At 69.4% G+C, this 57,671-nt stretch carries 44 protein-coding genes (1 of these 44 running past the window's edge); 25 read left to right on the top strand and 19 right to left on the bottom strand.

The window, feature by feature from the left end; genetic code table 11:
- Positions 1 to 36: 36 nt before the first annotated feature.
- The 7 genes from FNH24_RS16710 to FNH24_RS16680 all read right to left on the bottom strand — a co-directional run bounded on the left by FNH24_RS16710 (position 37) and on the right by FNH24_RS16680 (position 6,826).
- Positions 37 to 825 (bottom strand): GTP pyrophosphokinase, encoded by a 789-nt coding sequence (locus FNH24_RS16710; protein WP_246186937.1) that lies wholly within the window; start codon positions 823 to 825, stop codon positions 37 to 39.
- Positions 826 to 870: 45 nt separating this feature from the next.
- Positions 871 to 1,941, bottom strand: coding sequence for an LLM class flavin-dependent oxidoreductase (locus tag FNH24_RS16705; protein ID WP_152363347.1), 1,071 nt, complete (start codon positions 1,939 to 1,941; stop codon positions 871 to 873).
- A 209-nt stretch (positions 1,942 to 2,150) separates the two neighbouring features.
- Positions 2,151 to 2,537: a YdeI/OmpD-associated family protein gene (locus FNH24_RS16700; protein ID WP_152363346.1), complete on the bottom strand. Its 387-nt coding sequence runs from the start codon at positions 2,535 to 2,537 to the stop codon at positions 2,151 to 2,153.
- A gap of 97 nt (positions 2,538 to 2,634) precedes the next feature.
- Entirely contained in the window at positions 2,635 to 3,846 is a 1,212-nt protein-coding gene (locus FNH24_RS16695) for an alpha-hydroxy acid oxidase (protein WP_152363345.1), read from the bottom strand.
- Positions 3,847 to 4,063: 217 nt separating this feature from the next.
- On the bottom strand, positions 4,064 to 4,639 hold the full coding sequence (locus FNH24_RS16690; protein WP_152363344.1) for a TetR/AcrR family transcriptional regulator: 576 nt from the start codon (positions 4,637 to 4,639) through the stop codon (positions 4,064 to 4,066).
- Positions 4,636 to 6,213 carry an ATP-binding cassette domain-containing protein gene (locus tag FNH24_RS16685; protein ID WP_152363343.1) on the bottom strand — a complete coding sequence of 526 codons (1,578 nt, stop codon included), beginning with the start codon at positions 6,211 to 6,213 and terminating at the stop codon, positions 4,636 to 4,638. Before FNH24_RS16685 ends, FNH24_RS16690 begins: the two co-directional genes overlap by 4 nt.
- A 37-nt stretch (positions 6,214 to 6,250) precedes the next feature.
- Positions 6,251 to 6,826 carry a superoxide dismutase family protein gene (locus tag FNH24_RS16680; protein WP_152363342.1) on the bottom strand — a complete coding sequence of 192 codons (576 nt, stop codon included), beginning with the start codon at positions 6,824 to 6,826 and terminating at the stop codon, positions 6,251 to 6,253.
- 139 nt (positions 6,827 to 6,965) lie between these two features.
- Between FNH24_RS16680 and FNH24_RS16675 the strand changes: the two genes are divergently transcribed.
- Genes FNH24_RS16675 through FNH24_RS16665 form a run of 3 tightly spaced genes read left to right on the top strand, consistent with a single transcriptional unit; the run spans position 6,966 to position 9,023 of the window.
- Positions 6,966 to 7,769 carry an SDR family oxidoreductase gene (locus FNH24_RS16675; protein WP_246186936.1) on the top strand — a complete coding sequence of 268 codons (804 nt, stop codon included), beginning with the start codon at positions 6,966 to 6,968 and terminating at the stop codon, positions 7,767 to 7,769.
- 49 nt (positions 7,770 to 7,818) lie between these two features.
- Positions 7,819 to 8,808, top strand: a complete 990-nt coding sequence (locus FNH24_RS16670) for a pyridoxal-phosphate dependent enzyme (protein WP_152363341.1) — start codon at positions 7,819 to 7,821, stop codon at positions 8,806 to 8,808.
- 2 nt (positions 8,809 to 8,810) lie between these two features.
- Positions 8,811 to 9,023, top strand: coding sequence for a hypothetical protein (locus FNH24_RS16665; RefSeq protein ID WP_152363340.1), 213 nt, complete (start codon positions 8,811 to 8,813; stop codon positions 9,021 to 9,023).
- A 503-nt stretch (positions 9,024 to 9,526) separates the two neighbouring features.
- On the opposite strand, the gene FNH24_RS16660 is transcribed toward FNH24_RS16665, so the two are convergent.
- Positions 9,527 to 11,080 (bottom strand): inositol monophosphatase family protein, encoded by a 1,554-nt coding sequence (locus tag FNH24_RS16660; RefSeq protein ID WP_152363339.1) that lies wholly within the window; start codon positions 11,078 to 11,080, stop codon positions 9,527 to 9,529.
- 33 nt (positions 11,081 to 11,113) lie between these two features.
- A complete protein-coding gene (locus FNH24_RS16655; RefSeq protein WP_152363338.1) occupies positions 11,114 to 12,007 on the bottom strand; it encodes a dioxygenase family protein in 894 nt (297 codons plus the stop codon).
- Between the two features lie 346 nt (positions 12,008 to 12,353).
- On the opposite strand from FNH24_RS16655, the gene FNH24_RS16650 reads away from it, so the two are divergent.
- On the top strand, positions 12,354 to 14,696 hold the full coding sequence (locus FNH24_RS16650; RefSeq protein ID WP_152363337.1) for an Ig-like domain-containing protein: 2,343 nt from the start codon (positions 12,354 to 12,356) through the stop codon (positions 14,694 to 14,696).
- Positions 14,697 to 14,727: 31 nt separating this feature from the next.
- On the opposite strand, the gene FNH24_RS16645 is transcribed toward FNH24_RS16650, so the two are convergent.
- The 3 genes from FNH24_RS16645 to FNH24_RS16635 all read right to left on the bottom strand — a co-directional run bounded on the left by FNH24_RS16645 (position 14,728) and on the right by FNH24_RS16635 (position 18,182).
- The gene (locus FNH24_RS16645) at positions 14,728 to 15,240 is read right to left on the bottom strand and encodes a Uma2 family endonuclease (protein WP_161606165.1); all 513 of its coding nucleotides are present in this window, start codon (positions 15,238 to 15,240) and stop codon (positions 14,728 to 14,730) included.
- 135 nt (positions 15,241 to 15,375) lie between these two features.
- Positions 15,376 to 17,319, bottom strand: coding sequence for a glycoside hydrolase family 127 protein (locus FNH24_RS16640; RefSeq protein ID WP_246186935.1), 1,944 nt, complete (start codon positions 17,317 to 17,319; stop codon positions 15,376 to 15,378).
- Between the two features lie 155 nt (positions 17,320 to 17,474).
- Positions 17,475 to 18,182: a GntR family transcriptional regulator gene (locus tag FNH24_RS16635; RefSeq protein WP_161606164.1), complete on the bottom strand. Its 708-nt coding sequence runs from the start codon at positions 18,180 to 18,182 to the stop codon at positions 17,475 to 17,477.
- A 152-nt stretch (positions 18,183 to 18,334) separates the two neighbouring features.
- Between FNH24_RS16635 and FNH24_RS16630 the strand changes: the two genes are divergently transcribed.
- From FNH24_RS16630 to FNH24_RS16570, 13 genes are all read left to right on the top strand, one after another.
- Positions 18,335 to 19,318 (top strand): dihydrodipicolinate synthase family protein, encoded by a 984-nt coding sequence (locus FNH24_RS16630; protein ID WP_161606163.1) that lies wholly within the window; start codon positions 18,335 to 18,337, stop codon positions 19,316 to 19,318.
- 59 nt (positions 19,319 to 19,377) lie between these two features.
- Positions 19,378 to 21,432, top strand: coding sequence for an ABC transporter substrate-binding protein (locus FNH24_RS16625; protein ID WP_152363333.1), 2,055 nt, complete (start codon positions 19,378 to 19,380; stop codon positions 21,430 to 21,432).
- A 21-nt stretch (positions 21,433 to 21,453) separates the two neighbouring features.
- A complete protein-coding gene (locus FNH24_RS16620; protein WP_152363332.1) occupies positions 21,454 to 22,452 on the top strand; it encodes an ABC transporter permease in 999 nt (332 codons plus the stop codon).
- A 2-nt stretch (positions 22,453 to 22,454) separates the two neighbouring features.
- Positions 22,455 to 23,609, top strand: coding sequence for an ABC transporter permease (locus FNH24_RS16615; RefSeq protein WP_152363331.1), 1,155 nt, complete (start codon positions 22,455 to 22,457; stop codon positions 23,607 to 23,609).
- Positions 23,587 to 24,711 carry an ABC transporter ATP-binding protein gene (locus tag FNH24_RS16610; protein ID WP_152363330.1) on the top strand — a complete coding sequence of 375 codons (1,125 nt, stop codon included), beginning with the start codon at positions 23,587 to 23,589 and terminating at the stop codon, positions 24,709 to 24,711. The genes FNH24_RS16615 and FNH24_RS16610 overlap by 23 nt, the downstream gene beginning before the upstream one ends.
- A complete protein-coding gene (locus tag FNH24_RS16605) occupies positions 24,695 to 25,750 on the top strand; it encodes an ABC transporter ATP-binding protein (RefSeq protein WP_152363329.1) in 1,056 nt (351 codons plus the stop codon). Before FNH24_RS16610 ends, FNH24_RS16605 begins: the two co-directional genes overlap by 17 nt.
- Positions 25,751 to 25,927: 177 nt before the next feature.
- Positions 25,928 to 26,992: a sialidase family protein gene (locus FNH24_RS16600; RefSeq protein ID WP_152363328.1), complete on the top strand. Its 1,065-nt coding sequence runs from the start codon at positions 25,928 to 25,930 to the stop codon at positions 26,990 to 26,992.
- Positions 26,992 to 28,419 (top strand): DUF5060 domain-containing protein, encoded by a 1,428-nt coding sequence (locus FNH24_RS16595; protein WP_152363327.1) that lies wholly within the window; start codon positions 26,992 to 26,994, stop codon positions 28,417 to 28,419. The genes FNH24_RS16600 and FNH24_RS16595 overlap by 1 nt, the downstream gene beginning before the upstream one ends.
- Entirely contained in the window at positions 28,416 to 29,906 is a 1,491-nt protein-coding gene (locus FNH24_RS16590; RefSeq protein WP_152363326.1) for a DUF5605 domain-containing protein, read from the top strand. Before FNH24_RS16595 ends, FNH24_RS16590 begins: the two co-directional genes overlap by 4 nt.
- On the top strand, positions 29,900 to 31,951 hold the full coding sequence (locus tag FNH24_RS16585) for a hypothetical protein (RefSeq protein ID WP_152363325.1): 2,052 nt from the start codon (positions 29,900 to 29,902) through the stop codon (positions 31,949 to 31,951). The genes FNH24_RS16590 and FNH24_RS16585 overlap by 7 nt, the downstream gene beginning before the upstream one ends.
- Before the next feature lie 9 nt (positions 31,952 to 31,960).
- Positions 31,961 to 33,175, top strand: coding sequence for a winged helix-turn-helix domain-containing protein (locus FNH24_RS16580; protein WP_152363324.1), 1,215 nt, complete (start codon positions 31,961 to 31,963; stop codon positions 33,173 to 33,175).
- Between the two features lie 151 nt (positions 33,176 to 33,326).
- Positions 33,327 to 34,829 (top strand): DUF222 domain-containing protein, encoded by a 1,503-nt coding sequence (locus FNH24_RS16575; protein ID WP_152363323.1) that lies wholly within the window; start codon positions 33,327 to 33,329, stop codon positions 34,827 to 34,829.
- A 151-nt stretch (positions 34,830 to 34,980) separates the two neighbouring features.
- Positions 34,981 to 36,138: an aminoglycoside phosphotransferase/kinase family protein gene (locus FNH24_RS16570; protein ID WP_152363322.1), complete on the top strand. Its 1,158-nt coding sequence runs from the start codon at positions 34,981 to 34,983 to the stop codon at positions 36,136 to 36,138.
- Between the two features lie 54 nt (positions 36,139 to 36,192).
- On the opposite strand, the gene FNH24_RS16565 is transcribed toward FNH24_RS16570, so the two are convergent.
- The 4 genes from FNH24_RS16565 to FNH24_RS16555 all read right to left on the bottom strand — a co-directional run bounded on the left by FNH24_RS16565 (position 36,193) and on the right by FNH24_RS16555 (position 42,039).
- Positions 36,193 to 38,778 (bottom strand): hypothetical protein, encoded by a 2,586-nt coding sequence (locus FNH24_RS16565; RefSeq protein WP_246186934.1) that lies wholly within the window; start codon positions 38,776 to 38,778, stop codon positions 36,193 to 36,195.
- A gap of 179 nt (positions 38,779 to 38,957) precedes the next feature.
- Positions 38,958 to 40,664: an acyltransferase gene (locus FNH24_RS32460; protein WP_152363321.1), complete on the bottom strand. Its 1,707-nt coding sequence runs from the start codon at positions 40,662 to 40,664 to the stop codon at positions 38,958 to 38,960.
- The gene (locus FNH24_RS31490) at positions 40,661 to 40,804 is read right to left on the bottom strand and encodes a hypothetical protein (protein WP_161606162.1); all 144 of its coding nucleotides are present in this window, start codon (positions 40,802 to 40,804) and stop codon (positions 40,661 to 40,663) included. Before FNH24_RS31490 ends, FNH24_RS32460 begins: the two co-directional genes overlap by 4 nt.
- Positions 40,805 to 40,914: 110 nt before the next feature.
- Positions 40,915 to 42,039 (bottom strand): hypothetical protein, encoded by a 1,125-nt coding sequence (locus tag FNH24_RS16555; RefSeq protein WP_152363320.1) that lies wholly within the window; start codon positions 42,037 to 42,039, stop codon positions 40,915 to 40,917.
- Positions 42,040 to 42,138: 99 nt separating this feature from the next.
- Here FNH24_RS16555 and FNH24_RS16550 point away from each other — a divergent pair, with 99 nt between their 5' ends.
- The 3 genes from FNH24_RS16550 to FNH24_RS16540 all read left to right on the top strand — a co-directional run bounded on the left by FNH24_RS16550 (position 42,139) and on the right by FNH24_RS16540 (position 49,248).
- Positions 42,139 to 43,623: a mannitol dehydrogenase family protein gene (locus FNH24_RS16550; protein ID WP_152363319.1), complete on the top strand. Its 1,485-nt coding sequence runs from the start codon at positions 42,139 to 42,141 to the stop codon at positions 43,621 to 43,623.
- Positions 43,624 to 44,401: 778 nt separating this feature from the next.
- Entirely contained in the window at positions 44,402 to 47,704 is a 3,303-nt protein-coding gene (locus tag FNH24_RS16545) for a DEAD/DEAH box helicase (RefSeq protein ID WP_217428273.1), read from the top strand.
- A gap of 116 nt (positions 47,705 to 47,820) precedes the next feature.
- Positions 47,821 to 49,248 carry an amidase gene (locus FNH24_RS16540; protein ID WP_425486899.1) on the top strand — a complete coding sequence of 476 codons (1,428 nt, stop codon included), beginning with the start codon at positions 47,821 to 47,823 and terminating at the stop codon, positions 49,246 to 49,248.
- A gap of 4 nt (positions 49,249 to 49,252) precedes the next feature.
- On the opposite strand, the gene FNH24_RS16535 is transcribed toward FNH24_RS16540, so the two are convergent.
- Positions 49,253 to 50,488, bottom strand: a complete 1,236-nt coding sequence (locus tag FNH24_RS16535) for a serine hydrolase domain-containing protein (protein WP_152363317.1) — start codon at positions 50,486 to 50,488, stop codon at positions 49,253 to 49,255.
- A 176-nt stretch (positions 50,489 to 50,664) separates the two neighbouring features.
- On the opposite strand from FNH24_RS16535, the gene FNH24_RS16530 reads away from it, so the two are divergent.
- The gene (locus tag FNH24_RS16530; RefSeq protein ID WP_152363316.1) at positions 50,665 to 51,378 is read left to right on the top strand and encodes a class I SAM-dependent methyltransferase; all 714 of its coding nucleotides are present in this window, start codon (positions 50,665 to 50,667) and stop codon (positions 51,376 to 51,378) included.
- 116 nt (positions 51,379 to 51,494) lie between these two features.
- On the opposite strand, the gene FNH24_RS16525 is transcribed toward FNH24_RS16530, so the two are convergent.
- Positions 51,495 to 52,259, bottom strand: coding sequence for an IclR family transcriptional regulator (locus tag FNH24_RS16525; RefSeq protein WP_152363315.1), 765 nt, complete (start codon positions 52,257 to 52,259; stop codon positions 51,495 to 51,497).
- Positions 52,260 to 52,411: 152 nt separating this feature from the next.
- Between FNH24_RS16525 and FNH24_RS16520 the strand changes: the two genes are divergently transcribed.
- A complete protein-coding gene (locus FNH24_RS16520; RefSeq protein ID WP_152363314.1) occupies positions 52,412 to 53,785 on the top strand; it encodes a hypothetical protein in 1,374 nt (457 codons plus the stop codon).
- On the opposite strand, the gene FNH24_RS16515 is transcribed toward FNH24_RS16520, so the two are convergent.
- Positions 53,776 to 54,519, bottom strand: coding sequence for an IclR family transcriptional regulator (locus tag FNH24_RS16515; protein WP_152363313.1), 744 nt, complete (start codon positions 54,517 to 54,519; stop codon positions 53,776 to 53,778). The two genes, FNH24_RS16520 and FNH24_RS16515, sit on opposite strands and share 10 nt — an antisense overlap.
- 34 nt (positions 54,520 to 54,553) lie before the next feature.
- Between FNH24_RS16515 and FNH24_RS16510 the strand changes: the two genes are divergently transcribed.
- The 3 genes in view from FNH24_RS16510 to FNH24_RS16500 are tightly spaced (at most 23 nt apart) and all read left to right on the top strand, a layout consistent with a single transcriptional unit that may run on beyond the window.
- Positions 54,554 to 55,552: an ABC transporter permease gene (locus tag FNH24_RS16510; RefSeq protein WP_246186933.1), complete on the top strand. Its 999-nt coding sequence runs from the start codon at positions 54,554 to 54,556 to the stop codon at positions 55,550 to 55,552.
- Positions 55,545 to 56,492: a carbohydrate ABC transporter permease gene (locus tag FNH24_RS16505; protein ID WP_246186932.1), complete on the top strand. Its 948-nt coding sequence runs from the start codon at positions 55,545 to 55,547 to the stop codon at positions 56,490 to 56,492. Before FNH24_RS16510 ends, FNH24_RS16505 begins: the two co-directional genes overlap by 8 nt.
- 23 nt (positions 56,493 to 56,515) lie before the next feature.
- On the top strand, positions 56,516 to 57,671 hold the 5' portion of the coding sequence (locus tag FNH24_RS16500) for a type 2 periplasmic-binding domain-containing protein (RefSeq protein ID WP_152363311.1). Its footprint extends 485 nt past the window's final position; 1,156 of the gene's 1,641 nt are visible here — the first part of the coding sequence; it begins with the start codon at positions 56,516 to 56,518; its stop codon lies off the right edge, out of view.

The following is a 57,671-nucleotide window of genomic DNA, read 5'->3' as shown; positions in this document are numbered from 1 at the left end:
CGCTCCGCCGCGGGTGGGCTCCGCCGGTCGGCCGGGTCAGCCCAGCCCCGACTCCCGGCGGGCCAGCCAGAGCTGCCGCAGTACGTCATCGGACGGCGTCAACTGATGCTCCTCGCCGGAGCCGGAGGTGTCGACGTCGGCGCGGTGGATCTCCTCGTGCAGGCGCTCCATCGTCCCGTCCAGCCGGTGCGCGGTCTCCGCGGCCTGCTGCAGGTCGCGCAGCAGCTCGGTCGGCACCTGGCGGCGGTACTTGTAATAGATCTTGTGTTCCAGGCTGGCCCAGAAGTCCATCGCGATCGTCCGGAACTGCACCTCGACGACGACGGGCACGACGCCGTCGGACAGGAACACCGGCACCTCGACGATGCCGTGCAGGCTGCGGTAGCCGTTGGGCTTCGGCTCGGCGATGTAGTCGCGGACCTGCAGCACGGTGACGTCGGACTGGCCGGCGAGCATGTCGAACACCCGGTAGACGTCGGAGACGAAGCTGCAGGTGACGCGGACGCCCGCGATGTCGGTGATCGTGCCGCGGATCGCCTCGAACGTCGGCTCGCAGTTCTTCCTGATCAACTTCTCCAGGATGCTGTCCGGCGACTTCAGCCGGGACGAGACGTGCTCGATCGGGTTGTATTCGTGCAGCTGGTTGAACTCGTCCCGCAAGATCGTGATCTTGGTCGTCATCTCGTCGATGCCGAACTTGTACTGCATCATGAATCGGGTGAAGTCCTCCCGCAACTGACGCAGGTCACCGAGCGGTGAGCCGATCAGCGCCAACTCGTCAGCGGAAGTGGGCGAGCCAGATTTCTGGGGTGACGTTTCGATCACTCGTCCTAGCCTAGGGCGCGTTCCTGGCAGTGAGCTGTACGTTTCTCAGGCTCGCTCGGTCGGCTCCGACCCGAGGAGTTCGCCGGCCAGCAGCCGCAACGTCTGCTCCCGCGCGGGGAACCGGTCGGCCGCCGTGCCGGTCAACGCCCCGGCGATCGGATTGATCATCACCTCATCCACCCCGAAGGTGTGGGCAAGATCACGAATACGCGCCGCCGCGGTGGGCGGGTCGCCGACCACCCAGCGCGAACTCATCGCCTCGGCCAGGTCCCGGTGCGCCGGCGGCAGCTCGACCCGTTCGGCGTCCTCGATCAGCGGCGACGGCTTCAACTCACCGCCGGTCCGCAGCGCGATCATGGCCAGCTGCTGCGGGATGATCAGCCGCTGCGCCTCCTCGTTGGTCGGGGCGACGGCCGCGTTGACGGTCAGGAACGTCTTCGGCTCGGCCAGTAGGTCGGAGGGCCGGAAGTTGGACCGGTAGACCCGGAGCGCCTCGGCCGTGCCCTCACCGGAGAAGTGATGCGCGAAGACGTACGGCAAACCCTGGGCGGCAGCCAACTCGGCCGAATAGAGCGAGGAACCGAGTAGCCACACCTTGGCCGAGCCCTCGGCCTTCGGGGTGGCCCGCAGCGGATAGCGCCGGCCCTGCAACTCGAGCTCGACACCGGTCGCATCCATCAGCGCGATCACGTCCGACACGTAGTCCGGGAACCGCTCGATGTCCTTGTCGTCGCGGCCGCCGCCGCTGCGCAACACGTAGTTGGTCACCGGGTCGCTGCCCGGTGCCCGGCCGATGCCGAGATCGATCCGGCCGGGGTAGGCGGCCTCCAGCAGCGCGAACTGCTCGGCGACCACCAGCGGCGCATGATTGGGCAACATCACCCCGCCCGAGCCGACCCGGATCCGCCGGGTGGCGGCCGCGATGACGCCGATCAGCACCGGCGGATTGGTCGCCGCCACCGCCGGCATGTTGTGGTGCTCCGCCACCCAGTAGCGCGTGAACCCGAGTTCATCGGCGGTCTCGGCCAGCCGTAACGACGCCTGGATCGCGGCGGCGGTGGTCTGGTCGGTGCGCACCGGCACCAGGTCGAGGACAGAAAGTGCAAGGTCGGTCACGACCCGCTCAACCCCACCGATCCGCCCCGCTATTCCCACTCGTTCGCCCCGAGCCTGTCGAGGGGTGTTCGTTCCCTGAGCCTGTCGAAGGGCGGGCGAGGGGTGTTCGTTCCCTGAGCCTGTCGAAGGGCGGGCGAGGCGACTCCGATTCCGGCGAGGCGCGATCGGGCCTGCCCTTCGACAAGCTCAGGGAACGAGGGACGAGCGGCTCAAGAAGTGCGAGGCTGCAGGGCTTTGGCCCAGCGGCCATCGGCCTTGGCCCGGTCGATCTCGGCCTGGCCGGCGGGGCGCATCCGGCCCTCGGCGATCAGTTGGTCGACCCGGGCGACGTTGGAGGCCGACCAGTTGCTCTTGGCCCGCCGCGGGGTGTAGCGCTGGATGAAGGTCGCCGCGTCGCGGCCCTTGGTGTGACCGTCGATCCAGCCGTAACAGAGGGCCTCCAGCACGGACTGCTCGTACGAGATCGAGGTCGGCTCGGTGGTGCCCTTCTTGGCCAGCACCAGCCAGACTCCGGGCACGTCGGTGTGATGGGCGTCCAGCCAGGCCCGCCAGCCCTCGGCGTCCGCGACCGTCAGTTCCTCGAACTCATCCGCCATGGCCGCACCCTAATCCCGACCGCCGCCACCCGCCCCGACCTGTCAGAACTGAGTTGTGCTCTGGCACAACTCAGTTCTGACAAGTCGGCGTAGGGGGTCAGTTGAGGGTGACCATGGAGGGTTCGAGCTCGTCGATCGAGCGGGCGCCGAGCAGCTTCATGGTCCGGGTGATCTGGCTGGTCAGGATCTCGATCATCCGATCCACTCCGGCCTCGCCGCCGGCCATCAGCCCGTACAGGTAGGCGCGGCCGACCATCGTGAACTTCGCCCCGAGCGCCATCGCGGTGACGATGTCCGTGCCGGACATGATGCCGGTGTCGACGATCACGTCGACGTCGTTGCCGACCTCACGGACCACGTCCGGCAGCAGCCGCAGCGGGATCGGCGCCCGGTCCAGCTGGCGACCGCCGTGGTTGGACAACACGATCCCGTCGGCGCCGAGATCGGTCACCTTGCGGGCGTCGTCGAGGTTCTGGATCCCCTTCACCACCAGGGATCCGGGCCATTGGTCCTTGATCCAGGCAAGATCATCGAAGTCGACCGTCGGGTCGAACATCACGTCCAGCAGCTCGGCCACGGTGCCGGACCAGCGGTCGAGGGTGGCGAACGAGAGCGGCTCGGTGGTCAGGAAGTCGAACCACCACCACGGCCGCGGGATGGCATCGACGATCGTCTTCGGGGTCAGCGTCGGCGGGATGGTCAGGCCATTGCGGGTGTCCCGCAGCCGGGCCCCGGCGACCGGCACGTCGACGGTCACCAGCAAGGTGTCGAAGCCGTTGTCCGCGGCGCGGCGGACCAGGTTCATCGATCGCTCGCGGTCCTTCCACATGTAGAGCTGGAACCACTTGCGGGTGTCCGGACCGGCGGCGCGTACGTCCTCGATCGAGGTGGTGCCCATCGTCGACAGCGAGAACGGAATCCCGGCCCGGCCGGCCGCCCGGACCCCGGCCACCTCGCCCTCGGTGTGCATCATCCGGGTGAAGCCGGTCGGCGCGATGGCAAACGGCCAGGCCGACTTCTTGCCCAGGATCTCGGTCGTGGTGTCGAGGGTCGACACGTCGCGCAGGATCCGGGGATGCAGGGTCACGTCGCGGAACGCCTGCCGGGCCCGGGACAGCGAGAACTCGCCCTCGGCCGCGCCGTCGGTGTAGTCGAACGCCGCGCGCGGGGTGCGCCGCTTGGCGATCCGGCGCAGATCTTCGACGGTCAACGCGTTGCCGAGCCGTCGCTTCTTGGGATTCAGCTCCGGTCGCTTCAACCGCATCAGCGGCGCCAGATCCTTCGGGCGGGGCAGGCGGCGTTCGACCATGACGACCTCTACTTCAACTCCGGGACCAGGGCGCCGCCATTTTCCCACCTCCCGCACCCGCCCCCACCCGGGGTCCACAGCGCACCCCCAACCGAGTTGTCAGAACTGAGTAGCCCCATAGCGCAACTCAGGTCTGACAACTCGGCAGAAGGTGACACCCGTACGCTCCGCCCAGCTCCCGCCTTCCGAGTTGTCAGAACTGAGGTGCGTCATAGGGCTACTCAGTTCTGACAAGTCGGCGGGCGGTGGCGGTGAGGTCGGCCTGGGTGACCGGGCGGTGGGTGATCAGGCGGCGGTAATAGAGCGGGGCGAGGAGGCGTTCGAGCAGGTCGCCGGGGTCGGTGCCGGGGGGCAGGTCACCGCGGTCGATGGCGTCGGTGATCACGACGGCCGCCCGTCGATGTTGATCATCGAAGAACGCGGCCAGGGCCTCCGCGGCCGGCACGGAGTCGAAGGCGGCGGCGATGCAGGCCCGGGAGATCGGGCCGAGCTGCGGGTCGTCCAGACCGTCCAGGACGGCGCGGCCGACGCCGATCAGGTCGCGCTCCAGGTCGCCGGTCCGGGGCGGGGTCCAGTCGTTGCGAGGATGCTCGGTCAGCGCGGCCGCGAGCAACAGGTCGGTGGTCGGCCAGCGGCGATAGAGCGTCGACTTGTGCACGCCCGCCCGGGTCGCGATCGCTTCGAACGTGAGGCCGGCGAGGCCGCCGTCGACCAGCTCGACGAACAGGGCGTCGAAGATCGCCCGGGTGTTGCGGGCGGTACGACCACCGGGCCGGGCCTGGGTGCCGCTCATCCGACCGGCCGATCCTCGAGGCGGAGCCGGTCGGGCGTGCCGGTGAGTTGCCAGCGGCGGGTGATCCCGATCGCGTCGAAAAGATCATGATCATGCCCGGCGACGACCAGCGCGCCGCGATAGTCGGTCAGGCCGGTGATCAACTGTTCGACGCTGGTCAGGTCGAGGTTGTTGGTCGGTTCGTCCATGATCAGCAGCTGCGGTGGTGGCTGCTGCAACAGCAGGGTGGCCAGCGTGCCGCGGAACCGTTCGCCGCCGGAGAGCATGGCCGCCCTTCGTTGTACGGTCTCGCCGCGGAACCCGAACCGGGCCAGCCGGGCCCGGATCTCGTGGTCGTCCGCGGTCGTCACGGCCGCCAGGTTCTGCAGCAGCGTCAACTCGTCGTCCAACAGATCCAGCCGCTGCGGCAACCAACCGATCCGGTCGGTCGCTGCCGACTGGGCCAGGCGGCTCAGCAGGGTGGTCTTGCCGATCCCGTTGGCCCCGGTGACGGCGATCCGCTCCGGGCCGCGGATGATCAACGTCCGGTCACCGACGGCGAGCTCGGCCAGCCGGGCTCGCTCCGGCACCTCGGTGCCGGGCAGATCGAGCCGGATCGCGGGATCCTCCCGGACCCGGCTCTCGGCCTGCCGGACCTCGTCCCGGGCTTCGTCCAGCTTGCCCTCGTGCAGCAGCCGATATTTGCCGGCCGAGATCTCGGCCTCCTGGGCCCGCAGCTTCATGATCACCTTCGGCCGCCGCTTGTTGGCGTAGTCGGTCTTGGCGTAGCGCTGCCGCCGGGCCAGCGCGACCTGGGCGTCGACCAACTGCCGGTGCTCCCGGCGCAGCACCGCCCGGGCGTCGCGAACAGCCCGTTCGGCCACCTCCTGCTCACCGGCCAGCGCCGCCCGATAGGCGCTGAGCGGGCCTCCGAACTGGCGCAGCCGGCCGTCCTGCAACTCGGCGATCGCATCGACCAGCTCCAGCAGTTCCCGATCATGGCTGACGATGATCAACAGTCCGGGCCAGGCCTCGGTGACCAGCTGGAACAGCCGCTCCCGGGCCGCCCGGTCGAGGTTGTTGGTCGGCTCGTCCAGCACCGTGACCTCGGCCGGCCGGAGCAGCGTCGCCGCGATCCCGATCATGGTCGCCTCGCCGCCGGACAGAGTGTCCAGGGGCCGGTCCAGAATGCCCGGCGGAGTCGGCACGCCGACCCGGGCCAGCTCGGCCAGCGCCCGGTCCTCCACCTGCCAGTCGTCCGCGGACAGTTCGAGATCGGCCGGTGTCGCCCGGCCGGCCAGCACCCGGCCGGTCGCGGCCCGGACCGGGGCGATCTGCAACAGGTCGGCCACCGTGCGCCGATCGACGGTCGCGATCGTCTGCGGCAGCACGGCGATCCGCCCGGTCACCGTGACCGCTCCCTCGGTCGGTGCCAGCTCGCCGGTGATCAACCGCAGCAGGGTCGTCTTGCCGCTGCCGTTGGCGCCGATCAACCCGACCCGCTGGTCCGTCCAGGTCCCGTCCAGCCCGCCGAACACGCGTTCGCCGTCGGGCCAGCCGAAGCCGACCTCGGACAGCCTTACGGTTCCGGACATGAGTCCAGGTTAACACTCTAATGCAACTATCGTCGCGTTAACTAGGTTCGAGCGGCAGGCAGGCGAGGCGGCCGCCGGCCATGCCGCCGTGGTCGGTCGGGTGCTCGTGGACGACGACGGAACCGATGCCGGCGCCGGCGGACGGGACGACGAACGGAACCAGGGTCGAGGCGTGGCCGCGGCCGTGCTCGTCCACGGTGATGTCCAGCCAGACCTCGGTCCGGGCGGAGATCTCGGCCGGCTCCCGACCGGTGGCCCGGTCGTGGTTGTAGTGCGGCCCGGCGGCGGCGCCAGCACCGGCGACGCAGCGGCCGGTGTGCACATGGACACCCACCGTGTGCCCGGCCGCGGCGGGATCGAGCCCGGTCAGCCGGAGCTCGGCCACGCTGCCGACCAGGCCGCGGATGATCATGATCCGGCCGTCGGCGCCGTCGGTGAGATCGGCCGCCGGGCTGAGGTCGGTCAGTGCTCCGTCGGCCACGGTGACCGGGTCGCCGAGCAGCCCGGCGATGCCACCGTCGTCGGCGTACGCGGGCGTGGTGGCCAGCACCGGCAGCAGCGCGCCGATGGCCGCGGCGATGATCATGGAACGTCGGACGGGGCTGGGTCGCATGGTCTCTCCTGGGACGCGTGAGTGGCTGCCCGAGGGGCACAGTCTTGCGCACCGGCGCCGCCCACCGAGCAGGGCCACTCGGGGAACGAATCGGTGGCCTGCGTGATCGTTACGTCCCGGCACCCACCAGAATCGGGGGGTGCAACCACGAAGCGTCGGCAGGATATTCGAGCCCGGTGGGCTGTTCGATCTCGACGGCCGGATCGCGTTGGTGACCGGTTCCAGCCGCGGGATCGGCAGTTCGATCGCGGCCGGGCTGGCCGGGGCCGGCGCCACCGTGGTGTTGAACGGGCTGGATGGCGGCCGGCTGGAGCGGGCCCGGTCCGCGTTCGCCGCCGAGTTCGGTGCGGACCGGGCTCACGGGTACGCGTTCGACGTGACCGAGGCTGCGGCGGTCGACGCCGCGGTCGACCGGATCGAGGCCGAGGTCGGCCCGATCGTGATCCTTGTCAACAACGCCGGAGTGCAGCACCGGGAACCGATGCTCGACGTGGCGGTCGAGGACTGGCAGCGGGTGCTGACGACGAATCTGACCAGCGCCTTCCTGGTCGGCCGGGCCGCGGCCCGGCGGATGATTCCGCGCGGGGCGGGCAAGATCATCAACATCTGCTCGGTGCAGACCGAGCTCGCCCGGCCGACCATCGCCGCGTACACCGCGGCCAAGGGCGGGCTGCGCAATCTGACCCGGGCGATGACCGCCGAATGGGCCGGGGCCGGACTGCAGATCAACGGCATCGCTCCGGGCTACATCCACACCGAGATGACCCAACCGCTGGTCGACGATCCCGACTTCAACGACTGGATCCTCGGTCGGACGCCGGCCGCTCGCTGGGGCACGGCCGGCGATCTGCTCGGTCCCGCCGTCTTCCTGGCCTCGTCGGCCTCGGACTACGTCAACGGCCAGGTGATCTTCGTCGACGGCGGCATGACCGCCGTCGTCTGAGCTTGACCTCGGTCGACCTCTGACGCCCGAGGCCTGGGAGGATCGAGGAATGACCACACCGCCAGTCACCGACTCAGGACTCCCGGTCACCGCTGCCGACGTGCACGCCGCGGCCGGCCGGCTCGCCGGAGTGGCGCACCGGACGCCGGTACTGCGGTCGCGGACCCTGGACGCGCTCGTCGGCGCCCCGGTGCTGCTGAAATGCGAGAACCTGCAGCGGATCGGTGCCTTCAAGTTCCGCGGCGCCTACAACGCGATCGCCCAGTTGTCGGCGGAGGAACGGCGCCGCGGTGTGGTCGCGCACTCGTCCGGCAACCACGCACAGGCGGTCGCCCTGGCCGCCCGCGAGCTCGGCGCCCATGCGGTGATCGTGATGCCGAAGGACACGCCCCGGCTCAAGCTCGAGGCGACCACCGGCTACGGCGCGGAGATCGTGCACTACGACCGCTACACCGAGGATCGGGACGCGATCAGCGCGGCGCTGGCGGAGGAGCGCGGGTTGATCATGATCCCGCCGTTCGATCATCGCGACGTGATCGCCGGGCAGGGCACCGCGGCGCTCGAGCTGATCGAGGACGCCGGTCCGCTGGACGTGTTGCTGGTCCCGGTCGGCGGGGGCGGACTGGCGGCCGGCTGTGCGCTGGTCGCGGCCGAGCTGTCGCCCGGGGTGCGGGTGATCGGGATCGAGCCCGAGGAGGGCGACGACACCTACCGTTCGCTGGCAGCGGGGGAGCGGATCGCCGTACCGGTGCCACGGACCCTGGCCGACGGTCAGGCCGTGCCGCAGCCCGGCGAACTGACCTTCGCGATCAACCGCCGGCTGCTCGACTCGATCGTGCTGGTCAGCGACGCAGAGCTGGTCGAGGCCGTGCGCTGGGCGTACGAGCGCCTCAAGATCGTCCTCGAGCCGAGCGGAGCGACGCCGCTGGCCGCCCTGCTGACGGGCAAGATCACGATCGGTGACGGACCGATCGGGGTGATCTTGTCCGGCGGCAACATCGGCGCCGAACAGTTCGCCCGGTTGATCACGGAGGGCTGATCATGAGCACACTTGGATGGCGGAGTCTGTGGATCGGGCTCGGTCTGGTGATCGTCGCGACCTTCTGTTTGGTGCTGAGCCTGGTCACGCCCGGCGTGATCATCGGCATCGTCGGCCTGATCGGCCTCGGCATGGCCGGTTACGACGCGATCTACGAGGCGCTGGGCCGAGCCCAGCTTCGCCGCCGGGCCGCCAACCCTCGCCGCCGGAACTGAGGCGAACGGGCCCTGAGTTGGTCGATCGGCGAAGCGAGGGTGTTCGTTCCCTGAGCCTGTCGAAGGGCAGGCCAGACGCGTGCCCTGTCGGGTTTCGGCCTGACGGCCGGAAAGACGCGCCAAGGAGGGGCGGGTCGTGGCGGTTTGTCGGGTTGTGCGGCCGGGCGCCGGTGTTGGGGCGAAGTCGTTGGTTGGGCATCGACTGTGACGTTCCCCGGCCGTTTTGTGCCGGTTGGGCCGGGTTTCGTCACAGTCGATGTTCCCGGCCGCAGCGCAACCGGTGCCCGGCCGGAAGTGCCCAGGAATCGCCGCAACCCACCCGCCCTTGGCGCGTCTTTTGGTCTCGACGCGCACCGAGCGGGCTGCCCGGCCGTCGGACCTCGAGCGACCGAAGCCTGCCGGCTGGGTGCACCACGACCAAGATCATCGATGAATCCGGGCAGGGAACGAAACGCCGGGCTGCGCTGGCCGCGCCATGCGTTCGGTCGGAGCCGACTGTGACGTCAACGACGCGAAATCGGCGTCAGGGCGGTGTTCCATTCGGTCCAGAGGGCGGCGGCGGTGGTCGGGTCGGAGGCTGCGATCACGGGATCGCCGAGGGCGGGGAGGCCGGGTTCGCCGGTTGGGGCGAGGACGGTGCCGCCGGCCTCGAGGATGATCAAGATCGCGGCGGCATGATCGATCGGGCTGTAGCGGTGGATGATCGCGCCGGCGCCGCGGCCGGTGGCGAGACCGGACAGGGTCGCGGTGCCGGAGCCGGGGATCCGTAGTGTGCAATGCAATTCGGCCAGCCGCTCCATCAGCGTGGTGAGTCCGTTCCAGGGGCGGGCGCCGGCCAGTTCGGTCGTCACGACGGCACCGGCGAGGGGCGACGGGCCGGGCCACGGGGTCGTCCGCAGCCGGAGGCCGTCGCGCCAGGCGCCGCGACCCTTGGCGGCGACGACCGGAGTCAGCAGCACCGGGTCGATCACGGCGCCGACGACGGGATGATCAGCTTCGACCAGGGCCAGCGAGAAGCTGGTCCAGGGTACGCCGTTGGCCAGGTTGGCGGTGCCGTCGATCGGGTCGACGTACCAGCACGGCCGGGCTCCGTCGGACGTGCCGCCGAATTCCTCGCCGACCAGATCATGATCAGGAAACTGGGCGCCGATCACGGCGCGGACGCGACGCTCGATCGTCCGGTCGATCTCGGTGACGTGGTCGGCCGGGCCGGTCTTGGTGTCGACGGCCCCGACCCCATTGGCGCGCGCGTGCCGGGTGACCTCGGCCGCGTGCTGGGCGAGTTCGGTGGCGATCATGATCTGGCGGCCGCGCTCGTCGATCGCGCCGGCCGCGATGGCGTCGCGGACCTCGGTCACCCGGTTGGTCGTGATCGAGTCGACACCGATCGTGGCCAGGTGGGCCGCCTGGGCCGGGTCGTCGACGGTCCAGCAGGAGACCGCCGCGCCGAGAGCGTGGACCGCCTCGACCCAGGCCCGGCCGACGAGCAGCTGCTCGGCGTTGACGACGGCGGGCCGGAGCTCGGCCAGGTCGGCCGCGGTCGGCGGCTCGGTGGCATACCAGGGCTGCCAGATCTCGGCCCCGGGCAGTGCGGCGCGGATGGTGCGCATCGCCTCCGGATGACCGCACCAGGCCGAGAAAGCGGTCGCGCCGGCGGCTCGTACGACCTCGGCGGCCGGACCGGCGGGGGCCGGCTCGTCCATGTCGATCAAGAGGATCGCCCCGCTGTCCCGAACCAGTTCGAGGGCTTCGGCGAGCAGCGGGATCCGGCGCTCGCCACCGCCGAGCTCGCGCAGGTCGGTCAGGTCGACCTCGCCGACCGGGCGGGGATCACCCCAGAGTCGTTCGAGTGTCGCATCGTGCAGCAGGACGACGGCACCGTCGCGGCTGACCCGGACGTCGATCTCGATCATCCGAACCCCACGGGCGAGGGCCGCGCGGATCGCCGCCGGCGTGTTCTCCCGCGGACCCCCGGCGGCCTCGTCGTGGACGCCGCGGTGGGCGACAAGACGCGTCGCGGAGCGGGGCGCGCGGGCGGCGACTCGCGGTTCGGTCAAGGTGCGGTTCCTTCGGTCGGGGCTCTCCGCAGGCTATCGGGACCGCGGCTGACCGCCCGGAGGTGCACCGCCGCCGCTCGGGGTGGTCGTGGTGTCGACGCCGACCCGGAGGGCGACCTGGTAGCCGGTGCCGACGTCGCCGGTGACCGTGGCCAGCTGACTGGCCGCGGCGTCGTCGCCGAACACGTTGTCGGACTGGAGACTGACCTGGGACAGGTTCGACACCGACTGCTCGTAGCCCGGCTGCTGATAGACGGTCCGGCAGACGTCCTCGGGCAGGGCGACCTGGGAGGTGGCGATCGCGTTCGAGGCGTCGGCGATGCCGGCCTGATCGGGATAGACCTCGAAGTGGATGTGCGGCCAACGCCCGGAGTAGCAGGCGGGGAAGATGCTGTTGAACGTGACCCGGCCGTCGGCGTCGGCGAGCTGGACGCCGCGGAGGTAGTTCTGATCTTCGACGCCCTCGGAATACAGGGAGTAGCGGCCCTCCCGGTCGCACTGCCAGACGTAGACGGCGACGCCGGCGAACGGGCCACCGCCGCCGGCCAGGTCGACGATGCTCAGAGTCAACTCCATCGGCACGCCCTCGGCCGTCCCGGAGGAGTTGCCGAAGCTCGATCGGATGTCGCCGCGGACGATGCCGGCCTGCTCCAGCACGTCGGCGCCGTTCGAGCCGTCTCCCGGGTACGGTCCCGCCGTCTCGTCGGGGATCTCGGCCAGGGTGTCGGATCCGCCGGTCTGCGGCGTGGTCGCGTCGGAGACGCCGCAGGCCGCCAGGCCGGCCGCCGCCGTACCGACGCCGAGGGCGCGCAGCAGCGAGCGTCGGTTGAACAGGGTGCCAAGATCAAATCCGAGCCCTTGATCAACAACCTCCTCGTCCGGCCGAGGTAGCCGTCGGCCCTGGTAGCGGCGAGAAGTCGGGTGCATGGGGTCCTCCACGGTGGTCACGGTGCTGATACGAAACCCAGCCTGACCGGACAGCTTGGGCCGGCCCTGTGGCCCTGCTGTGAGGATCCCATGGACGCCGCGGCCGGTGAGGAGGGTCGACGCCGCCTCCGGCGGGCGACGCCGCGGCGAACGATCGAGCCTCCCGGCATGCCGGGCGTGAGGGCCCGGATTCTTTTGATGACAGGACTCTGAAGAGTCCTTGACGCTGTCAGTCGTGCTCGCTTAGAGTCTGGCATACCACCGGCATTCATCCTCGCTGACCTCCGGTGGCTCGGGGGAGGTCGCGACGTTCTTCTGTGCACCGTTGTGACCAAAGGAGTGTCCGGTGACCGAAGCATCTTCCTCCAGACCATCCCGCGGGTTCGGCCGGCGAGGCTTCCTCGTCAGCGCCGCCCTGACCCCGCCGGCGATCATGACCGTCCAACAGTTCCAGGCGGCACCGGTCGCCCGGGCCGAACCCGACGTGCCGGCCCCGGGGCCGATCGACTCGGGCAAGATCAAGAAGCGCAAGCCGCCGGCGCGGCAGGCCGCGGTCGTCGACAACACGGTGCCGGCCTTCCCCGGAGCGGAGGGCGCCGGTAAGTTCAGCACCGGCGGCCGCGGTCATCCGGTGTACGAGGTGACCACACTGGCCGATTCGGGGCCGGGCTCGCTGCGGGAGGCGGTCGCCCAGAGCAATCGCATGATCGTATTCCGGGTCGGCGGCACGATCGAACTCGAAGGCGGTCTGGACGTCACCGGCTCCAACCTGACCATCGCCGGCCAGACCGCGCCGGGTGACGGCATCGCGGTGATCAACAACGAGTTCACCATCGCCGGTGACAACATCGTCATCCGCTACCTCCGGGTCCGCGGCGGCGACCGGATGGGCACGCCGATCGACACGTTCAAGGGCGAGGGCCGGCGCAACGTGGTGATCGATCACTGCTCGGTCAGCTGGGGCGTCGACGAGTGCTTCTCGTTGTACGGCAACTACGACGTGACCGTGTCGCACTGCATCATCGCCGAAGGCCTCACCATGTCCGCGCACGAGAAGGGTCGGCACGGCTACGGCGGCCTGTGGGGCGGTCAGAACGTCACGTTCCACCACAACCTGCTGGTCCACCAGGGCGGCCGGAACCCGCGGTTCAGCTTCGTCGAGCACCTTGATCAACTCGTCGACCACCGGAACAACGTGATCTACGACTACGGCTTCACCTCCTGCTACGGCGGTGAGTGGTGCGAGGGGATCAACCTGGTGGCCAACTACTACAAGCCCGGACCGGCGACCCTGGCCGAGATCGCGCCCGAGCTCGTCGCGCCGGGGCGTGGCGGCCGCTGGCATCTGTCCGAGAACGAGATCGAAGGCCATCCCGAGATCACCGAGGACAATCTGGCCGGGATCACCGTGCCGGTCGGCGGCATCACCCACGCGGCCGACCCGATCCCGTTCCCGTTCCCGAACGAGATCAGGACCCAGACCGCCCTGGAGGCGTACGACACCGTACTGGCCGGGGTCGGAGCCAGCCTGCCCCGCTACGACGCCGCCGATGCCCGGCTGCTCGCCGACGTCGGCAATGGGACCGGCCGATTGATCAACTCGCAGACCGAGGTGGGCGGCTTCCCGGTGCTGAAGTCGGCCGAACCGCCGGTCGATTCCGATCATGACGGCATCCCGGACGACTGGGAGCTGGCCCAGGGGCTCGATCCCAAGGACCCGGCGGACGGCGCCGCGATCGGTAAGGGCGGCTTCTCCAACCTGGAGCTGTACCTGAACTCGATCGAGCGGTCGAGCGCGGCCAACCCCGAGGTGGTGATCACGTCGCCGACCGGCGATCAGGTGTTCGCCGGACCGGCGGCGGAGCGCGAGATCGAGATCAGCGCCGAGGCGTCGGCCGACGGCGACGCGACGATCACCGCGGTCGAGTTCTTTGCCGGCGCGACCTCGATCGGCAAGGCCGACTCGGCGCCGTACCGGATCACCTGGGCCGGGGTCACCGACGGCACCTGGTACCTGACCGCCCGCGCCACCGACAGCCGCGGCCTGCAGACCCAGTCCACCGGCACGCCGGTGCACGTCAACCGCACCACCGAGCTGCCCGGCTGGACGTCGACCGACATCGGCGACGTGCCGATCGCCGGTTCGGCCGCGATGAAGGGCGACGACGCATTCACGATCAAGGGTTCGGGCAAGATCTGGGCCAAGCAGGACGCGTTCCAGTTCGTCCACCAGGAGATCGACGCCGGCCCGTCGTCGGTGGTCGAGATCATCGCCCGGATCGACCGACTGTCCCGGGTGTACGAGGGCGTGTATGCCGGCCTGATGATCAGGGAGTCACTGGAGCCGGACTCGCCCTACTTCACCGGCGGGATCAGTTGGTCCGACGGTGGGCTGAAGGGCATGGTCTCGCGCTTCGCCCGGTTCGGCGACGAGCCGAGCATCAGCCCGTACCCGTGGGACGACGAGGAGCTCGAGGACCAGCCGTACTGGATCCGGGTGATCAAGCGGGGCAGCGAGTTCGAGGCGCACCTGAGCAACGATTCGCTGCAGTGGACCCGGATCGGCTACGAACGGATCCACCTGGCCGACCGGGTGCACATCGGCCTCGTGGTAGACGCCAACAAGGAGTCGAACGCGATCAACAACTACGCCTCGGCGGACTTCGCCGAAGTGCGGGTCAATTCCTGATCAAGGAGATGAGGCGGTCGATGACCAGGCGTCAGCCGGCCAGGAGCGAAGTCAGGTCGAGCTCGATCTCGTGCGCACCGTCGACGAGCGCCGTCCCGCGTGGAACCTGAGCGTCGAGATGGAGCTGCGGCGTCCAGCCGCTGCCGGAGTTCGCATAGATGTCCAGGGCTGCCAGCTCCGGATCAAGGATCCAGTACTGTCCGATGCCCGCGGCGGCATACTCGCCCGACTTGCGCACCGTGTCCTCACCGCGCGTGCTCGGCGACAGGATTTCCACGACCAGCAGCGGAGCCTCGGACACAAGGAACTGCTGGGGCGGTTGTCGGATGACCGAGATGTCCGGCACTCGCACCCGGTTGTTGGGGAGCTGAACTCCGACGTCCTGGACAACGTGCAGGCCGGAGAGCCCGGCGCGGAGCCGTGCTGTCAGAAGGAACGACGCGTCCTGGTGTGCGAATGACGCCGGGGAGTTCACGACCACTTCCCCGTCGACCCATTCCGACTTGGGCTTGGCCGGCAGAGCCCACCACTCCTGGTAGGACATGCTCCTGCGCTCAAGTCCTGGCATGACCGCCTCCGGTTTCGCTTCGGACACATCGAGACCCCGTCCATTCTCTGCCTGATCTGTGGTTCGGGCCAGTCTGGTCCAGGGCACAGACAATCTCGGCGGGCGCCGGTCTCAGCAGGTCGGCAGCCAGACCCGCATCGCACGCCGGTCACGATTGGACCACTGGAAGTACGGGATCGCCGTCGCGGTGACCGGTCGCGGAGTCGGGGCCGGAGGAGTGCGGAAGTACGGCAGGCCGGTGTCGGGCAGGTCGGCGAGCACGTCCGCGGAGACGTCGAGCAGCACGGTGCGGCCGATTCCCGGATGATCGTCGACCGGCCGGACCTGGAGCTCCGGCTCCGGCGCCAGCCGCAGCCGCTCCAGCTCGACTCCCTCGGGTTGATCGAGCTGTTCGAAGCAGTAGACCAGCGGCCCGCGCTCGAAGGCCACCGAGCCGCGAACCGCGTCGATCTTGGGGTGTGGCGTGATCAGCCGCGGGCTCAGGTCCAGCTCGAGTCGGATCGTGTCGCCGGCCCGCCAGGCCCGACGGAGCACCAGATAGCCACGATCGTCCGGCTGCACCGGCACCGGACCATCGTTGACGAAGAGCTCGGTCCGCTCGCTCCAGGACGGCAACCGGAGGGCCAGCCCGCAGGGACCGTCCGGCACCCGGTCGATCGTGATCATCACCCGGCCGGACCAGGGCAGGTCGGTCCGCAGGGTTGCGGCCAGCTCGCCGCCGGCGACCGACCCGTGGACCACGCCTTCTGTGTATTGCTGCAGGTACAGGGTTTCGGCGTCGGTGGTCGCGACATAGTGGCCGAGCGAGGACATCAGTCGGGTCACGTTGGGCGGGCAGCAGGCCGACCAGAACCAGCCACCGCGATACCGCGGATCGCCGATCACCTGTTCATGATCATGCCGCCGCTGCAGCGGATTGCCCTTGAAGAACTCCAGTCCGTCGAGCGAGACCGACGCCGCGAACACGTTGTACAGCGTGCGTTCGATCAGGTCGGCGAAGCGCGCCTCGCCGGTGGCCAACAGCAGCCGCCAGCTCCAGTGGATGCTGGCGACCGCGGCGCAGGTCTCGTTGTAGGCCTGGTCCGACGGCAGCTCGTAGCCCTCGCCGAACGCCTCCTTGAGCTGCCGGGCGCCGTGCCCGCCGGTGATCGCGGTCTTGGTGGCGACGGCGTCCTCCCAGCGGGTGATCGATCCGTCCAGCAGTGACCGATCGCCGGTCTCCAGGTAGACGTCGACGATCCCGGCCTCGAGATACATGGCCCGGACCGCGTGCCCGGTCAAGATCGGCATCTCCCTGACCGGCAACGCGTCCTGGAAGTACGCCGAGCCGACCGGACTGTGGCCGACCAGGCCGCGGCCGCGATCATCGATCAGCCGGCGGGCCAGGTCGAGATAGCTTTCGATGCCGGTCAGCCGGTACAGCTCGACCAGCGCCGTCTCGGCCTCGGGATGCCCGTCCAGCCGTGGCTTGCGCTCGTCCAGGAACACCCGGACCAGATGATCAGCCAGCCGCCGGGCGATCGGCAGCAACCGGTCGTCGCCGGCGCGTGCCAGTGCGACGGCGGCCTGGAACAGGTGCCCGGCCGTGTACAGCTCGTGGCTGTTCTCCAGCTTGGCGTAACGCTGGTCCGGCGCGTTGACCTGGTAGTAGGAGTTGAGATAGCCGTCGTCGGTCTGGGCTCGGGTGATCAGTCCGATCGCCTCGGTGAGGAACGTGGCCAGGGCCTCGTCGCCGGCTCCGGCGCCGAGCTCGTACGCCACCGATTCGAGCATCTTGTAGACGTCGGTGTCCATGTAGACGGGGCCGCGATAGGCCACGTCGAGGCGCTCGCCGGCGGCCAGCCGAAGATCATCGAAGTTGCCCGCCTCGGCCAGTTTGCCGATGCCGAGCGGAATGCTGGCCTCGCGGTTGATGCGCTGCCGCTCGTGCCAGAGGCCACCGGTGATGATCACCGGCGGCACCGGTCGCTGCACCGCGACGGAGTCACCGGTGAGCTCGACCGGCCCGGCCGGCGCAAGCTTGTCGATCATGGAATCCCCGAGGGAATCGGGCATGGCACGCCTCCTCGAATGATGATCAACACTACCTGGCATTCAGCTGGTATGCCACCCCCGGGTTGATTCGTTCCCTGAGCCTGTCGAAGGGCAGGCCTGATGATCTTTGCCCTTCGACAAGCTCAGGGAACGAACCGAACGTCCGTCCGAAGGGGTCAGCGGCGGGTGGGGTTCATCCGCGGCTGGGTGAGGAAGACGATGGTCTGGTCGCGGACCCGGAGGATGTGGGACTCCAACCGTTCCCGGGCCAGGTCGGCGTCGCCGGCCTCGAGGGCGGCGATGATCTCCCGGTGCTCGTCCACCGCGGTGTCCAGCCGCTTGTGGGTGAGCGGTGCCTCCATCCCGGCCCGGGTGACGTGGATGCTCAGGTGCAGATCGTCGTAGAGCGAGACCAGCCGGGGCAGTTCGGCCAGCGCGACGATCGACCGGTGGAACCGGCTGTCGTTGTCCCGGAATGCGATGTAGGCCGCCTGGTCGTCGACCGCCCTGGTCGCCAGCACTGCGGCCTCGGCCACCGATTCCTCGAGCTCGGGCAGTGGCCCGTCCGGTTGGCGTTCGCAGAATCGGCGCACGCTGTGCGATTCGATCATCACCCGCAGCTCGAACAGCTCGTACAGCGAACTCAGCGACGGTACGGCCACCGTGAACCCGGCGATCGGATCGTAGGAGAGCAGTCCGCGCTCGTACAACCGACCGACGGCGCTGCGAACCGGCGTCCGGCTCATGCCGAGGTTGCGCGCGAACTCCCGGATCGGCACCGGTTGGCCGGGGGCCGGGTGTTCCTCGGTCAGCCAGGTGACCAGCGCCTGGTGGGCGCGGCTCTCAAGGCTCTCGGAGTCGACCGGTGCTGCGGTTCGGGCCATCGAACGTCCTTCCTGTTTCCGATCATGGTATGCCGGGCGGGCGATGCCCGGTGCCAGTTCCGGTGCCGGTCTGTCGCGTGCTGCGGAAAGCGCTTCAACTTCTCGGCGGGCAAGTCTTGACATCGGTGCGGGCCGACTCACATCATACTGGTATGCCACCGGCATTCATTGAAAACGCATCCGGGTCCGATCATGATCAGTCGACCGGCCAGCCGCACGGCGTGTTCCCGCCGATCGTGCTGCCGCTGACCGAGGACGGGTCGCTCGACTCGGCCTCCCTGGAGCGCCTGGTCGGTCGTCTGGTCGGTGCGGGAGTCAGCGGGCTGTGGGTGAACGGCACCACGGGCGAGTTCTACGCGCTCGACGTCGAGGGTCGCGCCCGGGTGGTGCGGGAGTGCGTCAAGATCGTCGCCGGGTCGGTCCCGATCATCGCGCACGTCGGCGACACGGCGACCGGCCTCGCCCTTGATCACGCCCGGGCCGCCATCGACGCCGGCGCGGCCCGGCTGTCCGTGCTGGCGCCGTACTGCGCCGACTTCACCGAGGACGAGCTGAAGTCGCACTTCCGGGCGATCGCGCAGGTGGCCGGCGGTCCGGTCTTCGCGTACCACCTGCCGCGGCTCGCCGGGCCCGGCCTGAGCATCGCCGCGATCGTCGAGCTGGCCGGCGAGGGCGTCTTCGACGGCGGCAAGGACAGCAGTTCCGACCTGGTCTGGTTCCGGCAGTTGCTGAGCAGCGCGCGGCAGGCCGGCGTGACGTTCCACGGCTTCACCGGCGGTTCGGCGGTGCCCGATCTCGGCTATTTCGTCGGGGCTCGCGGCACGATGAGCTCGCTGGCCAATCTGGTCCCGGCCCACATCGTGGCGCAATATCGGGCCGCTCGTCGGGGCGATTGGGCCGCGGTCCGCGAGCTTCAGGAGGGCTCGAACGACCTGTTGCGCGGGCTGCGGCTGGCTCGGGCCTCGACGGCCTCGGCCACGGCCGCGATCTACAAGTACCTGCTGGTCCGCCGCGGCTGGATCGGCAGCGAGCAGTCCACCGCGCCGCTGTCCCGGCTCACCGACGACGAACGTCGGCAGCTGGACCTGAATGCCCTGCCGTTGATCGAGCACCTGGAGACTGCCGCGTCCGGTTAGCGGCCCCGGGACCGTCGCCGGTGACGGTCACCGAACACCCGAGTCACAAGGAGTCAACGATGTCTCAGACCACGAAGATCATGGACGGACCGGCCGGCTCGCCGCGACCGTTGGGCCGGCTGCCGCTGACCCGGCGGCTGCTGCTCAGGTCCGGGTCCGGTGTGATCGCCGGCGCCGCTCTGGCCGGATCGGCGCTCTCCGGGTGCAGTCTGCTGGAGACTGCGCCGGTGCAGCGCGACGGCAGCGGCAACGATCAGAGTCCCGATGCGCCGAAGGGCAAGGAGGCGCCGAGTCTGGCGGCGCAGGTCGAGGCCGGGAAGCTGCCGCCGGTGGCGGAGCGGATGCCGGCCAAGCCCCTGGTGGTGGAGCCGATCGAGAGCGTCGGCCGGTACGGCGGCACCTGGCAGTCGGCCATGATCACCCAGGAGGACGCCAGCTGGCTCGGCACCGCGATCGGCTACGAGCCGCTGGTGCGCTGGACCCGGGAGTGGACCGGCTCGGCCGGCACCGACGAGATCATCCCGAACGTCTGCGAGGCCTTCGAGGAGCTCGAAGGGGGCAAGGTCTTCGAGTTCACGCTGCGGCAGGGTTTGCGCTGGTCCGACGGTGAACCGTGCACGGCGGAGGACTTCCGCTACGCCTACGAGGACATCAGCATCTATCCGGAGATGCATCCCGGTGGCATCTACAGCCTCTGGCTCAGCCCGGACACCGAGCGGCCGGCCGAGTTGACCGTCGTCGACGAGACCAAGATCAGGTTCACCTTCACCGCGCCGAAGCCCGGCTTCCTGAACGAGATCGCGAGCGGCTTGGCGATGGTGCTGCCGAAGCACTACTTCCAGCAGTTCCATCCCAAGTACAACAAGGAGGTCGACAAGCTGGTCAAGGAGGCCCGGCTGAACGACTGGATCCAGCTGATGGAGAACAAGGCCGAGCCGTGGATGAACGCCGACGTGCCGACGCTCAACGCCTGGCGGTTGATCACTCCGCTGGGCGAGGGGACCTCGGTGATCGCGGAGCGTAATCCGTACTACTGGAAGACCGACCCCGACGGCAGTCAGCTGCCCTACATCGACAAGATCCAGTGCGAGGTGCTGCTCGATGTCGAGGTCGAGCTGCTCAAGATCGTCAACGGCGAGCTCGACCTGCAGATGCGCAATTTCGGCACGGTGCGGAACAAGCCCGTGGTCGCGCGTGGCCAGCAGGAGGGCGACTACCGGATGTTCACGGTCGGCGCGACCGGCACGAACACCATGGTGATCGGCTTCAACCAGACCCTCAAGGATCAGGCGAAGCGGGAACTCTACGCCAACAAGGATTTCCGGGTCGGGCTCTCGTACGCGATCAACCGGCAGCGGATCATCGACACCGTCTACGCCGGTCAGGGCAAGCCGTGGCAGGGCGCCCCGCTGGAGGGCGATCCGGTCTACGACGAGGAGTTCGGCACGCAGTACACCGAATACTCCGAAGCCAAGGCCAACGAGCACCTGGACGCGGCCGGACACACCGAGCGGGACGGCGACGGCTACCGCCTCGCCGACGGCAAGCGGATCATCATTCCGGTCGTGGTCAACTCGGCGATGCCCGATCACGTCGACGCCTTCGAGTTGATCAAGGAGGACTGGAAGGCGGTCGGCGTCGAGCTGCAGCAGCAGCGGGTGTCGGAGACCCTCTACTGGGAACGGGTGGAGGCCAACCAGGCCGAGTGCTCCAGCTGGACCGGCGGCGATTTCGAAATCCGCGCGACCCAGGGCTCGAACCACTACTTCCTGCCGACCAACCCGCGCGGCGCCTCCCGCTACGGCAACACCTGGGCGCTCTGGTATTCCACCGACGGCAAGGAGGGCGAGGAGCCGCCGGCCCCGGTGAAGAAGCAGTTGGAGCTGTTCGACCGGATGCGGACGACCTACGACGCGGAGGTGGCGACCAAGCTGGGCCAGGAGATCATCAGCCTGGCCAAGGACCTCTTCGTCTATGTCGGGATCTGCACGCCGCCGGAGCAGTACGGGATCGTCAAGAACACCATGAAGAACGTGCCCGAAGGAGTCCCCGGCTCGGTCGGCTACATGGCACCCGGCCCGAGCAATCCCGAGCACTTCTACTTCACGGCCTGACGCTGCCGAGGAGCCCATTCCATGCTGCGATACATCCTGCGACGAGTCGGGTTGATGATCATCACCCTGGCGGCGATCTCGTTCGCCACCTTCTGGATCATCAACCTGCCGCCCGGCGACTACGTCTCCACGCTGCAGGCGGCGGCCGAGACCCGAGGTGAGGAGATCAGCCAGGAACGGCTGGCCGCGCTGCGGGCCCGGTATGCGCTGAACGACCCGTTCATCGTGCAGTACTTCAACTGGATCGGAAACATCGTCTTCCACGGTGACTTCGGCGAATCGTTCGCCTGGAACCGGCCGGTGTCGACGCTGATCTGGGACCGGGTCGCGCTGTCGTTCTTCCTGTCGATCAGCACCATGCTGATGGTCTGGGCGATCGCCTTCCCGATCGGCATCTACTCCGCGGTCAAGCAGTATTCACCGGGCGACTACGCCGGCACGTTCTTCGGCTTCGTCGGGATGGCCGTGCCGGAGTTCATGCTGGCGCTGGTCTTCATGTATCTCGGGGTCCGTTACTGGGGGTCGAGCGTCGGCGGGCTCTTCTCACCCGAGTACGCCGACGCGGTCTGGAACCTGGGCAAGGTGATCGACCTCGCGTCACACCTCTGGCTGCCGATCCTGATCATCGGGATCTCCGGGACGGCCAGTCTGATCAGGGTGACCCGGGCGAATCTGCTGGACGAGTTGTACAAGCCGTACGTGATCACCGCCCGGGCCAAGGGCATGCCGGAGTGGAAGCTGCTGCTGAAGTATCCGGTGCGGATGTCGCTCAGCCCCTTCTTCAGCACGGTCGGCTGGCTGCTGCCCGGGCTGATCAGCGGCGAGACGATCATCTCGATCGTGCTCAGCCTGCCGACCACCGGCCCGCTGCTGTTCGGCGCGGTGGAGAGTCAGGACATGTATCTGGTCGGGAGTTTCGTGTTGATCTTGAGCGCGCTGACCGTGATCGGGACGCTGCTCAGCGACATCGCGCTGGCCTGGTGGGATCCGCGGATCCGGCACCGCTACGAAGGAGGTTGATCATGGCCGAGAACACCATCGAGGTGGCCGCCCGGACCGACCAGGCTCCCGACGGCGGCAGACCGGAGCAGGTCACCATCCGCGGCGGTACTGCCTCGCAGTGGCGGCTGATCTGGCGGAAGTTCCGCCGGCACAAGCTGGCCAAGATCGGCATCGTCGCGGTGATCTTCATCTACGCTGTGGTCGCCCTGGCCGAGTTCCTGTCGCCGACCACCACCGACGCGCAGAACGAGCAGTACGCCTACGCGCCGCCGCAGCAGCTGCACGCCTACCATCCCGATCACGGGTTGGGCCTGTACGTCTACGGCTACCGGATGCAACAGAACCCGGACACGTTCGAACGCACCTTCACCGTCGACGAGGCCAACCGGATCCCGGTCGGGCTGTTCGTCCGTGGCGCGGAGTATCGCTTCTGGGGCCTGATCCCGGGAGATGTGCACCTGATCGGCCCGACCGAGGCGGGTCAGCCGTTCTATCTCTGGGGCGCCGACCGGGCGGGCCGGGACATGCTCAGCCGGATCGTCTACGGGTCGCGGATCTCGCTGTCGATCGGCCTGGTCGGCGTCGCGGTGAGCTTCATCCTGGGACTGCTGCTGGGCGGCATCTCCGGCTACTACGGGGGCAAGCCGGACACGCTGATCCAGCGGGTGATCGAGTTCCTGATGGCGATCCCGACCCTGCCGCTGTGGCTGTCGCTGTCGGCCGCGGTGCCGTCGAGTTGGGGTCCGCTGACCCGCTACTTCGCGATCAGCGTGATCTTGTCGGTGATCGGCTGGACCGGGATGGCCCGGGTGATCAGGGGCCGGTTCCTGTCGCTGCGCGAGGAGGATTTCATCACCGCCGCCCGGCTGGACGGCTGCAGCCAGCCGCGGATCATCTTCCGGCACATGGTGCCGTCGTTCAGCAGCCACATGATCGCCTCGCTGACGATGAGTGTGCCGGCGATGATCTTGGGCGAGACGTCGCTGAGCTTCCTCGGGCTCGGCCTGCAGTCCCCGGCGGTGAGCTGGGGCGTGCTGTTGCAGGATGCGCAGAACATCCGGGCGATCGAGACCGCGCCCTGGCTGATGCTGCCCGGGGCGGCGATCTTCGTCACCGTCCTGTCCATGAACTTCGTCGGAGATGGATTGCGCGATGCTGCCGACCCGTACAAGTGAGACGCCGAGCGAGTCGCAGCCGGTGCTGCGGCTGCGCGGACTACGCACCCGGTTCCAACTGGAGGACGGCGTCGTCGACGCCGTCGAGGGGGTCGATCTCGAGATCGGCCGCGGTGAGACGCTGGCCGTGGTCGGTGAGTCGGGCTGCGGCAAGAGCGTGATGGCCCGCTCGGTGCTCGGCCTGGTCGATCGGCCGGGCAAGATCATGGGCGGCCAGGTGTGGGTGCCCGCGCCGCCGGCCGAGCCGGGCCCGGCAGCCCGTGGCTTCCGGGCCCGACGCGAACGGGCCCGGCAGGAGAAGGTGCTGCCGGACGCGCCGCCGGGCATGATCGATCTGGTCAGTGCCGCGCCGGACTTGGTCCGCGGCGTCCGCGGCAAGCGGATCGCGATGGTGTTCCAGGAACCGATGACGTCGCTGTCGATGATGCACACGATCGGCAACCAGATCATCGAGGCGATCCGGCTGCACGATCCGATGACCAAGGACGAGGCACGGCAGAAGGCGATCGACCTGCTCGGCCGGGTCGGCATCCCGGCGCCGGAGGAGCGGATCGATGCCTATCCGTTCCAGCTCAGCGGCGGCATGCGGCAGCGGTCCATGATCGCGATGGCGCTGTCCTGCGGCCCGGAGCTGCTGATCGCCGACGAGCCGACCACCGCGCTCGACGTCACCACCCAGGCGCAGATCCTGGAGCTGCTCACCTCGTTGCAGGACGAGTTCGAGATGTCGATCATGCTGATCACCCACGACCTCGGGGTCGCGGCCCAGCTGGCCGACCGGGTGGCAGTGATGTATCTGGGCCGGGTGGTGGAGCAGGGCGACCTGCGCCGGCTGTTCGCCGAGCCGCGGCATCCGTACACCCAGGCCCTGCTGCGGTCGGTGCCCAAGCTCGGCCGTGATCGCAACGTCCGCCTCGCACCGGTGCGCGGCATCGTGCCGCATCCCTACCATCGCCCCGCCGGCTGCCCGTTCCATGATCGCTGCGACTCCTTCATCCCGGGGCGCTGCGACACGGCGCTGCCGCCGGTGATCAGGACCGCCGACGATCACGAGGTGCGCTGCGTGCTCTATCAGGAGGACTCCGATGACCGTGATCGATGACCCGGACGTACGGACCGAGGCGACCCTGCTGGAGACCCGCGGACTGGCCATGCATTTCCCGATCCGCAAGGGGATGCTGGGCCGGACGGTCGGCCACGTCAAGGCCGTCGACGGGGTCGACCTGACGATCAGGGCCGGTCAGACCGTCGGCCTCGTGGGCGAGTCGGGCTGCGGCAAGAGCACGCTCGGCCGGTGCATCCTGCGGGCCAACACCCCGACCGCCGGAGTGATCAACTACCGCACAGCGGACGGGCGGGTGGTCGATCTGGCCGCGATGCGGGAACGGGAGCTGAAGCCGTACCGGCGGGAGATCCGGATGGTGTTCCAGGATCCGTTCTCCTCGCTCAATCCACGGTTCACGCTGAACCAGATCGTCGGCGAGGCGCTGCGGGTCAACCAGGTGGTGCCACCGGGCGAGATCGACGACCGGGTGGCGGCGCTGCTGCAACGGGTCGGCCTGCGGGCCGAATACCGGCACCGCTACCCGAACGCCTTCTCCGGCGGTGAGCGGCAGCGGGTCGGCATCGCCAGGGCCCTGGCGCTCGACCCGCGGCTGGTCGTCGCCGACGAGGCGGTGAGCGCGCTCGACGTCTCCGTCCGGGCCCAGATCCTCAACCTGCTCAGGGATCTGCAGGACGACAGCAACCTGACCTATCTGTTCATCTCCCATGATCTCGGCACCGTCGAATACATGGCCGACGAAGTGGTCGTGATGTATGTCGGCAAGGTCGTCGAGTCCGGTCCGACGACCGAGCTGTACGGCGCGCCGCTGCATCCGTACACCGAGGCCCTGCTCTCGGCCGTGCCGGATCCGGATCCCAACGCGGCCAAGCGACCCGAGCGGATCGTGCTGCGCGGCGAGGTCGCCGACCCGTCCAAGGTCCCGGCCGGCTGCCCCTTCCACCCGCGCTGCTTCTACGCCCAGGAACGCTGTCGGACCGAGGTCCCGGCCCTCCGCGAGATCCGCCCCGGCCGCCGCTCCGCCTGCCACTTCGCCGAGGAACTCGAGCTCCGCGGGATCGAAGGGGGAGTTTCATGATCGATGAGCCATGGCGATCCGGGTGATCGTTCCTGAGTTCGATGGAGTGGCGGTTTGGGTGTTCGTTCCCTGAGCTTGTCGAAGGGCAGGCCGGGTGTGTGCGCATCGGCTCCGAAGGCTCGATCGGGCCGGCCCTTCGACAGGCTCAGGGAACGGAACAAGAGAGGAAGGCGAACGATGGAACGCGATCCACGCTTCGACGGACGGCTGCGACCGGGCCCCGAGGGACTGACCGAGGCGTTGTTGCCGGTGCTGCATCCGGGCGACAGCCATGCGGCGACGCTGGCCGAGGCCGGCAACGGCGACCTGCTCTGCGCCTGGTTCAACGGGCCGGGGGAGGGGGAGCCGGGGACCAACATCGTGGTGTCCCGGTTGCCCGCCGGGACCGACAGCTGGACCGAGCCGGAGTTGATCGCCGCCGATCCGGAGCGGTCGGAGCAGAACCCGGTGTTGTTCGTCGCCCCGGACGGGGCGGTCTGGCTGCTGCACACCTCGAACGAACCCCATGATCAGAAGTCGGCGCACGTGCTGGCCCGGACCTCGGCCGATCATGGTCTGACCTGGTCCGAGCCGCGAGTCCTGTTCGCCGGACCGGGGTTCTTCCTGCGCAACCCGCCGCTGTTCCAGCCCGACGGGTCGTGGCTGCTGCCGTCCTACCTGTGCACCCCGGACGGGGAGCGCAGCCTGGTCGCGATCACCCGCGACGGCGGCGCGACGTGGACCGAGCACGATGTGCCGGAGAGCCTGGGCCGGGTGCAGCCGAGTGTGGTGCCGCGGTCCGACGGCAGCCTGCTGGCGCTGTTCCGCTCCCGGGCCGCGGACCGGATCTACGCGGCCTCCTCGGCCGACCTCGGGCTGACCTGGACCGTCCCGGAGCGGATCGAACTGGCCAACAACAACTCCGCCGTGCAGCAACTCCGGCTGGCCGACGGCCGGCTGCTGGTGATCTTCAACGATGCGTCGCTGGAGCGTGATCAGTTCCGTTGGGTCGGCGATCCGGAGCGGCCGCGGAAGAAGGCGGTCCGGACCCCGCTCACCCTCGCCCTGTCGGCGGACGACGGGGCGACCTGGCCGATCCGGCGCAACCTGCAGCTGGCCGATCTCGAATACCGCGACGCCCCGCTCGGCTACTCGTACCCGACGCTGCTGCATACCGCCGACGGCCGGGTGCACGCCGCGTATTCGTATCTGCGCAAGGCGATCAAGCACGTCAGCTTCGACCCCGACTGGGTGGCGGGTTGATGGTGGAGCAGGTCGAGCGGTGGGGGATCCTCGAGCTGACGCTGGCCGGTCCGGCCGACGGGAATCCGTTCGTCGACGTCGAGCTGACCGCCGAGTTCCAGTTCCGCAACCGGATCGTCGTGGTCGACGGCTTCTATGACGGCGATGGCAGCTACAAGATCAGGTTCTCGCCCGATCAGGAGGGCCGCTGGTGGTATCGCACGGCGAGCTCGGCCGCGGAGCTGACCGGCCTCACCGGCGAGTTCGAGGTGGGTCCGCCGGCGGCGGGGAACCACGGCCCGGTCCGGGTGGTCGGTGGCTGGCGGTTCGAGTACGCGGACGGGACCCGGCACGAGTCATACGGCACCACCTGTTATCACTGGACCCACACCGGCGACGAAGATCACGAACAGCGGACGCTGGCATCGCTGGCCGCGTCGCCCTTCAACAAGGTCAGGATGTGCCTGCTGCCGACCGCCGCGATGACCCCGCCCCGGCTCGCGTTCGTCGGGGACACGCCGGGGCAGCTCGATCCGGCCAGGTTCGATCCGGATTTCTTCGCCCACTTCGAGGCCCGGATCGCCGACCTGCTCCGGCTCGGGATCGAGGCCGATGTGATCATCTTCCACCCGTACGACAAGGGCCACTGGGGCGTCGACAACCTGACGCCGGAGCAGGACCGGTTCCTGGTCCGGTATGTGGTGGCACGGCTGGGAGCCTTCCGCAACGTGTGGTGGTCGATGTCGAACGAGTTCGACTTCAACCGGGCCAAGACCATGATCGATTGGGACCGGCTGCTGCAGTACCTGCAGCGGATCGATCCGTACCGGCGGCCGGCCTCGATCCACAACGGCACCGCCATGTTCGAGCACGCGTCGATCTACGACTTCGGCAAGCCGTGGACCACGCACCAGAGCATCCAGCACTGGGATGCCCGGCTGACCCGGGAGTGGCGGGAGCAGCATCCGAAGCCGGTGCTGCTGGACGAGCTCGGCTACGAGGGCGACATCGACCGGCGTTGGGGCAACCTGACCGGACAGACGATCACCCGGCGGTTCTGGGAGGGAATGACCGCCGGCGGCTTCGTCGGCCACGGCGAGTGCTTCGTCGACACCGATCACCGCTGGATCTCCAGCGGCGGCACCTTGATCGGCGAGAGCCCGGAGCGGATCGCCTTCCTGCGCCGGATCATCGATGAGGGACCGGCCGACTGGATCGCGGCTCGTGATCATGGATACCGGCTGGACTACTTCGGCGACCGGCGGCCGGACTACTACGAGCTCGACCTGGGCGAGGCCGAGCACCGGGTGGAGCTCATCGACACCTGGGCGATGACGATCGAGGCGCTGCCCGGCCGCTTCAGCGGACGCTGCCGGATCCCGCTCGGCCGGACCGAGCTGGCGGTACGGATCCGCCGCGTCGATCCGGTGACGGAGGGGGCCCGATGAGGGTCCGGCGCTGGGAGCTGGCCGAGCTCGACCTGTCCGGCACGGCCGCCGCTTCGGTGATCTTCAGCCTCGGCGCGAGGCGAGCGGTTGCGGACATGTTCCATCACGGTGACCGGACCCTGGCGCGGTTCGCGCCGGATCACGAGGGTGCTTGGACCTATGTCGTGATCGACGCCGCGGGCGCCTCGATCGACCAGGGCGTCCTCGACTGCGACCCGGCCGCCGCCGGTGATCATGGACCGGTCGAGGTCGACAGCACCCGGTTCCGGCACGCCGACGGGACCGCCCACGTTCCGTTGCCGACGACCGCGCTCTGGTGGCACCGGCAGCCGGAGCCGGTCCGGCAGCAGACCCTGGACGCCCTGCGGAGTTCGCCGATCACCGCGGTGCGGCAGTCCGTCCTGCCGCCCGACGAGACCGGGTGGCCGGACGACAGCGAGCTGGACCGGGTCGAGTGGGCGATCACCGCCCTGCACGAAGTCGGCCTGCAGGCCGAGCTGGTGATCTTCGGCGACGGTCGAGCACTGGATCGGCCCGGCTGGTCCGATCACCTGCGCGCGGTGGTCGCCCGGTTCGCCGCCTTCCGCAACGTCTCCTGGTGTCTGGCCACCGATGCCGACCGGTCCGGCATCGAACCGGCCCGCTGGGACGAGGCGCTGCGGCTGCTGGCCGAGCATGATCACGGGCACCGGCTCTGCACCGTGCACGCCGACCCCGGCTTCGACTTCGGCGACCGCCGGATCAGCCACTGCAGCGTCCGCACCGATCACGCCCGCTCCAGCTCGACCCTCAACGACAACTTCGCCAAACCGGTGATCATGGACGGAGCCGTCCTGGAGGGCGACGCCCCGGTCCTCTCGTTCCCTGAGCCGACGGCCACTTCGTTCCCTGAGCCTGTCGAAGGGCAGGTCAGATCGCGCCCGGTAGCCGTCGCGGGATCATCACCTTGCCCTTCGACTGGCTCAGGGAACGAACAGGCGGGTTGCCCCACCGGCTCAGGGCGCGGGGTTGGGCCTCGCCCTGAGCCGGTCGGGGATCCCGTCGGAAGCCTGACCGCGGAGGAGGTGGTGTTGCATGCCTGGGAAACGGCGGTCCGCGGTGGATTTGCGGCCCATGGGGAGTGGTTCCTGCCGAGGCATCCCGATCTTGGTCCCTGGTGGGCGAACGGCGGTGAGCTGCGCGGCGAATCGCTGCCCCGGTTGGCGTTCCTGCGACAGGTCCTGGCCGACGTCCCGGGCGATCCACGCTACCTGCGGCTGCGGCCGGACGCGTCGACGCTCGGCATCCCGGGGGAGTACTACTTGCAGTATCTCGGCGCCCACCGGTTCCGCAGTCGGTCGTTCGAGCTGCCGGACGGCGCGTACCGGGTCGAAGTGATCAACACCTGGGACCTGACGATCGAGGAGGTGCTGCGGTCCGACAGCGGACGCTTCACGGTGTCGCTGCCGCCGCGGCTCTATCACGCGATCCGCGTGACCCGATGCTGAGCCGGCTGGTCGCCGTCGATCCGGACCGGCCGGGGGTCGGGCTGCGGTTGCTCGGCGACGACGGCCCGGTCTGGGCCGGCGTGCTCGACGACGTCCTGTTCGTGTCGACCGGCCGCCCCTGGCGACGGCGTTGGCCCGGGCTGCGGCAGCAGCGGGTGATCATGGACCGGGAACGGATCGTGATCACCGCCGGGCTGGCTGAACTGGCGGTCGAGCTCACCTTCCGGGCCGAGCACGGTCGGCTGGCGCTCGACCTGAGCTGGACCAACAGCGGGACCACAGCCTTGGTGGACTGTGCGGTCGGCGTGCAACTGACCGTGGGGCCGCCGGGCTCACGGGTCACCATGCCGCAGGTGATCCAGCACGACAACCCGTCGGCCGATCCGGCCCGGACCGTGCCCCACGTCGGCCGCGGAGGGTTCGTCACGGGAGAGGACCGGCTGCCGATTCCGGCGGTGTGCGTGGAACCGACCGACTGCCGTTACGTCATGATCATCGGCCGCCCCGAGCCGACCGTCGACGAGACCGGACGCGTCGGCTACGACACCATCGGGGCCGAGTCGGGCACCCTGATCGCCGCCTCGGGCGTGATCATGTTCGACGGGGAATCCGATCTCGACTACGTGCACAAGGCGACGACCGCGCCCAACCCGCGGGGCTATCGCACCCTCGAGCCGGGCGCGGTGATCACCCGCAAGCTGCTGCTGGAGTGGGGCCGGCTGCCGGCACCCGGGCGTGGGTTCGTCGCATTGACCCGGGCCGGTCGGGAGCTGTGGCCGCCACCACCGGCCGACCCGGCCGGGCGGCGGGCCGCCATCGCGTTGAAGGCGGCGGCCCTGGATGCGCGCTGGTACGCCGACGGCCCGGTCGCCGGCTACCTCAAGTTCCCGGCCTGGGGCGAGCCGAGGAACCGGACCGGCCCCAAGCGCCGCCCGGATCGTGACTTCAGCTACGGCTGGACCGGGCAGTGCCTGCGGCTCGCCTGGTGTGACGCGATCCTCGGGCTGCGTGATCATCCGAGCGGCGTGGCTCCGGCGGAGCGGATCGATCGTTGCCGCCGAGTGATCGACTTCTACGTCGCCGAGTCGCCGGCCGCGGTGCCCGGCCTGCGCTACACCGGCTATGTCCACGACGACCGGAACTGGATCGGGGCGAGCCGGTTCGGCGCCGAGCTGATCTTCGCCCGAGCCCACGGGGAGAGCCTGTGCGACCTGGCCGATGTGATCCGGCTGTTCGGTGATCATGGTCTTTCGGTGCCGCGGTCCTGGAGTGACGCCGTGATCAGTGGTGCGGAGTTCGTCGGCGACCGCCTGGTCGGCGGGCTGGTCCCGCTCGGCTGGACGCCGGCCGGCGAGCCCGTACCGGCGACGCCGAGTGCCGCCGGCGTCCCGGCCGCGCACGCGGTGGCCGCCGCCTACCGGCTGAGCGGCCGGCCGGAGTTCCTCGATCGGGCCCGGGAGCTCGGCGACGCCTATCACGCGCTGCCCGGCCCGGCCTTCGATCGCCCGTACTCCCACGCCACCCTGGACGCGGCCTGCGAAGACAAGGAGGCCGGGCTCTACTGGCTGCGGTTCTGCCTCGAACTCTTCGACCTGACCGGCGACCGCTGCTATCTGGATCGGGCCACCGAGGCGACCGAATGGCTGCTGAGCTGGGTCTATCACTGGTCGCCGCGTTTCGACGTGGACAGCACGCTGGCCCGGCGCGGCTTCACGGCGGCCGGCTGGCCCGGGGTCAGCGTGCAGAACCATCACCTGGACGTGTTCTTCCCGACCTACGAGCTGTGGCGGCTCGGCGGGCTGACCGGTCATGATCATTTCCGGATCTGGGCCGAGGGGATCGACACGGCCCTGCGGCAGGGGATCTGCCGGCGTCCGGGCGACTGGGGCTTCGACGTCGTGGGGGAGCAGGGTGAGGCGTTCTTCGTCACCGACTGGCAGCAGCGGGGTGCGAGCAACACCTGGAACCCGTCCTGGGTGATCGCGCTGCCGTTGTGGAACGCGCTGCGGCTCGAGCAAGCTGATGGTGTCGGCGCCGGGCGCTAACGTGCTCTGATGGAGATCTCGAGCGTGGAGGCTCGGCGCATCGCCCTGGCCGCGCAAGGCTTCGGCCGGGCCCGACCGGTCCGGCCGACCCTCGACGGCGTCCGCAAGATCGCCCGCCGGGTGCTCGCGCTGCAACTCGACTCGGTCAACGTGCTGATCCGGTCCCATTACCTTCCGGTCTACTCGCGGCTCGGGCCGTACCCGCAGGATTCGCTCGACCGGCTCACCTATCGTCGGCACGAACTGTTCGAGTGCTGGAGCCACGCCTCCTGCCTGCTGCCGGTCGAGCTGTTCCCGCTGCTGCGGCACCGGATGATCATGATGCAGACCGGGCGCACCTACTCGCTGGGCGGGCCGGTGGCCGACCATGATCATGTGCGGGCGGTCTACGACGAGATCGCCGAGCGGGGCCCGCTGGCCGTCGGCGACCTGACCGAGGGAGGCGGCCGGACCGGGAAATGGTGGGGTTGGAGCAAGGGCAAGCAGGCGCTGGAGGCGCTGCTCGAGTGCGGCCAGCTCGCGGTCGCCGGGCGCCGCGGCTTCACGCGGGTTTACGACCTCGTCGAGCGGGTCGTTCCGCGGGAGTTCCTGGACGCGCCGGCCCCGCCCGCCGATGAGGCGCAGAAGGAACTGCTGCACCGTTCGGCACTGGCCGTCGGCATCAGCACCGGGCGGGGTCTGCGCGACTACCTCGGGCTGACCAGCTTCCGGATCCGGCAGCCGGACGGAAAGGTGATCAAGGTGCCGTTGCCGAGGCTGCTCGGCGAGCTCGTCGAGGAGGGCCAGCTCACTCGGGTCACCGTCGAAGGCTGGCGAGACCCCGGCTACGTCGTCCCCGGCGTCAGGCTGCCGCGCTCCCTGCGCGCGCGTGCCCTGCTGTCGCCGTTCGACTCCCTCCTCCGTGCTTCGGCGCAGCCGTGCTTCGGGTTCACCAACCCGATCGCGAAACAGCTGTACGTGCCGGCCGAGCAACGGGTCTACGGCTACTACGTGCTGCCGTTCCTGCTCGGTGACGACCTGGTCGGCCGGTGTGACCTGAAGGCCGATCGGGACCGCAGCACCCTGCTCGTCCAGAGCGCGTACGTCGAGCCGGGCCGCGACCCCGGCCACGTGGCGAGCGAACTCGCCGCCGAACTGGCCCTGCTGCGCGACTGGCTGCAACTCGACTCGATCAAGATCACCGGCCGCGGCAACCTCGCCGCCGCCCTCCGCCGGGCCGGCTAGGAGATCGAGTGCGCATCGACGAGCTGATCGTCTCCTCGTCGGTCGGGCTGCTGAAGAAGCCCGATATCGCACAGCTGCTGCCTCAGAGATAGACCGCTGCCTTTTCCTTGTATGACAGCGATTGTGGGTCATCTCGAGTATAATAGAACACATGTTCGAGTCGCTGGAGGCGAGAGTTGTCGGGTACGGGACCGACGACATCCTCAAGGCTGCCGGGGCGGCGGTGCGGGCCCGGGTCGAGGCGGAGAACGAGTTGCTGGCCTGGACCGCGGCGTGGGCCGACGCGAACTCGGCCGATTCGATCCATCCTGACGAACTGAAGTTGCTGGGTGGGCCGCGTGGAGTGCGGCCTGGCGGCGAAGGCACGCCCGAGGTCAATGATCTTGCTCTGGTCGAGTTGGCCGTCAAGATCAAGAAGGGCGAAACTTCCTGCACCAGGTTCGTGGGTGAGGTGCTGGACGTCCGGCACCGGCTTCCGCTGGTGTGGGAAAAGGTCATGCTGTGCGAGGTCGAGGGGTGGCAGGCTCGCAGCCTGGCCCGACTGACCCATCACCTGACCCAGGAGCAGGCTTTGCAGGTGGATTCCGACGTTGCAGGCCTGGCCGGCCTGGTCGGCTTCCAGAAACTGCAGAACCGGGCCGAGGCTTCGCTCGCACGGGTCGATGCCGAAGGGGTCGAGCGACGGGCGGCGGAGCGGAAGAGTCAGCTCGGCGTGTGGCTCTCGCAGACCAGTGATGAAGGTTTGAAAGCGATCTTCGGACGGCTCGAGCCTGCCGCTGCGATCCGGCTCTACGCCCGGATCCAGGAGATCGCCGACGCGCTTCCGGCCGACAGCGGCAGCGACGATGAGCGGCGAGCTGCCGCTCTGGCCTTGCTGGGCAACGAACTCGAGGCGACCCGGATTCTGGCGAAGCACCGCCAGCCCGACCTGTTCGGCGAGGAGTTCGCCGCGGCTGTCCAGCCGGTCGCGGACGAGGATCCCGGGGAGCCGGTCGAGGAGTCCGAGCTGCATCCTTCCCTGCGGGACGAGCCGGTCAAGATCATCGACGTCGAAGCGGCGATCTTCAAGGCGGCGATCGAGCACCTGGTGAAGACGTTGGACCCGGCCCGATTGGTCCCGACCTCGACCTTGGTCGTGCACCTCGCGGCGGAGTCGTTGGAGTCCGGTTTCGGGATCTGTCGGGTGCCCGGGATCGGGCCCACCACCCTGGGGGTGGTGCGCGACTGGCTCGGTCATGATCGGGTGAAGGTGGTCCCGGTGATCGATCTGAACGATCCGCCGGCACCGGTCGATGCCTACGAGATCCCGGACCGGCACAAACGCTACCTTCGCTACGCCCGACCGGGCAGCGCCTTCCCGTGGTCGACCGCAACGGGCGGGTTGGAGCTTGATCACTGCAGGCCGTACCGGGTGATGGATGAGGGCGGTCCGCCGGGCCAGACCGGCATCGAGAAGCTCGCCCCGTTGGCCAAGCGGGAGCACCGAGCGGTGACCCATGGCGGGTGGCAACGACGACAACCCGAGCCGGGGACGATGATCTTCCGATCACCGCACGGCGACTACCAGCTCACCAACTCTTCCGGCACTCATGATCTTGGGTCCGGGCCGTTCGCCCGCGCTATCTGGTGCGCGGCCGACGGTTCGAACAGTTGACCCCGGCGACCCGTCGGGCTTACCGTTCAGGCAGCGTGTGTGGGACGCGCTGTGACTCGCCTCAAGGCTGGAAGCCACCCTCACTTCGAAATCGAGCGGTCGTGCCGCCACTCTTCGGCCCGTGCGAGTCCGGGTGAGGAAGAGGTGTGCTGTGCGTGTGCTGCCGGACAATCCCCATCTCGATTTCCTGCGCCAAGAGGCCAAGGATCTCCTGGTCGCCCTGCGCGAATCCGAGCCGAGCGCATCCCTCGGAGACGCCCAACGGGCACTGGCCGTCGAGTACGGCTTCGCGGGCTGGTCGGCGTTGAAGACCGAAGTCGATCAACGTCGGCGGCAGCCACCGATCGCCCCGGACGAGCTGGTCGACGGGCTGGTCGAGGCGTTCGACCTGGGGCCGGTGACCGCGGTCCGGCCGGTGTCGTACAGCCCACTCGGCCGGCACTGGTCGGTGATCACGGACCGCGGTCGATGGCTGGCCGTGCCGGGCTATCCGTGGATGGGTGATCATCAGGCCGAGACCGGGGAACGGCTGCGGTCGGCGGCGGCGGAGGCCGGGGTCCGATCGCCGACCCCGCGACGATCCCGGTCCGGCCGGCTGGTCGAGACGATCGCCGGCGGACCCTGGCGGGTCAGCGAATGGCTCGAACAGGGGCCGGTGCCCAGCCTGCCGGCGCGGGCCGGCGTCGCGCGCGGGGTCGGGGTGATCGCCGGGGCGCTGCACGCGCTGGCGATTCCCAGCGAGGACCCGATCAATCCCTACCTGACCAGCCGCCGGCCCGACGCGGACTGGCAGGAACTGGTCCGGCGGGCCCGGACGGCGGGCCGGCCCTGGGCCGACGACCTGGCGGCCCTGCTGCCGACGGTCGCGGAGGTCGGCGTGCTCGGTGCCGCGGTGCCCACCGACGGGTTGTTGCTGTGCAACTGCAACCTGATTCCGGAGACGCTGCGGCTCGGTCCCGGCGACGAGCTGATCGTGCTCGAGTGGACCTTCGCCGGCTCGCACACCGCGGAGCAGGAGGTCGCCGGGCTGCTGGCCCATTGGGCCCTTCGACCTGCCCTCAACCCGGTCGTCGCGCGGGCGTTCGCCGACGGCTATCGGGAACGGGCCGGCACCTTTCCGCGGCTCACCCGGGAGTCGTTCGGCCTGGCGGTCAACAGCCAGCTGAACTGGGCCTACAACACCTTCTGTGAGGCGATCTCGCCGGCGGATCCGGACGCCGCCGACCTCGCCCGACGGGAGGTCCCGGAGCAGCTCCGGCGGCCGCTGACCCTGGAGCTGATCGATCAGCTGATCGCCGCCACCGGCTGACCACGCATCGGGGAACTCCCGGCCGGGTCTGACCGGTGGGGAATTCCCCGATGATCACGTCCGGGCCGGCGGGTCCTCGTAGAGCCAGTCCAGGGTGTCCGGCATGGTGTCGTCGTGAACCACCAGCCGCGGGGTGAGCGGCTGGTCGGCGGCCACCACGCCGGCGACGACGTAGGCGCCGCGGCCGAGGGCGAGGGTGTGCCGGCCGGCCTCGTAGCGGAAGGCGTGCACGTTGATCTTGGGCAGGAAGTCGACGCCGATCCCGTTGCGCAGCACGGGTTCCAGGCCGCCCCGGGCGTCGGCGTGGGTGTCGGTCTCCAGGTCGGGCAGCTGCAGCCAGACCGGCTCGGGGTCGCCGAAGTAGCCGATCAGGATGACGGCCGGTTCCGGCAGCGTGAGCTCGAGCGCGACCTGCCCGGCAAAGCCGGCGCGGCGCGGGATCCGGACCCCGGTCAGCCCGGCCAGCTCCTCGGCCAGCTGCCGGATGTTGCCGTCACTGTCGGCGAACACCGAGGTGCCCTTGCCGACCTCGAACCGTTCGGCGTCCGGGGTGTGCAGCTCGAACGGGGCCGGGCGGTACGGCTCCGGCGCGTCCGCCGCCGGGCGCAACGCGGCCGGCAGCTCGCCGCGGTCGAGCAACTCGACGGTGCGGCGGACATGATCGAGCTCGGCCTCGTACTCGGGCAGGCACTGCCGCCAGTGGCCGTACGCCGACCCGTCCCGAAATGGGATCCTCCGTTGCGGTGTCTGCATGCTGTTGGCGTAGTGGTACGTCCGGTCGGTCAACGCTGCCAGCTTCCGGTACGCCGCGACGCTGTCGCCGATCTTGTCGACCGCGATCTTGAGCCGGCCGACGTCGGAGTGATCACCGCGATGGGTCTCGCGGTAGCTCATGATGTCGACGGCGGCCGAGACCCGCAGTGCGTAGCACCGGGCCAACAGACCCAGCGCCTCGACGTCGGTGCGCAGCCGTGCATACTCGGCGGCGTTCGTGATCACAGCTGCGGCACCGCGGTCGATCGCCACCCGCGCCGCCGCGGCCAGCCGGAGCACGTCGGCGGTGACGTCGAACGGCGTCTCGCCCCGGTGCGGCTGCCCGGCCAGCTCCCGCTCGACGTACGTGTCGAGCCGTTCGCCCTGCGGTGCATGGGAATCCCACAGATCGGCCCAGGGCCGAAACCGGGCGGCGTTGGTCAGCTGGCTCATCGTCATGCCGAGGCTGAGCGTCTGCCGGTTGCCCTCGGTGATCCCGAACCGCCGCACCAGCTGCGGTGCGATCCGGCCCATCGCCTCGTACGCGTCCAGGGCGGCAGCCCCGGCCGCACGGTCGCCGAACTGCTCGGTCAGCCGGCCGATCCAGTGCTCCCGCTCCGCCTCCGGGTCGCGATCGGCCTGCCAGGCGTAGCGGTGCCAGGCCTCGTACCAGATCCAGTCCCGGTCCAGCTGGCGCAGCCGGGTGCCGTCCGCCAGCCGGTCCGGCGAGTGCGGCCATTCCCAGTAGAACAAGGGATACAGGTGCAGCCCGCCGGCGTCGAGCCGGTGCTTCATCGCCCGCACACAGCGCTGGATGAACGACACCGCGCCGTAGCGGAACGGCTCCAGGTTGGCCAGGATGTGCACGTTGACGATGTGCACGCTGCCGAGCGCGGCAAGGTGCCGGTGCTTCTCCTGCCAGGCACCCCGCGGGCTCCGGGTGGTCAACGACTCCCCGTTGTATTTGGCCTCGGTGAACAACCGCGGATACCGCGGCAGTGCCCGCTCCAGCACCGGTGCAAGATCAAGGGCGTGCGCTCGGACGATCACCGGCGGCGGATCGGCCGCCTCGCCACGTGATCGCCGGAGCGCCACCGCGTCGTCGACCGCGGCCAAGATCACGTCGGTGAACCACTCGGCGCCGTAGATGTCGCCCTGCAGCACCTCACCGAGGCAGACATACAACCCGACGCCGGTGTATTCGGCCGCGAAGGCGGTGATCGCCGCCCGGGTGTAGTCCGCCACCAGCGGCGTCGGCTTCGGCTGCCGCAACGGGATGCCGTGGTGCTCGGCGAACGGCAGCGGGATGTGGATGTTGTAGAACTTCAGCACCACCCAGATGCCACGCCGGTCCGCCTCGGTGGTGAGCCAGTGCAGCAGCGCGGCGTTCTGCTCCAGCTCGGCGTCGCTCACCTCCAGCGCCTCCGGGAAGTCGGGCAGCCGGACGAAGGAGGCGAACGGATGCCCGCTCCACAGATAGATCACGTTGGCCCGCTGGGCGCACAACGTGTCCAGCAGCTCGAGCCAGTGATCACGGTCGTAGAACCAGGGAAAGCGGTCCGGCGTGATCGGATATTCGTACGTCTGCCGCGGCGGCTCCAGCGTGGTCTTCTGCAAACCGATCGCCGGGCCGCGCAGCTCCAGATCCGGGTTCTCGCCGTGATCAAGATCGTCCGGCAGTCGGCCGTCGCGCCGGACCTGCCGGGCCAGCTCCTGGCAGCCGTACAACACGCCGGTGTCGTTACCGCCGGTGATCACGGTCAGTCCGCCGGGCAGCCCGGCCAGGTAGAACCCGTCCCCGGCCGGCTCCGGGGTCGTGTAGAGCAGCACATCATCGCGTTCCAGCGCGGCGATCTCGGCGTCGCCCCGGCCGCCGACCAAGATCACCCGCTGGTCTGTTCGTTCCCTGAGCCTGTCGAAGGGCAGGCCACGATGTGCAACGGATCGATCGGCCGATGAGGAGACAACAGCCTCGGTTCCTTGAGCACGGAGAGCAGCGGCGACCAGCTCGATCCCGTGCCGGACCCGCGGCGAGGCTCCGGCCCGGTGGACGATCCTGATCACGGTCAGGCGGTCTCGCGCGGCACCCGGCCGAACCGCAGCGCGGGTTCCGGGCGATGCACGCCGCGTGGCCGGTAGCCGAGGGCGTCGCTCATCCCGGAGAGGTCGGCCAGCAGCCAGATGATCGCCAGCCACATCTCCGTGCCCTGCAGGCCGGGCACCGCCTTCGGCAGCCCGGTGTTCTCCGGACGGGAGGCCAGGAAGCCGAATCCTTGATCATCGACCCAGTGGCCGATGGCGTCGCCGAGCAGGGTCCGGCCGACCGCGGCGACCTCGTCGTGGCGATAGTCGGTCTGCCGGGTCGCCAGCCACAGCGGATGAGCCACGTCGAGCACGTTGCAGGCGTTCTGCCGTTCCGGGGCGAACAGCGTGCGGTCGCGGACGTGCCGCAGCACCGTGTCGATCACCCGTTCCGGGTACGGCACCGGCAGCCCGAACTGCGCGAACGTGCCGCGCGAGGCGCGATAGAAGCCGTTCACCAGTTGGAGCAGCCCGGCGGTCTCCGGCCGGCCCCACATCCCGGTCGCCGGATCGGCGTTGCGCACCATCCAGCCGATCAAGGAATCGGTGAGCCCGGTCGCGGCCGGCCGCTCACTGTCCCAGAGCAGGGCGGTGCCGATCGCGTCGATCATGTGGCCGGAGCCCCACGGGTTGCCGGCCCAGTTCAGCCCGTCCAGCAGCTCACCCAACCGGTCGGTCGACAGCCCGGTCACCGCGGTGATCGGATGCGGGAGGCGGGCGCCCAGCAGGTCCAGCGCGTAGCCGACGCAGAGGATCTCGTAGCTGCCGCCGGCCAGCAGGTCACTCGGTGGCGGCAGCGGCTTCCCGTCGGCGTCCAGGTCCGGCACCAGGCCGGTCGCCGGATCCTGCAGCCCGGCCAGCGCGGCGATCGCCTCGTCTGCGGTCCACGGCGGCGGTGTGCTCCCGGTGAGCAGGGCGGCGATCTCGATCGCGTCGCACTGCGCCCGGACGTTGTAGCGGCCGGCCTGCGGATCGACGTAACAGCCGCGGCCGGGCGTGCCGGTGAGATCCGGGCCGTCGGCCTGCCAGTAGTGCTCCAGCACTGCCGGCGCCTGCTCCTTGGCCCGGGCGACGAACGCGGTCAGCGCGCCACCGAGCTCATCCTTGGGTGCCTGAGCCAAGGCCGGCACCCGCCACTTGATCACCCGCGCCGGATTGCCACCGACCACGGCCCCGGCCGGGACGTCCTTGGTCACCACGGCGCCGGCGGCGATCATGGCCCGGTCGCCCACCGTCACCCCGTCGACGATCACCACGTGCGAGCCGATCCAGACGTCGGTGCCGATGGTGATGCCCTGGGCCGTGGTCGGCTGCCGGAACACCCAGGTGTCCGGGTCGGTCATGGTGTGGTTGAAACCCAGGATGGACGTGTGCGCACCGATCCGGACCGCGTCGCCCATAGTGATCTTGCCCCGGACCACGGTGAACGCGTTCACGGTGCAGAACTCGCCCATGGTCACCTCGTGCGAGAGGTACGCGTGCGCGGCCACGTAGCAGCGCTTCCCCATGATCAACTTCTCGCACTGGATCGCGGCCAGCGGGCTGAGGAACACCTGCTCACCGAGCGTCCAGCCGGGATGCTGCTCGAGCAGGAGTTGCTGATGCTCCAACTGCAGCTTCTGCTCCGCGTCGGTCGCCCGGCCGTAGAAGCTCCAGGGCGAATAGTCGTGGGTGAGATCAGGGGTGGTCATGCTGCTCCTCCTGCGTCGGACGGACCGCCCGACGTCGGGTTTCCGTTCGGGACGGCCTCCTGCAGCGCGACCCGGATCCGGTCGCCGCGGGGAACGGCTGCGCCGACGACAGCGTGCGCGCCGTCGTCGATGACAGACATTGCCTCGATCGTAAGTAGCCGGACCCCGCTCGGGCAAGCCCTTTCCCGCCCGTCGGAACTCGGATCGTGGTCAGTTCGGCGCCGAGACGGGGCCGAACTGACCACGATGATCAGGAGTGGAGGTCGGCCCGCCAGGTGGCGCGGGTGCCGGTGTCGTCCTCGACCAGGAGGTGGGCGGTCGGGCCGACTCCGACGGCGTCGATCAACGTGCCGCCGGGTCCGGGGTGGGTTCGACCGGTGGCGACGTCGATGATCGTGATCTCGGGCTGCCGGGCCACGGCGATCTGCCAGCCCGCGTCGACCCGGAAGGCTCGGATCGTCACCGCTTTCTCGTCGGCGGCCAGACCGGTCGGCGGCATGGCGCGCCAGGTCGTCCCGTCGCCCGACCAGGCGGCGACCCGGCCGTCGACGACGCCGGCGATCAGACACTCCTCGGCACAGGCGACGTCGAGGGCGCTGCTGGCGGTCCCGTCGGTGGGCAGGTCGGTCCGGCGCCAGTCCCCGGTGCCTCCGTCCCGGCTCCAGGTCGCGGCCCGCGGCACCAGGCCGTTGGTCAGGCCGAGCGCGGTGCCGGCGATGATCACCCTGTTGTCGATCACCGCGGTCGCCTTCTCGCTGAGCAGCTCCCGGGCCGTGCTGGCCAGCGCCGAGCCGCGGGAGTCATGCCGGGTCCAGACGTCCTGGCGTTCGGTCCAGACAGTGATGTCGAGCCCGTGCGGCGAACCCCAGTTGCCGATGATCATCGGACCGTCCGGGCCGGCGACGATCGTGGTCAGGCTGCCCGCGCTCTGGCCGCCGAAGGTCCAGAAGATCTGCTCGTGCTCGGTCAGACCGTCCAGATTCCCGGACCACACGCTCCAGCGGACGTTGCCGTGCGCGCCGCCCCGGTCACCGCCGATGGCGTACGCCCGATCAGCGGTGACGGCGATCGAGGACAGCGCGGCGGTCCGGCCGTACGACGACTCCGGGACCAGCCGGACCTCCCGTACGGCTTCGGAATCGGAGATCAACAGCGTCGGCCGGTCCGGGTCGCTGGAGCGGCCGGCGATGATCAGCCGGCCCGACCCGGTGTCCAGCGTCTCGGCTCGGAACGTCACCGGCAGTTGCTCCAGCCGGGCCCACTCGACGGACGGCTCGGGCGGTGCCTGCTCGGCCCGGGTGCACGCCGGCAACGTGAGCGCGCCCAGGGCAAGGCCGACCAGCAGAGTGACCAGTCGTCGCCGCCACGGTGCCATGGGTCCAGTCTGGCCCACCCGGCCGGCGCACCCGTCGTCCCGGCCGGCCGGGGATGCAGCAAGATGGTGCGGGTTCCGAGAACGGCGGAGGAGAAGGACATGGAGATTCAGGATCCGGCGTCGAGCCGCCTGCTGGGCGGTGCGAGCGACGCCGTGGCCAGGCCGGACTACGACCGCACCGGGCTGACCGCGGGGATCGTGCACATCGGCGTCGGCGGCTTCCATCGGGCCCACCAGGCGCTGGTGATCGACCGGCTGCTGCGCCAGGGTCTGGGCCGCGAGTACGCGATCTGCGGGATCGGGTTGCTGCCGGGTGATCGCCGGATGCGGGATGTGCTGACCGAGCAGGGCGGCCTCTACACCCTGGTGGAGAAGCATCCGGACGGCCGTCGTGACGCCCGGGTGATCGGTTCGATCATCGACTACCTGTACGCGCCGGACGATCCCGAGGCGGTGATCGAGCGGCTGGCCCACCCGGACACCAAGATCATCTCGCTGACCGTCACCGAGGGCGGCTACAACATCTCCCCGGTCACCGGCGAATTCGAGCTTGCCACGCCGGCCGTCGCCGCCGACCTGGCCGACGGCGCCGTGCCGCAGACCACCTTCGGCCTGATCACCGAGGCGCTGCGCCGGCGCCGGGACCGCGGCACCGGCCCGTTGACGATCATGTCCTGCGACAACATCCAGGGCAACGGGCACGTCGCCCAGAGCGCCTACACCGCCTTCGCCCAGGCCTTGGACCTCGACCTGGCCGACTGGATCGCCGCCGAGATCACGTTCCCGAATTCGATGGTCGACCGGATCACCCCGGTCACCACCGACACCGACCGGGCCGAGATCACCGAGCAGTTCGGCGTCGACGACGGCTGGCCCGTGGTCGCCGAGCCCTTCTTCCAATGGGTGTTGGAGGACGCCTTCGCCGCCGGCCGGCCCCCTTATGATCAGGCCGGCGTGCAGCTGGTCGACGACGTCGAGCCGTACGAGCTGATGAAGCTGCGGCTGCTCAACGCCAGCCACCAGGGCATCGCCTACTTCGGCCACCTCGCCGGCTACACCTACGCCCACGAGGCCGCCCAGGACCCGGTCGTCGCCACCTTCCTGCTCAACTACATGAACACCGAGGCAATCCCCACCCTGCGCCCGGTCCCCGGCATCGATCTCGACGACTACACGGCGACCTTGATCGAGCGCTTCTCCAACGCCGAGGTCAAAGACACCATCGCCCGCCTCGCCGCCGAGTCCTCCGACCGGATCCCGAAATGGTTGGTCCCCGTGATCAACGCCAACCTGGCATCGGGTGGACCGGTCCGCCTGTCGGCCGCGATCGTGGCCAGCTGGGCCCGCTATGCCGAGGGGGTCGACGAGAAGGGCCAACCCATCACCGTCGTCGACCGTCTTGCTGACGAACTTACCGCGCGAGCCCTGACCCAACGCGACGACCGCACTGCCTTCATCGCTGATCGTGATCTTTTCGGGGATATCGTTGATCATGATCGCTTTGTTCAGGCCTACTCTTGGGCCTTGGATTCCTTGATCAACGATGGGGCTCATCGGACCTTGGAACTCTTGATCGAATCCTGATCCTTACTGTCATGCCCGCGGTGGGGTCTGGGGGATAGGTGCGTGGGCAACCATCCGCCCGCGGGTGATCATGGTGCCGCTGCCGCGGTCTGAGCGTCCGCGTGCTCCCGCCAGGCCCGTCCACGCCCACGCACCTATCCCCCAGACCCCACCGCTCCCTTTGGGAGCGTCCACACTTTTTACCGCCTCAGCCGAGCGGAACCCCGATCTCGCCGACTGCCAAACCGAGCGTATAGCTGATCACGAGGGCTAGTTCGTTCCCTGAGCTTGTCGAAGGGCAGGTCCGAGCATCGAGCCATTGGGTGATCCGGTCTGCCCTTCGACAGGCGCGGGGAACGAACGAACCCTCGTGATCGATGGGTACTTGCCCTGAGGGTTTGTTCCGTTCCCTGAGCCTGTCGAAGGGCAGGTCGGACTATCGAGAGCGATCTGAAGTGGATCTGGTCGGCCCTTCGACAAGCTCAGGGAACGAACACCCCTCGTTACCAGCCATACGCTCGGTTTGGCAGTCGTAGGTATCAGGGTTCCGCTCGGCTGAGGCGGAAAAATACTGCTCGCCGCTCCAAGGGAGCGGGGAGTGCTGGGGGTCTGTGCGCGGGCGTGGACGGGCCTGGCGGGAGCCCGCGAACGCAGTATCGCGGCAGCGGCACCCATGACTTGCTCGCGGGCGGATGGTTGCCCGCGCACAGACCCCCAGCACTCCCCGCGGGATTCCCTTGCCTCCGTCGCCAGCCACATCGCACCATGCGAGTCAGTGCCAGGAACTAGGCTCACCGGGGTGAGCGGGGCGAACGGGTGGTCAGCGGCGCTGGCCAATGAGGCGATCATCATGATGGCCGGTCATGAGACGTACGCCCGCGGCCTGGTGTATGCCCGGCGGGGGAACGTGTCGGGGGTCGAGTTCGATGCGGCGACCAAGACCCTGACGGCTTCGGTGCTGGGGAGTGGCGGGAACACGTACCGGACCGTCGTGGGGTTGAACGACGCGGATCCGCGGCGGGGGTCGATCCCGTTCGGGCGGTGCGGCTGCCCGGTGGCGCGGAACTGCAAGCATGCGGTGGCGGTGCTGATCACGGCGCGCGGGCTGGAGGGGCTGGTGCGCAGCCTGGACCGGCCGGAGTGGGAGCAGATCCTGACCCGGTTGAGCACGGCGCCGGACCCGACGCCGGCCGATGTCGGGACGGCGCTCGGGCTGGAGTTCGAGGTGCACGTCAAGACGTCGTACCGCGGCCAGGGCAGCGTCACCGGGATGGCCGAGACGCCGAGTCTGCGGGCCCGGCCGGTCCGCCGGAACAAGTCCGGCGGCTGGGTCCGCGGCGGCATCTCCTGGGACGAGCTCGACGCCCGGCATCTCGGCTATCCGCAGCAGCAGCAGGATCTGTTGCTGCAGATCCGGTTCGCCTGCGGCCCGATGGCCCGCTACGTGTACGGGCGGTCGCCATGGATCTCCTTCGACGCGGTCGCGCCGCGGATCTGGTCGCTGCTCGAGGCGGCGCCCCCGGCCGGGCTGGAGTTGATCAGTCAGGGCGGCCGGACCGCCGTGGGGCTGCCCGATGATCATGCTTCGGCTCGGCTGGACGCTCGACGACTGCTCGACGGCTCGATCCTGCTCAGCCCGGTGATCATGGTCGGCGAGGTGGCCCTCGGGTCGGATCGGGTCGGCCTGCTCGGCGAGCCGGCGCACGGCATGTTCGCTCCCTCGGCCGGCTTGGGACGAAACTCCGACCCGATGATCACCCTACTTCGGCTGGCCCAGCCGTTACCGCGCGAGTTGCGGCAGTTGATCATGGAACGCCGGTCGGTCGACATCCCGGCCGCCGACGCGGATCGGTTCACCGATGAGTTCTATCCGCAGGTGCGGCGCAAGGCCGAGATCGTCTCCACTGACGGCACGGTGACGCTGCCCGAGGTGGCGCCGCCGACCCCGGTGCTGGTGGTCCGCTATCAGCCGGCGCACCGGCTGGAGCTGCGCTGGCGCTGGCAGTACGAGGTGGCCGGCGCGACCCACCGATTCGATCTCGACGAGCCGGTCCGGCAGCCGACGGTGCGCGACCCGGCGGCCGAGACCCGGATCGCCGCCGCGCTGCCGCTGCCGTACGACCGGATGCCCGAGCTGGCCGCGAGCCGGCGGGCCGGGTCCGGGCCGGCACCGCGGGCGGAGCTGTCCGGCATGGCGGCCGCGGTGTTCTCGTCCGAGGTGATCACCGAGCTGGAGCAGGCCGGCGTGACGGTGATCATCGAGGGCGAGCGACTCGACTACCGGCTGTCCGAAGCGCAGCCCGAGGTGCGGGTCGAGACCACCGCCGAGTCGTCGGACTGGTTCGATCTCAAGATCGACGTGTCGATCGACGGCGAGCAGGTGCCGTTCGAGGCGCTGTTTGCGGCGCTGGCCCGGGGCGATGAGTTCCTGATCTTGGAGACCGGCGTCTATCTGGAGATCGACCGGCCCGAGTTCGCCCGGCTGGCGGAGTTGATCGAGGAGGCCCGGACGATCACCGACAGCGACGACGAGCCGGGCACGATCCGGGTCAGCCGGCTCGCCGTCAGTGTCTGGGAGGAGTTGGTCGGGCTCGGCGTCGTGCTCGACCAGTCCGATCGTTGGGCCACCGCCGTCCGCGGCCTGACCACGCTGGCCGAGGGCGACAGCGAGCCGCCGGCCGGGCTGCACGCCACCATGCGGCCGTACCAGCTCGACGGCTATCGCTGGCTGACCACCCTCTGGCGCAACTCGCTCGGCGGCATCCTCGCCGACGACATGGGCCTGGGCAAGACGATGCAGGCCCTCGCGCTGGTCTGCCGGGTCGCCCAACTGGCCGAAGAAGCACAGACGATCGACGACGCGCCACCGTTCCTGGTCGTGGCCCCGACCAGCGTGGTCGGCAACTGGGCCCGCGAAGCCGCGACGTTCGCACCGGGGCTGCGCGTCGTCACCGTGGACAAGACCGAGGGCAAGAGCCGGGTGCCGCTGGCCGAGACGATCGCCGGCGCCGATCTGGTGATCACCAGTTACACCTTGCTCCGGATCGACGCGGAGTCCTACGCCGCCGCCGAGTGGGGCGGGATGATCTTGGACGAGGCTCAGTTCGTCAAGAACCACCGGGCGCGGACCTACGCGGCGGCGCGCCGCGTGCGTTGCGACGTCAAGCTGGCGATCACCGGCACCCCGCTGGAGAACAGCCTGATGGACCTGTGGTCGTTGTTCTCGATCGTCGCGCCCGGGATGTTCCCGCATCCGGACCGGTTCGCCGAGTACTACCGCCGGCCGATCGAACGCGGCGAGGACCCGGAGCGGTTGAGCCGGTTGCGCCGCCGGATCCGGCCGCTGATGCTGCGCCGGACCAAGGAATCGGTCGCGCTCGACCTGCCGCCGAAGATCGAGCAGGTGCTCGACGTCGTGCTGGATCCGAAGCAGCTGCGGATCTACCAGACCCATCTGCAGCGGGAACGACAGAAGGTGCTGGGCCTGGTCGACGACCTCGACGCCAACCGGTTCACGATCTTGAGCTCGATCACCAAGCTGCGCCAGCTCAGCCTCGACCCGAGCCTGGTCGACCCCGAATATGCCGGCGTCGGCTCGAGCAAGATCGAACTGCTGACCGAGCAGCTGTCCGAGGTGATCGCCGAGGGGCATCGGGCGCTGGTGTTCAGCCAGTTCACCGGCTTCCTCGGGCTGATCAAGGAACGATTGGACACCGAGGGCCTGGCGTACGGCTATCTCGACGGCAGCACCCGGAACCGGTCCAAGGTGATCGACAGCTTCACCTCGGGTGAGGTGCCGATCTTCCTGATCAGCCTGAAGGCCGGCGGCTTCGGGCTCAACCTGACCCAGGCCGACTACGTCTTCGTCCTCGACCCGTGGTGGAATCCAGCCACCGAATCGCAGGCGGTCGACCGGGCGCACCGGATCGGCCAGACCCGCAACGTGATGGTCTACCGGATGGTCGCGCGGGACACCATCGAGGAGAAGGTGATGGCGCTCAAGGCGCGCAAGGCCGAGCTGTTCGACAGCGTCCTCGGCGACGACTCGATGTCCTCGGCCGGCCTCACCGCCGACGACATCCGCGACCTCTTCGCCGCCTGAACGCCACCCACCACGCCGACTTGTCAGAACTGAGTTGTGCCCCGGCACAACTCAGTTCTGACAAGTCGGCGGATGGGGTGTGGATAGCTCCGGGTAGCGTCAGCCGGGTGCCCGAACTGCATCAGTTGACCGCTCACGAACTGGCGGCCGCAATCCGCACCGGTACGGTCTCGCCGACCGAGGTCGTCGATCACACGCTGGAACGGGCCGAGCGGCTCGGCCCGCGGGTCGGGGCCTTCGTGGCGCTGACGCCCGAGCTGGCTCGCGGCCAGGCGAAGGAGGCCGAAGAACGGCTGGCGGCCGGCGACGAAGTGCCGCCGCTGCTCGGCGTGCCGTGCCCGATCAAGGACCTCAACCAGGTGGCCGGGGTGCCGATCCGGCGGGGCAGTGCGGCGCTGGCCGGGGCGCCGGCGCCGGTCGACGACGGCATCGTCACCCTGTTCCGGCGGGCCGGGACGATCATGATCGGCAAGACCACCACGCCGGAGTTCGGGCTGCCGCCCTACACCGAGCCGGAGGTCGCCCCGCCGGCCCGGACGCCGTGGGACCTGGGTCGCTCGGCCGGCGGTTCCAGCGGCGGGGCCGCGGCGGCGGTGGCGGCCGGGATCGTGCCGATCGCGCACGCCAGCGACGGCGGCGGGTCGATCCGGATCCCGGCCAGTTGCTGTGGGCTGGTCGGGCTGAAGCCGTCCCGTGGTCGGGTGAGCCCCGGTCCGTACGGGGCCGAGACGGCCGGGCTGTCGACCGGCGGTGTGGTCACCCGTGACGTCCGGGACACCGCCCTGGCGCTCGACCAGATCGCCCGGCCCTGGCCCGGCGACAGCTTCGTCACGCCGCCGCCGGAGGACGGCTTCCTGGCCGCCTGTGATCATGATCCCGGCCGGCTGCGGATCGGCGTGATCACCGAGCCGTTCTACGGCACGCCCGGCGCGGTCGACCCGGTCTGTTTGGATGCCGCCGACCAGACCGCCCGGCTGCTGGCCGAGCTCGGGCACCGGGTCGAGCCGGCCCCCGCGCCGCTGACCCCGGACTCCCAGATCCGTGCCCTGCAAGCGTTCGAGGCGCTGTGGTCGGTCGGCGCACTCGGGGCGCCGGTGCCGGACGACGCCGAGGACCGGCTCACCCCGTTGACCCGCCATCTCCGCCGGATCGGCCGCGAGGTCAGCGGCCTGCGCTTCGCCCAGGCGATCCAGACCGCGCAGTTGATCACCCGCGAGGTGGCCGACCGGTGGCGCGACTACGACCTGATCCTGACCCCGACCCTGGCCCAGCCGCCGATGCCGATCGGCGGACTGCGGAATGATCATGATCCCGAGGCCGAGTTCGCCGCCCAGTACGCGTACACGCCGTGGACCAATCTGGCCAACGTGACCGGCCGCCCGTCGATCAGCCTGCCGCTGCACCGGGCGAAGATCGGCGTGACCCTGCCGATCGGCGTGATGCTGACCGGCCGGTACGCCGCCGACACCATGATCATCTCCGTCGCCGCCCAACTCGAGCGGGCCCGCCCCTGGCGGGAGCAGCCCGTCCCCGCCCTCAGCTGACTCGTCAGAGGCTCTGCCGAACCGCTTCGGCCAGGCTGGAGGCCCGCGGCTCGCCGATCCGGAACGACCAGCGGTTGGGCACGTAGCCGAAGCCGATCCCGGCGTCCGGGTCCCCGAAGGCGATCGAGCCGCCCGAACCCGGATGACCGAAGGCCTTCGGCCCGGTCAGCGGCATCGGTGGGCAGGACCGCCAGAACCCCAGCGACATATAGAACGAGCGGTTGGCGGGAAGATCAAGATCGGCCGGCAGCCCGTGCATCCGGGTCCGGTCGGTGTGCACCTCGATGGCCCGCTCAACGGTGGCCGGCTCGAGCAGCCGGATGCCGTCGACCTCGCTCACCGTCGCGCCGTACATCCGGGCCAGCGACCGCGCGTCGGAATGCATGTTGGCCGCCGGAAACTCCGCCGCCCGGTATTCCCGGGTGCTGAAGACCGACGGGTCGGCCCAGGCGCCGCCGAGCACGCCGGCCTTGGCCTGCACCGAATCCTCGCCCCAGACCGCCTGGATCCACCGGGTGACCGTGTCGGCATCCAGCCCCATGGTCGCGATCATCCCTTCGGTCATCTCCTCCAGGGTGAACGGCTTGGCGTACTCGGTCGTGGCCAGCTTCGGCTCCTCCGCCTCGGGTAGACCGATCCAGGCGTTCAGGCCGAGCGGCCCGGCGACCTCGTCGGCGAAGAACGTGCCGAGCGACTTGCCGGTGATCCGGCGGACCACCTCGCCGACCAGATAGCCGAAGGTGACGCTGTGGTAGACGTGCTCGGTGCCCGGCTGCCACAGCGGCCGCTGCGCCTCGAGCGCGGTGATCACCGGATCCCAGGCGCAGGACTCGGCGAAGGTCAGCGGCCCGTCGACCACCGGCAACCCGGCCTGGTGCGACAGCAGCCACCGCACCGGGATCTCCTCCTTGCCGGCGGCCCCGAACTCCGGCCAGTAGTTGATCACCGGCGCGTCCAGGTCGAGCTCGCCGCGCTGGGCCAGCAGGTGGGCGCAGATCGCGGTCGCGCCCTTGGTCGTGGAGGCGACCAGCGCGATGGTGTCGCGCTGCCACGGTCGCTGCGCCGCACTGTCGGCGAGGCCACCCCAGAGATCGACGACGGGCCGGCCGTCGGCGTAGACGGCACAGGCCGCGCCGGCCTCACCCGGATCGCCGTCGAAGTTGGCCCGGAAGGCGTCGGCGACCTTGCCCCAGCCTTCCTCGACGTGGCCCTGCACCGCTGCTCCGCTGGTTGTGCTCATGATCGTGTACGTCCTCTTCGTCGGGTCGGAATCCTTGGTGAGAACCAGCTTCGGCGCCGAGCCTGACATCGCCCTGTCACGTTCCTGACACGCGCTACCTTGGCCGGGTGACCGAGGAGACGAAGCAGGATCCGAGCGACCGCGCCGCCAACTAGTTCGACACCTGGTATGCCGACATGGCCGAGACGACCGACGTGGATCGCGCCCACTGGCGCCACCTCGGACTGCCGCCGGAGCTGTTGTCGTCCAGCCTGCTCAGCTGGGCCGGGCTGGCCGAGGTGGTCGACGAACTCGCCCTGCGGCCGGGTGACGTGCTCGCCGATCTGGCCTGCGGCCGCGGTGGGTACGGCCTCGAGATCGCCCGCCGGACCGAGGCCCGGCTGATCGGCGTCGACTTCTCCGCCGAGGCGATCCGGCAGGCCCGGGCGCACGCCGATGATCTTGGTCGCACCGCGGAGTTCCGGGTCGGCGACCTGGCCGCGACCGGGCTGGAGTCGCAGTCGATCACCGCCGCGGTCTGCGTCGACGCGATCCAGTTCGCCGAACCGCCGGCCGCGGCCTACGCCGAGCTGGCCCGGATCCTCGTGCCCGGTGGCCGGGCCGTGCTCACCTGCTGGGAGCCGACCGACCACGCTCCCGACCTGCCGGAGCGGCTGGCCGACGTCGACCTGCGGGCCGGCCTGGCGGCCGCCGGCTTCGTCGACATCGAGGTGGTCGACCGCCCGGAGTGGCGGCAGACCGAGCGCGCCCTGTGGGACGAGGCCGCCGCCCTCGACCCCGGCGACGACCCGGCCCTCCAGTCCTTCCACGACGAAGGCGTCCGCGTCCTCCAGATCTGGGACCAGGTCCGCCGAGTCCGCGCCACCGCCACCACCCGCGCGCCCTCCTAACCCCGCCGACCCGTCACATCCGCGGCCGATTCTGCGGCGTGTCGCAGCGGATGTGACGGCTCGACGAAGTTTTAGGTGGGGTTTCGAGCGGTCGGTGGGGACGCGAGTGGCACTGGTCAGCAGCCGAGGGTGGGCTCGATCAGCCGCCGTGCCTCGTGCAACCGCAGCCGCAGGGTCTCTGCCGTCATGACGTCGGCGGCGCCGGAGATGGCAAGGGCCAGCGGGTGGCCTTCGTAGGGCTTGAGCCGGATCGCGGCGGTGATGTGGCCGAGGGCTGCCCAGTCGTCCAGGACCAGGGTGTCGTGGCGGTAGTGCCGACGGGCCGTCGTCAGCACGGCTTCCTCGGTCGGCGGGACCTTGCCGGTCGGTTGGGGCCAGCCGAACTTGGCCCGCGATCCGGTCAGGAGCTCGGTGGCCACGGCGGTCGGCAGTTTCAGGCAGAACAGCAGGCCGGGCGATGACAGGTGCAGCGGATAGTCCTGACCGGTGAAGGACACGGTCTCCACACCGCGGGCGGCGCGGTCGAAGTACAGCAGCCGGTCCCGCCAGAGCATGCACAGCGAGACGGTCAGCCCGGAGCAGAGCTGCGCGGACCGTTCCATCGCGAGCCGGGGCCGGTCCAGCAGCGCGAAGTGGCGGGATGCCTCGACCCCGAGTGCCAGCAGCCCGAAGTCCGGCGCGAACTCGCGGTAGCTGATCTTGCGGACATACCCCACCGCGATCAGGTCGGCCAGGATCCGGGAGGCGGTGGTCTGGTGCATGCCGACCCGGCCGGCCACCTCGGTGGCGGTGAGCGGGCCCGGCGCGCGGACCAGCAGATCGAGCACCGCCAGCCCCCGGCCGAGGGATTGGGTGCGCGGCGTATCCGGGTCGGTGGCCATGATCGTCAACCTCCGGTGACTATGCGCAGTGTGCAGCTTGGGTCGCGAGAACCTGCAGAGCGCGCATCGGCCGTTGCCGCGCGATCGACGACCTCGCCAGACTCGTCGGATGCCGGTTGCCACAGCCGGCGCAGCAGCGAAGGAGTGAGGCCATGTCCAGCCAACCGTTCTCGATCAGCGGTGTCGTTCCCAGCCTGGCCGTCAAGGCCGACCACGCACCGCGCCGCACCGAGACCGGCATCGGCGCCCTGATGCCGTGGGCCGACCGGCTCTGGTTCGTCAGCTACGTCGCGCACAAGGCGCCGTCGGGTGGTGGCACCGGGCTCTTCTCCGTCGACGACGACTTCACCCTGACCAAGCATCCCGAGAGTGTGGTCGGGACGTACGCGAACCGGATGGTGCACGGCGAATCCGATCAGCTCTTCATCGGCCCGCACGTGATCGACACCGAGGGCCACGTCCGGACCATCCCGGAGCTGGTGGACATCAGGATCACCGCGACCTGCCGGCACCTCACCGAACCGGCCGACAAGGTCTATGTGCTGGGGATGGAGGGTGAATTCTTCGAGGTCGACGTCCGCACTCTGGAGGTCAAGCACCTGGCCGACCTGCTGCTCGAGCTGGACGTCAAGGGCTATCCGCACTTCAAGGACGCTTTCACTCGGCACGGCCGGGTCGTGGTGGTCAACAATTCCTACTACGACAAGGACTTCCCGACCGGCGAGAGCGAGGGCCGGCTGGCCGAGTGGGACGGCAGCAGTTGGACGGTGCTGGCCAGGACGCAGTTCAACACCCTGGGCAGCGCCAACGGGATCGGCGATGCTCTGTTCGCGGTCGGTCAGGACCGGGCGTCGGCGTTGCTGCACGTCTACCTGCCCGCCACCGGGTGGCAGGTGTACCGGCTGCCGAAGGCGACGCACACCCAAGATCACGCCTTCACCACCGAGTGGCCGCGGATCCGCGAGGTGGAGTCGGAGCGGCTGTTGCTCGATGCCAGCGGCATGTTCTACGAGCTGCCGGCGATGACGTACGACAACGCCGTCTGGGGTCTGCGGCCGATCTCGTCCCACCTGCGCATCGTCGGTGATTTCTGTTCCTGGAACGGATTGCTGGTGCTGGCCGGTGATCAGACCACGCCGATCAACGACTCCAATCCGGTCGCCGGGCAGCCGCAGGCCGGCCTGTGGTTCGGCAAGACCGATGATCTTTGGGCCTGGGGCCGGCCGCAGGGTTGGGGCGGCCCCTGGTGGGACACCGACGTCGTGGCGGGGGAGCCGTCGGATCCGTACCTGATGACCGGGTTCGACGCGAAGTGCCTGCACGTCGTCCATGACGGTGACACGGCGCTGGACGTCGACCTCGAGATCGACTTCATGGGGAACGGTCGCTGGGTGAGGTATCACACGCTTTCCCTTGCTGCCAACGGATATGAGTGCTTCACCTTCCCGGCCGGTTTCAGCGCCCACTGGATCCGGCTGGTGCCCTCGGAACACTGCCGCGCCTCCGCGCAGTTCGTCTACACCTGATCGACTACGGAGATCTGGTCGGCGGTCCGGCGTAGTTGATCAACCAGTCCGGGGATCTCGTCGTCGGTCAGCGTGCCGGACAGGCCGATCGCGGCGACCGGCGGATCCCCGACGGTGACGGCGACCGTCCGGACCAGCGGCGTGCCGTAGCCGAGGGTCAGGCCGTAGCCGCGGCGGCGGGCCCGGCGGACCTGAGCCAGCAGGCCGTTCCGGCCGTCCAGGTCCGGGGTGTCGCCGTTGAGTTCGGCGTCGGCGGCGTTCTCGTACAGGGCTCGCACCTCGGCTTCGGAGTGATCGGCCAGGAGGGCCAGGCCCAGCCCGGACTCCGAAGCCGGGAACGCGGCCTCGGAGCCGAAGATCTCGGCGGCGGTGCGGCGCTGATCGGCGAAGTAGAGATAGCACACCCGGGTCCGCCAGAGCACACCGAAGGCGACCATGTGGCCGAGCGGCAGCAGGCTGTTCAGTGGACCGACGGCCCGCCGCAACAGGCCCGAACCGTGCAGGCTCTGCGCCGCCAGGACGTGGATCCCGGGGCCGGGCAGGTATTTGCGGGAGTCGTCCTGCTGGGCCATGCCCACGTACGCCAGCGTCTTGAGCAGCCGGTTCACCCGGGTGGGCTCGAGGCCGAGCATGCGGCCCAACTCGCGCGACCCGAGTGGGGTGTCGTGGGCGGCGAGGACCTGCAGGCAGGCGAGTCCGTCGATCAGGGACTGATTCGGTTGCGCGGGACGCATGTTGCTATGTTAGCATCAGCAAGTGGTGCTATAGATGCATCACTCACCAACGGAGGTGATCTTCATGGCGGTGACCGTCGAACGGACGACGGCCGAGCCGAAACCCGCGGTGCGCCGGCGGCGCACCGCGCTGCCGACCCGGCTGCGCAACGACGCACCGCTGTTGATCATGGCGTTGCCGGTCGTGCTGTTGCTGCTGGTGTTCACCTACATCCCGTTGATCGGGAACCTGGTCGCCTTCATGGATTACGTGCCGTATCTGCCGTTGTCGGAGAGCAGCTGGATCGGGCTGGAGAACTTCACCGTGCTGGTGGAGGACTCCGCGTTCTGGACCGCGTTCGCCAACACGCTGCAGATCACCGCCCTGCAGACCGTGCTGTCCTTTCCGCTGCCGATCCTGCTCGCCGTCCTGCTGCACAGCCTGATCTCGCCGCTGCTCCGCGGGGCGGTGCAGTCGATCATCTATCTGCCGCACTTCCTCTCCTGGGTGATCGTGGTGGCGATGTTCGAGCAGGTCCTCGGCGGCACCGGAGCGGTGGCCGATGTGGCCCGCACCCTGGGCGGCGGGCCGGTCGACCTGATGACGGAGCCGTCCACCTTCAAGCTGCTGCTGGTCTCGCAGCAGGTCTGGAAGGACGCCGGCTGGGGGACGATCATCTTCCTGGCCGCGCTGGCCACCATCGACGCCAGCCTCTACGAATCCGCCGCGATCGACGGCGCCGGCGCCGGCCGCCGCTTCTGGCACATCACGCTGCCCGGCATCCGGCCGATCATCGTGCTGTTGATGATCTTGCATCTCGGCACGTCACTGAGTGTCGGCTTCGAGCAGATCCTGCTGCAGCGCGATGCGGTCGGCGCCGACGCGGCCGAGGTGCTGGACACCTATGTCTACTTCCGCGGGGTGGTCGACGGCGACTGGAGCATCGGGGTCGCCGCCGGCCTGGTCAAGGGTCTGGTCGGGTTCCTGTTGATCTTGGCCGCCAACAAGGTGGCGCACGTGCTGGGCGAGGAAGGGGTCTACTCCCGTGGCTGACCAGGTGATCGACAGGCCGGCCCGGCGGGCCAGCACCGGACACTCGGCCAAGGTGGCGGTGCAGCGACCGGTCTGGATGGGCCGGCCCAGCGCGATCGTCGTCCTGCTCAAGGGTCTGGCGCTGCTGGCCGTGGTGGCGATCGTCGTCTTCCCGTTCATGATCGTCATCTCCACCAGCCTCGCCTCGGAGGAGGCGATCAATGCCGCCGGCGGCTATCTGATCATTCCTCAGGATCCGAGCCTGGAGGCGTACCGGACCATCCTGGCGGGCGGCGTCGTGTCCCGGGCGATCGTGGTCAGCCTGGGGATCACCGTGGTCGGCACCGCCGTGTCGCTGATCAGCACTGTGCTGGCGGCCTACGCCCTGAGCCGGCGTGGTGCACTGCTGCAGAAGCCGTTGCTGACCCTGGTGCTGCTGACCTTCCTCTTCACGCCCGGCATCATTCCGGTCTACCTGATGGTGAAGCAGCTCGGCCTGCTGGACAGCTACTGGTCGCTGATCCTGCCGGGCGCGGTGAGCGCGTTCAACCTGGTGATCGTCCGCGGCTTCTTCATCGGCATCCCGGCGGAGCTGATGGACAGCGCCCGGATCGACGGGGCCGGCGAGTTCCGGGTGCTCTGGCAGATCGTCATCCCGTTGTCCAAGGCGGTGATCGCGGTGGTCGGCATGTTCTACGCCGTCGGCTACTGGAACTCCTTCTTCAACGCCCTGCTCTACCTCAACGACTCGTCCAAATGGCCCTTGCAGTTGGTGCTGCGCACGTACGTGCTGCAGGGCACGCCGATGGGCAAGCAGGCCTCCGAGGTCGGCGCGCTGCCGCCCACGCAGGCGCTCCAGATGGCGATCGTCGTGCTCGCGATCCTGCCGATCGCCTGCATCTATCCCTTCCTGCAACGTCATTTCCGAAGCGGCGTCCTCACCGGTGCCGTGAAGGGTTGACCCAACACCGACAGGAGTCGATCATGACTCAAGATCATCAGTCCGTCGCCCTCACCCGCCGCTCGCTGATCGGCCTCGCCGGCGGGCTCGGTCTCGCCGCGATGACCGGCTGCGGTCCGTCCGGGTCGAGCACTCCGGCGCAGCGCAACGCCGCCGACGGGGTGCCGCTGCCGACCCACGTACCGTTCACCGGCGGTAAACCGGACCTGCCCGGTGATCTTGCCGCCGGCATCAACGACGGCTACTTCGCCTATCCACGGCCCGAGCAGCAGACCCGGACCGTCAATCGGGAGGTCGGCAGCGGCGGCACGACCAGCAACCTGGTGGTGACCTTCAGCCCGCCGCCGGCCGCGGTCGGCCAGAACGCCTACTGGCAGGCGATCAACGCCGCGCTGAACACGAAGCTCACCTCCACCCTGGTGCCGACCGACTTCGCCACCAAGCTGGCCGCCGTGCTGACCGGTGATCAGATCCCCGACATCGTCACCATGTATCCGAGTGAGGCCTGGGGGCTGAAACGTTGGGAGTCGGTCGCGGAGGCGAAGTTCGCGGACCTGAGCCCGCATATGTCGGGCGATGCCGTCAAGGAGTATCCGAACCTGGCCCGGCTGCCGCAGGAGTCCTGGCTGCCGACGATCGTCGGCGGAAAGATCTTCGCCACCCCGACGCTGCGGATCCGGACCGGCAGCGCGGTGTTCACCCGGTCGGACAAGATCGAACAACTGGGGGCCGACCCGAATCCGGCCAGCCGGGACGAGTTCGACGAGATGTGCGCGGCGGTCACCAGTGCCAAGGACAAGCGCTTCGCCCTCGGCGACGCCGGTGACTGGCTCAGCACCCTGTTCCATCCGATGTTCGGCGTGCCCAACGGCTGGCGGGCCGAGCCGGCCGGCGGGCTGACGTACCAGATCGAGACCGAGGAATGGCAGGCGGCGATCGGCTACACCGCCGACACCTGGCGCAAGGGCTACTGGCATCCGAGCAGTGCCGGCGCGACCCAGTTCGACATGGAGCCGCTGTTCTCCAACGGCACGATCCTGGTCCGGGCGGACAACTTCGTCCGTTACACCGTGCGCGGCAAGCTGACCTTCACCGTCGACCTGCTCCGGCCGTTCCTGGCCGAGGGCGGGCCGGCCGCCCAGCACATCACCGCCGCCACCGACTTCCTCACCTTCATCA

The organism is Microlunatus speluncae (genome assembly GCF_009299835.1).
GTDB classification, from domain to species: domain Bacteria; phylum Actinomycetota; class Actinomycetes; order Propionibacteriales; family Propionibacteriaceae; genus Microlunatus; species Microlunatus speluncae.
This window is presented reverse-complemented; position numbering and strand designations above follow the sequence as displayed.

Bases quoted from the DNA above. Each gene is read 5' to 3' on its own strand.
- FNH24_RS16525 (WP_152363315.1), bottom strand. From the start codon at position 52,259: ATGGCCACCGACCCGGATACGCCGCGCACCCAATCCCTCGGCCGGGGG.
- FNH24_RS16700 (WP_152363346.1), bottom strand. From the start codon at position 2,537: ATGGCGGATGAGTTCGAGGAACTGACGGTCGCGGACGCCGAGGGCTGG.
- FNH24_RS16695 (WP_152363345.1), bottom strand. From the start codon at position 3,846: ATGGTCGAACGCCGCCTGCCCCGCCCGAAGGATCTGGCGCCGCTGATG.
- FNH24_RS32460 (WP_152363321.1), bottom strand. From the start codon at position 40,664: ATGACCACCCCTGATCTCACCCACGACTATTCGCCCTGGAGCTTCTAC.
- FNH24_RS16620 (WP_152363332.1), top strand. From the start codon at position 21,454: ATGCTGCGATACATCCTGCGACGAGTCGGGTTGATGATCATCACCCTG.
- FNH24_RS16670 (WP_152363341.1), top strand. From the start codon at position 7,819: ATGACCACACCGCCAGTCACCGACTCAGGACTCCCGGTCACCGCTGCC.
- FNH24_RS16600 (WP_152363328.1), top strand. From the start codon at position 25,928: ATGGAACGCGATCCACGCTTCGACGGACGGCTGCGACCGGGCCCCGAG.
- FNH24_RS16580 (WP_152363324.1), top strand. From the start codon at position 31,961: ATGGAGATCTCGAGCGTGGAGGCTCGGCGCATCGCCCTGGCCGCGCAA.
- FNH24_RS16575 (WP_152363323.1), top strand. From the start codon at position 33,327: ATGTTCGAGTCGCTGGAGGCGAGAGTTGTCGGGTACGGGACCGACGAC.
- FNH24_RS16615 (WP_152363331.1), top strand. From the start codon at position 22,455: ATGGCCGAGAACACCATCGAGGTGGCCGCCCGGACCGACCAGGCTCCC.
- FNH24_RS16635 (WP_161606164.1), bottom strand. From the start codon at position 18,182: ATGGCCCGAACCGCAGCACCGGTCGACTCCGAGAGCCTTGAGAGCCGC.
- FNH24_RS16555 (WP_152363320.1), bottom strand. From the start codon at position 42,039: ATGGCACCGTGGCGGCGACGACTGGTCACTCTGCTGGTCGGCCTTGCC.
- FNH24_RS16655 (WP_152363338.1), bottom strand. From the start codon at position 12,007: ATGCACCCGACTTCTCGCCGCTACCAGGGCCGACGGCTACCTCGGCCG.
- FNH24_RS16535 (WP_152363317.1), bottom strand. From the start codon at position 50,488: ATGAGCACAACCAGCGGAGCAGCGGTGCAGGGCCACGTCGAGGAAGGC.
- FNH24_RS16550 (WP_152363319.1), top strand. From the start codon at position 42,139: ATGGAGATTCAGGATCCGGCGTCGAGCCGCCTGCTGGGCGGTGCGAGC.
- FNH24_RS16690 (WP_152363344.1), bottom strand. From the start codon at position 4,639: ATGAGCGGCACCCAGGCCCGGCCCGGTGGTCGTACCGCCCGCAACACC.
- FNH24_RS16605 (WP_152363329.1), top strand. From the start codon at position 24,695: ATGACCGTGATCGATGACCCGGACGTACGGACCGAGGCGACCCTGCTG.
- FNH24_RS16595 (WP_152363327.1), top strand. From the start codon at position 26,992: ATGGTGGAGCAGGTCGAGCGGTGGGGGATCCTCGAGCTGACGCTGGCC.
- FNH24_RS16630 (WP_161606163.1), top strand. From the start codon at position 18,335: ATGCCACCGGCATTCATTGAAAACGCATCCGGGTCCGATCATGATCAG.
- FNH24_RS16515 (WP_152363313.1), bottom strand. From the start codon at position 54,519: ATGCGTCCCGCGCAACCGAATCAGTCCCTGATCGACGGACTCGCCTGC.
- FNH24_RS16645 (WP_161606165.1), bottom strand. From the start codon at position 15,240: ATGTCCTACCAGGAGTGGTGGGCTCTGCCGGCCAAGCCCAAGTCGGAA.
- FNH24_RS16685 (WP_152363343.1), bottom strand. From the start codon at position 6,213: ATGTCCGGAACCGTAAGGCTGTCCGAGGTCGGCTTCGGCTGGCCCGAC.
- FNH24_RS16590 (WP_152363326.1), top strand. From the start codon at position 28,416: ATGAGGGTCCGGCGCTGGGAGCTGGCCGAGCTCGACCTGTCCGGCACG.
- FNH24_RS31490 (WP_161606162.1), bottom strand. From the start codon at position 40,804: ATGTCTGTCATCGACGACGGCGCGCACGCTGTCGTCGGCGCAGCCGTT.
- FNH24_RS16510 (WP_246186933.1), top strand. From the start codon at position 54,554: ATGCATCACTCACCAACGGAGGTGATCTTCATGGCGGTGACCGTCGAA.
- FNH24_RS16585 (WP_152363325.1), top strand. From the start codon at position 29,900: ATGCTGAGCCGGCTGGTCGCCGTCGATCCGGACCGGCCGGGGGTCGGG.
- FNH24_RS16610 (WP_152363330.1), top strand. From the start codon at position 23,587: ATGCTGCCGACCCGTACAAGTGAGACGCCGAGCGAGTCGCAGCCGGTG.
- FNH24_RS16625 (WP_152363333.1), top strand. From the start codon at position 19,378: ATGTCTCAGACCACGAAGATCATGGACGGACCGGCCGGCTCGCCGCGA.
- FNH24_RS16680 (WP_152363342.1), bottom strand. From the start codon at position 6,826: ATGCGACCCAGCCCCGTCCGACGTTCCATGATCATCGCCGCGGCCATC.
- FNH24_RS16640 (WP_246186935.1), bottom strand. From the start codon at position 17,319: ATGCCCGATTCCCTCGGGGATTCCATGATCGACAAGCTTGCGCCGGCC.
- FNH24_RS16530 (WP_152363316.1), top strand. From the start codon at position 50,665: ATGGCCGAGACGACCGACGTGGATCGCGCCCACTGGCGCCACCTCGGA.
- FNH24_RS16520 (WP_152363314.1), top strand. From the start codon at position 52,412: ATGTCCAGCCAACCGTTCTCGATCAGCGGTGTCGTTCCCAGCCTGGCC.
- FNH24_RS16665 (WP_152363340.1), top strand. From the start codon at position 8,811: ATGAGCACACTTGGATGGCGGAGTCTGTGGATCGGGCTCGGTCTGGTG.